Origin of the sequence: Pedobacter sp. N36a (assembly GCF_014472395.1) — a bacterium.
Taxonomy (GTDB): domain Bacteria; phylum Bacteroidota; class Bacteroidia; order Sphingobacteriales; family Sphingobacteriaceae; genus Pedobacter.
The window spans coordinates 230461-288131 of record NZ_JACSZW010000001.1; the positions used below are offsets into that span (position 1 = coordinate 230461).

Here is a 57671-nt window from a genome sequence, read left to right on the forward strand (position 1 = left end):
CAAATGGGTATGAGAGAATCCAATAATGGTGTTACTGGCATAATTGTAACCGCTGCACCAGTCCCAGCCACCAAAAACATTAGTCGGCCCTAACTGAACAGCCCCGAAAGGCACGTTAGCACCAACGAATACGTGGCCATGAGCCGCAGAGCCAATGTGTGGATCTACGTATTTGGTGAGTCCGTTTTGAGCAAAACCCTGCCCCACAGAAAGCAGGATGCCCAGAAATAAAAGGTATTTACGCTTCATCAATTCTTAGTATATAGTTAATATTGGCGCCGAAGTTACAAATATTTGTCCTGCAGCAGCAGCTGGGAGCACAGATCCATTCCAGATATTACTGCTGCAAGACAAAAAACTTAGTTTTTCTTATCCCACCATAACTTCGTACCACCGTTATCTGGGCCACCACCAAGCAATGAAATCGCTTTAGTCACCTCTTCCGTGTTGTTTTTATACTCATCATCTGAGAAAGGCAACCTGCGGATTTGTTTGTCGGTATCGATCGTTCCACCACTTTGATTGTTCACTACAGGAAAGATTTTTGGATATCCGGTACGTCTGAATTCCGACCATGCCTCCATTCCATCAGGGAAAATAGCGATCCATTTCTGTGTGATGATGCGTTCCAATTTCTGCTCTGTACTTGCAGCCTCATCCCATTTCACCGTAGTTTTGCTCAATAAAGGAGAATTAGCAGGCACATTATTAGCGGCATTAATTGGGTCAGTATAGGGGGCTTGAGTTCCTGTATTATTAGCCAGGTAAATATCCACTCCGCTCGCATTCACCTGTTCGCAAGAAAGCTTCACTCCTTCTGCGTACAAAACACCTGTTCCAAATTTGGTATAAGGAATCGGTCCGTAGACATCTGTGACGCGGTACATTCCTTCTACTTTCAAAATATCTGCCACCGCGATATATTGAGGATTGGCTGCAGCACGTTTACGTTCTTCTCTCCAGCTGTTCATAATACCACTATAACCTACTTTGAATGGACATAAGTTCCATCCTGTTTTTAAGGCATAGCTAGCGTTATTTGGGCCTCCAAAATCTCCGGTAGGGGCAAAATATCCAGAAAAAATATCTGCGTTCAGATTTTGCTGAAGCTGATAAATATAGTCATCATTGGTTTTATAGTAAGCTACATTTACCTGCATTTCAGGAAGGAAAATTCCAGCAGAGGTGTTGTCTTTCTGTAAGTCTGCATCTGTTAACCCATTTGGATTGCTATTGTATACATCGTAGTCTTTTGTACAAGAACTTTGAGCCATGACTAGCGATAACGCAACTAAGGCGCCCAGTCCGGTTTTTTTGAATAAGGTTTTCATATATATAATGAATCTTGGTGCTTAAAATGTGAAATTAACGTTGAAACCAATGCTTCTTAAACTGGGCATTGCGAAATCATCAAAGCCTTGGTAAGCATTTACGGTTAGGGTGATTAACTCTGGATCAAACGGTGCTTTCTTATAAATCATCCATAGGTTTCTTCCGATCACAGACACCTGAATCTTTTCTATTTTCTTATTAATACCTATCCAGGGAAAGTGTAACCCAAAGAAAGTTCGCGCAGACGAACGTTTGTAGCGTGGGAAAATATTCAAGGCCAAGAACCTCAGTTTACCTCAAACTTGGCGGCCCAATATTTACCATGACTTAGGCAGAAACAGAATTACTCCTTTCAGAAGCCGCATTAAGAGGTTGGACAGTGAATGGAACTGCTGCTGATTATCAAAGCGGACTAAAAGCTGCTTTACAAGCTACTGCGCAGATTGACCTTCAAGCAACTATTCCAGTAGGAGATATAGCTACTTATTTAAAGTATCATCCATTGGATGAATCGACAAAAGAGAAAGCATTGGAAATGATCAATACTCAATATTGGATCAGTACAGGTACGATGTTTAACTTCATAGAATCCTGGTTCAACTGGAAAAGATCAGGTTATCCGCTCCTCCACCCCATCAATTATCCTGGCAATGTGACCAATGGCAGCATTCCCAGGAGAATGATTTACCTTTCTACTGAAATCTTAAACAATACGGACAATTACAAAGCCGCCGTTTCCCGTTTATCTGGAGGTGATGTGCTCAGCTCAAGAGTGTGGTGGGACAAGTAAAATACTGATTGGATAATGATCTGATAACTGATCTGTCATCGCATCTTTTACAATAATGGGTTTCGTTGCATTTTTCTGTAAATCCGAAGAGATAAAAATATAGTCGATTCTTTCTTTTGAAGCATCTGGAACCGGGCCAAAAACCAAGGTAGGGTAACTAAAATTGAAGCCTTTAGTTTTCATGGACCAGGTATCTATAAATCCTTTCTGAATGAGGTAGGAAGGGATTTCATAGTCGAGATGGCCATTGCTAGCATTGCTCAAATTACTACTGCTATCACTTTTCAACATTGGCGTTAAACGGTCGAGTCGGTTATAAGACATACTGTCCGATGCCGCAAGGCTATTCATATCGCCCATGATCAGGATCTTTTTAGTAATCGCCCAACGTTGCAGGCTATCTGTAATCAGCGCCACTTCTCCTCTCCTTTTCTCGTGCTTAAAGGGAGATAAATGAACGACTACAAAATTTAGGTCTTCAATTTTTGCAGTCATAAAACCATGGTGCATTCCTTCTATTATTCTTTTCACCTCAGTAATCGGATATTTTGAAGAAAGTCCTACGGAATATCCCTTTTCCTTGGCCAATGCGGTATAAGGGTGGCCAATTGATTTTCCTAATGCCTTTAATTCTTCTCCGCTGATATTGACCAACTCCTGGTAGGCAATCACATCTGCGTCCTGAGCCTTTGCCCAGGTTACAAAACGTGCTTTACGGGCTGCCTCACTTTCAAAATAATTATAGACGTTATAAGAGATGATCTTGAGGGGAGTTTGTGCCTTTAAAACCTGAGTAGTAGCCAGCAGCAGCAAAAGAAAAAGGGTAATACGCTTCATATCGCCTAAAATAGAAGAATATTTATAGAATTCAGCGCTTCCCATTATGTTTTTTCAGCAAAAACGGCATTTCCGGACCTGCTACTTATGGACCAAACATCAGCAGCCACTGGCAATCCTGCCAGTCTGTGAACATATGAAAGATCAAGCCCACCGCAATGATCCTGGTTTTAGGAAAAAACAACAGTATAAAATAAATTGCGATCGCGTAATAAGAATGCAACGGGTGATAGCCCACACTACACCTACCCGGATCAAAGATTGGGTTAGCTAAAAGGTGGTCCGCATCCACCAGCATCGTAGCCATCATGATGAGCCATGCCTTCTTCCATTGCTTTTTGAAAAACACGTACGCAATTAAGCCCGGTACTAAGAAATGCAGGCTATAGTGCACTAAAGGCTTTAAGATGTTCAATAAATCAGGGCTCATCTGCTGCTTTTAATACTTTCTGGAAACAGTTTCATTCCTTAACCGAAAAGATCGCTGCTTAAGTAACGATCACCTCTGTCGCAGGCAATAAAAACGATCAGTCCTGAACTCAGTTCTTCCGCTAACCTTAGCGAGCAGGCCAAAGCACCGCCACTACTCATTCCGGCAAAAATCCCTTCTACTTTCGCCATTTTTCTGGTCATTTCTGTGGCTTCCGCCTGAGAAACATCCATGACACGATCTACTCTCGAGGCATCAAATATCGCCGGTAAATATGCTGCTGGCCATCTGCGGATTCCCGGGATAGAAGATTCTTCTGTTGGCTGACAACCCACAATTTGTATCTCTGGGTTTTGTTCTTTTAAGAACATAGAATTCCCCATAATACTCCCTGTAGTCCCCATTGAGCTCACAAAATGAGTGATCTGTTGGTGGGTATCTTTCCAGATTTCAGGACCCGTAGTTTTATAATGTGCCAGATAGTTGTCTGGATTAGCAAATTGGTTCAACAAGTAATAGCCTTCCTGTGCTCCTTTTTCTTCTGCATAATCCCTGCAAACTTCTATCGATTCCAGTAAAGTTACTTTTGCACCATAAGCCTCCATAGTAAGCGTACGTTCTCTCGTCGAGTTTGATGGCATCACCAATTCTATTTCTACCTCAAAAATACTGGCAATCATGGCCAACGCGATGCCGGTATTGCCGCTGGTGGCTTCAATAAGTTTTGTGCCTTTATTGATATCCCCGCGTTCCATTGCAGAACGAATCATGTTCAAGGCGGCTCTGTCTTTTACGCTTCCTCCAGGATTATTTCCTTCCAGTTTTGCAAAGATCTTCACATTCGGGTTAGAATGCAGTTTCTGAATCTCTACTAGTGGGGTATTTCCTACAAATTCTATGATGTTTCCCATGATGTTTAGTCTTTTTGTTTGGTCTCTATTACTTTAATGGAGGATTGGTGGTAAACTGTGGAGTGTGAGGGCACGCTTTTCGTTAACCATACATTCCCACCGATGATGGAATAATCGCCGATAATGGTTTCTCCGCCTAAAATCGTTGCGCCGGAATAAATGATCACATGGTCTTCGATGGTAGGGTGACGTTTGGTGTTAGCCATATATTTTTCAACGCTCAATGCACCAAGGGTTACGCCCTGATATAACTTCACATGGTGACCAATCACCGTAGTTTCTCCGATTACGATACCCGTTCCGTGGTCAATGTATAAGTATTCACCGATTTTAGCTCCCGGATGAATGTCAATTCCTGTCTGAGAATGTGCATATTCAGTCAGTATTCTCGGGATTAAAGGCACATCTGAGATCTGTAAGGCATGTGCAATGCGGTACATAGAAATCGCCAGAAAGCCCGGATAACTTCGAATGATCTCAAACTCACTTTTTGCCGCAGGATCTCCAGTTAAAATGGCCGAGATATCAGTATTCATTTTCCTGTATAATTCAGGAAGTGCTTTGAAAAAATTTTTAGCAATCAATTCATTATTACAGTCTTTACAGGCTTTTGTGGCGTTTAATAGCGCGGTTAGCTCTAACTCCAGCGCAGCAAATTGATGCTGAATTTCTTGCAGCGTATATTTTGGAGCAGTAGAACGCTCTGGGTACACCATATTCATCAGATTGGTGGCCCATGCGGCAATGACTTCATTCGAAGGCACTACTTCTACACGGTTTTGTTTATTAAAAATATGAAGATAAAATTCTTCGCTCATCTTAGATTTTATTACTGTTTTGTTTGAAATTGTAAAGGAATGAAAATTATTACAAATAAAAAGAGGAGATAACTGATTTTAAGCGAGAACCTGTCCTTATGACTTTAGGGTTAACAATATTTAAAGCTATATTCGCGTAGAATCTATTCACATTAAAGCTATTTCCCTGAAATATGTCCGAAGCATTTGAAATACTATATTTCTTCAATACCCCTTTCAATTCCTTAGTCGAGATTAAACGACGCAATTTTGATTCAGAAAGTGATCCTTCCAAGGTGTTTTTCTGGATTCTTTACGAAAAAAAGACCCACAGAATCTATCCTTTGCAATTTATTTCCATGAAGGATGAACATTTAGTCCAGGAACGCGTTTTCAAACAAGGAACTTTTTCTTTCAATGAGGAAGAAGGTACTTTGTTAAACAGCAGTGATAAAGCAAAAATGGTCCTGAAAAGGATGCCAAGTGCAACAATGACTCGATTATTGAAAATCAGGATTGAAGAGTTTTTGCTGACACTCGATAAACAAACAGAAAAACAATTAGAAAAACTACTATAGTATGAGAAAATGGCTCTTGATATTATTCCTTCTTCCTGTTGTATTTATAGCTTGCAACAGAAAAAAAATAGTTAAAATAGAAAGAGACATTAGTATTACCCCTACTAATTCCGTGACCAGACTGGCAGTAGACAGTCTGCAGATGGAGCATTATATTACGGAGCAAAAGCTGACCGATAGCGCGGCCCAGTACCTAAGAAACTTTTACAACAGCAGGAACTTTCAGTTTGCCTGGCTGGCTGAAAAAGGATTAACGGAGCAGGCCCGCGTATTTTATCAATTGAATAAAGACTATGTAGATAATTTCCGCGACAGTTCCCTGCTGGATGTGAGTCTGGATCAAAAGATGGAACTGATGATGAAAGAGGATACCACTTTCAAAACAGCCGATAGCAGTCTGGTGCATCTGGATTTGCAGCTGACCAGCCATTTCTTCAATTATGTGGCTACTGCCTATGAAGGAAAAGTTAACCCAGAGGTGATTCAATGGCATATTCCTAGAAAAAAGCTGCGTACTGTAGCTTTGCTGGACTCCTTAATGAACAATAAAAACCTTAGAACGGATGATTGGGAGCCTGTAAATCAGCAATACAAAGCCTTAAAAAAAGAACTGCAACGGTATTACGGCCTTCAAAAAGAGGGAAACTGGAAAACAATCCCCATAGGGAACAGGAAGAAATACCAGCTGGGTGATACCGGTCTGACGGTAAGCCTGATCAAACAGCGTTTAATCGCAATGGGTGATACGCTGACAAAAGACAGCTTGGCTAAATTCGACCAATCGCTAAAAACAGCCGTAAAAAAGCTGCAGCCACTATATGGACTTCGAAGCACCGGATCGGTCGATCCGGCTTTACTAAAAGAATTAAATGTTCCCATTGAAAAACGTATTGAACAAATACTCATTAATCTGGAACGCATGCGCTGGATGCCGGTCATGCCTTCAGGAAAAATGATTCTGGTTAACATTCCCGAGTACCAGCTTCATGTTTTTGAAGACCACAAACAGGTACTGAACATGGGTATTGTGGTAGGTAAAGCGGCTAATAAAACGGTAATCTTCAGCAATAAACTGAGAAACATTGTGTTCAGCCCCTATTGGAATATTCCTGCCAGCATTGTTCGTGCAGAAATTCTTCCGGCAATGAAACGCAACCGTAATTATCTGGCGAGCAAAAACATGGAGCAAACTGGAACCAGCAATGGCCTTCCTATGGTTCGTCAAAAGCCTGGGGATAACAATTCACTGGGGCGCGTAAAATTCCTTTTCCCCAACAGTTACGACATCTATTTCCATGATACGCCTGCAAAAACATTGTTTGCAGAAGAGAAAAGAGCTTTTAGTCATGGCTGCATCCGATTGGCAAAACCAGTTCAGCTTGCAGATTATTTATTGGCTGATCAACCGGGTTGGACACCGGAAAAAATAGCGAAAGCGATGAAAAGCACAAAAGAGATCTGGGTAGCCTTGAAAAAACCTGTTCCTGTCTTTATCACCTATTTCACCGCCTGGGTAGATCAGGATGGCCGATTGAATTTCAGAGATGACATTTATGGTCATGATCAGAAGATGGCAGAGCAGCTTTTCCTTGCTGCTAAATAACTGTAATCAGAAACAGCATCTGCTATTTGCCCTGTAAAAAAACAGGGCCAAAAAAAAACTGCCCTTGAGGGGCAGTTTTCACAATTTATATTGAGGAAATTTAAATCACCTTAACATTTACTGCATTAAGACCTTTACGACCTTCTTCAACATCATAAGAAACTTTATCGTTCTCACGGATGTCGGCTAATAAGCCAGTTGAATGAACAAAGATTTCACTTTCGCCCGAGTTTGGAACGATGAATCCGAAACCTTTAGTTTCATTAAAAAATTTTACTACTCCTTCTTGCATTGTATTTTTTATTATAATTAATAGGACAAATGTAAGTATAAATAATTGCAATACAGTTATTTCATCAAATATAATTTTACTAGTACCTAAATTTCATGGTAATATAGGGGTAATATCCCTCTTTAGAGTGGGCAAGCTGGGCCTGAACCACGGTTAAAATGGCAGGCGCATAATACAATCCACCACCATAGCTGTAATGCCATACATTGGAGTCATCTTGCTTCATCCACACCCTCCCAGTATCAAAGAAGGCTGTTATTCCAAATTGTCCGGGTAAAATGTATCCACCAACATTGGCGAGTTTCGTCCGTAATTCCAGGTTATTGTAGACACTATGCTGCCCGCCAAAACGGAAAGAACGGAAACCTAATAAATTTCCTTGTCCGCCGATATAATTCGACTGATAAAATGCTTGATTGCCAAAAATGAGCCCAGCTCCCGTTCGATTTGCCAGTACAAAACGCTTAGAATTTCCTATTTTCTGGTAAAAAGTATAGCTGGCCAGCAACTGTACAGAAGATTCCGCAGCCGCATTTAAGCCCGTATAAAAACGCAGTTTCGCATCGATCAGGTTCCCGGACGAAGGCAATACTTCATTGTTCCTGGTATTCCGGGTAAAACCAACCTTCAAGCCGGTGTACCATTTATCCTGGCTGATCGTTGCGCTATCCGGTGAATGCAGCAAATCAGTATTGCTGATGAAGCGATCGTTGTTGTCCTCCCTATTGTAGCGATAATACTGAAAGGTAGGTCCGGCCGTCCAGGTGTTTTTATGGTCATGCCATCTTAAAGCAGGGTCAAACTCATACAAACTAAACCTGGCTCGATAATATAATATATACTCTCCGGTTTTAAAATAAGGTGTTTCATTCCCTAAACCAAAGAAATTCTGCGAGTTTTCAGGCGCAAAAGCACTGGCCTGCAATACAATATCAGCCTTTCCTAAGGCTTGAAACCATTCGCTGGAATAGTTAAAGCTGAAAGCTTTGCTTTTAAAAGCGTGCAGGAAAGAAAAGGAATGTATATTTCCGAAGGGCAGTTTCCTAAAACCAGGACTCATTATTTTATAAGATAAGCCCATAGAAAGGCCGTCATCCGCATTAAAACCTGCATTCAGCAAGGTCATATTTCTAGCATACAGGTCTGTAGGCACGTAATGTGTATTATTGGTGTCATTGGCCAGGTGTTTAATTAACCTGGAGGAAGCGCCGGAATAAGTAATCCCCTCTTCCATTCCATAAAAAGGCACCTTGCCTCTGGCCGCTGCAATATCATAATGCTTGTTACCTTCCCCATTGACCATTCGGATTCGGATATTGGAGTTTTTGTTGTTGAGCATTACACGATCATTCCCATCCCTCACATATAATCGGATTTCTTTAGTCACCAAAGGATCGTAATTCCTGTTAAAGAAAGTTTCCCCAGCCTTACCGTTCTTATCCAGTTTTTTTAAGTTCACCGTTAAGCCTGCAGCGCCATGGTCACTTATCTGGACCAATTCATTCTTGTTGCTGCCTTGAATGTCCACTATGCGATTCATAAAATGATAATAGGTCTTCATCATTTCCGCTAAACTTTTTCTTCTTTCTTTTAGCTGAGCCAGTAATTGATCGTGACGGAGGGAATAGCTGGGTTCCGGCAATTTCTTTAATGCATGTTCAAAAAGCTCATCCGTCATCACTGCAGAAAACTCCTGAATGATCCTGTCCCACTCTTCTTCTCCCATCGTGCCCAGGATGCGTCCATACATACTCCTGCCTTCCCAAAAGAACCAATTGATATTTTGAATATTTCGTTCATAACCCTGAATCATAGGAAGCAGCCAGGAAACCTGAGCAAACCTAGGAATCAGGCCCTGTGAAAGGTAGTACACCATGTCACGATCCCGCGGAACCACTACATAACGTGTACCCAGAGCGGTCTTTTCTGGAACCCAGCGCCATTGATCCTCATGCCTGTCCCAATCTCCCAATAAATAATCCAAAGCTTTTGCTTTCAGCATTAATGCCGCATCTACTGAATTGTTATGGTGGTCATTTAACTTTCTCAGCATTTTTTCGGTAGGATCGGTATCCCCTTCAGGTTCTCTTTCTTCCAGCAGACAAAGACTATTTTCGAAAACCGGGGCAAACTCTCCTAATGCTTCATCTGGAACCACCCAGCCAATCATAGGATTGCTATGCGGGATGCCTATCGCATCCGCAAAAACAGGCACCACTAAGGCAGAAAAAGGATGTTGTGCAGACATATTATCTTTCACAATATCTTTTGCAAAAGTAGCCTGTAGTTCTAAAGGAAGTAATACTTCAGGATATTTCTCTACGGATCGCAATACCCATTCCTTCCCTTGTTTATCCTCCATTCTTAGGGAATGTGTTTGATTCCCACCCCCTCTTTTAATAGGTGTTAACCCTCCTTTTATCTGAGAAAGGCGAATGACAGGCACTTTGGTACTGTCTGCATATTCCTTCCGATAGTTCTCGCCAAAAAGAAAGCGATGAAACTTCCCTACTCGATTGTATTTTGGATAAATACTTACCTTTAAAGAATCCTGTGCCTGGGCGCAAATACCCGCAAATATCAACGTAGAAAAAAGTAACTGTTTTACCATATTTGCTGCTTTATATCTATAGTTTTTTTATCATTACATCTTTTTGAAATGCCTTGAAATCCAAATCGCAATCATCCATCTCACCATTTTTTTCCTCCTTTTATATGCTTTGTTAAGATAAATAAAGATATTCCTAAAAACCCCTATCTACTCTTGATCTGTGTTAAGAAATGAAATAATAATGAACAAAAAAAATAAAAGGCTGTTCAGCTAATCTTCCGATATTGAATGGATAGAAAACCAAAACACCAATTGAATTGTTTTGGGGAAAATTAACTCGACTCCTCAGGATTCCTAGGCATTTCACAAAAATCTGATTTACAATAGCAAATACCATGAAACAGACGCAATTACCTCCAGAATTACGATATCCCAACTGCCCGACCATGGATCCGCAGCTTGTAGAGGTGCTGACAGCTTTATGCTTTCAGAAATAAGAACCAGTAGTATCTGACTTATTATTTGTTTTCGGATCTAATATAAAACACCAAGAGATTGCAGAAATAATTTCTCAACTCATCGACAATAACCTGGTGGATCAGTTTTACATTACTTCCAGAAAGGCATAATAAACAGCCTATTCTTTTGGAAACACGTTCCAGGAATATGCTCGAAAATATTATCGAAGCATAGCAGCTGTTTTCCTTTGAAAAGATAAAAATGATCAGTTTCATTTGCCATACTTACGCCAGCAAAAGAGCGGCTTTGACCTTAAAAAGTTTTTTTCCAAATGCGAGCATCCATTGCATCTCAGTTGCACTCCCATCAGATCGCATGGAATACCCAATAACTGCAGCGTATTGGTTTAAAACCAAATACGGACAAAGTCTGATTCTTGGAGAATACCTTAGACTGATCACTTATGGAAATCGGGGAGATTACAAGTCGAAAATCCCTACTTAAACACCTCTCCTGCTGCTGCTCTGACATCAAAATTTAAATAAGAATTCAATTCTTATTTGAGCAATTGAGGAAATCTTTGCACCTTCGTAACACAAAAACCTGAGAATTATGTATCGTAGTATTGAAGATTTCCTGACTGAACGTAAAGAAGAAGAGTCTAATACCGTCAAACTATTTTCCAACCTTACAGAGGAAAGCAAGTCAGTAAAAATTCATGAAAATGTACGTTCTCTGGAACGCCTGGCATGGCACATCACCCAAACACTGACAGAGATGGGGAAAAATGCAGGCTTATTTGAAACCGACCTTTTACATGAGCTTCCAATTCCAGCAACACTTCCGGAATTGATCAAAACTTATGTTGATTATAACACTCTGTTAATGCGTACAGTGCGGTTAAAGTGGACAGATTCAAATCTCGATGACCTGGTCAACATGTATGGCGAACCATGGAAAAAAGGAAAAGTTCTATCTGTGTTAATTGTACACGAAAGCCACCATAGAAGCCAGATGACTGTCATCATGAGAATGCTGGGCCTCAGCGTACCCGGAATATACGGCCCTTCAAAAGAAGAATGGGAAAGCATGGGAATGCCTCCTATGGACTAATTCTGCACATTTAACAAGGATCATCAATCGGTCACCTGCTTTAAAAATGTTTCAGCAATTTTCCCATAATCTTTATTAAAATGATGGTCTCCTGGAATGCTGAGCACTTTTAATCCATTTTTCACGAAAACGCCTCGAATTTTAGCCCCTTCCCCTGTTCCAAAAATCGATACCGGAACCAGAGGCAATAAATTTTTCATTTCTGGGATCACCTTATAATTATCTTTACTGCTGCTAAAATTGAACAGGTCCACCAAGTGAATCTCAAAATCCGCAGTCACATCCGGAGAAAGTGAGATCACGCTTTTCAGCTGGCTTTTCAGATGAGCAGGCAACCTATTTGCGACAAAGGGAACAATAGAGGCACCAAAGGAATAACCGGCCAAAATAAAGCTTTCTTTACCCAGTTCTGAGAGGTAATGTTCCAGTGCCAGGCTCAGTTCTTTGGTGGTCTGATCGGGAGTCTTCGCCTTCCAGAAATACTTTTGTGCATCCAATCCAAGCACAGATAGGCCCTTTAAAGCCAATTCTTCCGCCAGAGACTGATCAAAACTAGTCCAGCCACCATCACCTGAAATCATAAACACCATCGGTAATTTATTCTGCTGATGGCTTCGTATTAGCGTTAAGGGCAGATCCCCTTTATAAGGGAGTATAGCGGCTTGATTACTTGCTGTTTTGTTTTCTGCTGCCTTTCGCTCGGTAAAACCAGGCGACTTTAACATCCTATTGAAACCATCACTCAGGGGGGCTTTCCAATCTTCTGCATTTAAAAAGCCATGCCCTGCATTGGGCAAAGCAACCAGCTCAGTCATTGGCATTCCTTTCAAAAAAGTCTCCGTTGCCGGAAAAGGGCAAGCCAAATCTTTCTTGCCATTGATCACCAGCAACGGAGCGGTCAGGCCATTTGTGCGCCCTAACAGATAAGACACTCCTTTTTTTATAGGCTTTTGGTTTAAGCCATTTCCCATGCATAAAGGCTTGTTGATATGGATATCAGGGGAGAAACCAATTGCAATTCCTCCTTTAAAGGTATTTGCAGGTGCCTGTACCAGAATGCCATAAATCAGTGTCGCTCCGTAAGAATAGCCCATTAAGACCGGCTTCAGGTAATTTGGAAGTTTATACTTCTTTTGAATGGATAGACTTAATTCTTCAAAATCTGCCGCAGGATATAAACAGGCCGCAGCCATTTTGGACATATAATACTCATAATGACGGGCATCTATTCCGAGCACCAATGCGCCATCATCGGCTAGGTTTTTAGCCATATTGACCACTACATCTTTCCAGCCGCCATCCCCGGAAACGAATAGAACAACGGCAACAGGTGCATGCTGAGGCTGATAAATAGTAACCTCTCCGAACTTACCATAAGAAACCTGATCAATCTCCAATGCTGAAACCGGTTTACTAGTTAACAATAACAACAAGATAAAGACCAATACCGGTTTCATAGGCTTTAGGGTTTAATGACTTTCGTTAACACTGTGGGTACCTGTAATAAATCGTAATCATGGTCGTAAATCAGGTACCTGTTCTGCCATTCCGGAGCAAACTTTTCTTTTGATGCACGCAGACCTTTATAATGTGAAAATGACCTGATCTTTTCATAAGCAAACTTCATGGAGCGCTCTGGAAAATTATGTGGGTCAATTAGCCCCGACATCGGTGCAAAGCCGAGGTTTACTTTCGTAAAGCCTTCTGCTTTCAGGTGCTGAAAAAGTGCCACCATGATAAAATCAATAATCCCATTCGGCGCATCACTGGTTTTTCGGATCAGGTCGTAGGTACCTTCCCCCGCTGCATAATCAGGAATCACATTCATAAAAGCGACAATCTTTTCTTCTGCATTCTCCACGGTAATAATGGTTTGCCCCTTTAATTCTTCCCAGTTAAATATCCCTTGTGAAAACACCAGTTCCTCGCGGTCCATATCTTCCAGCCAACCATCTGAGACGGACTTTATTTTTTGCAGCAAGCCATCTTTGATAGGTGCCTCATATATTTTCGTCTGGTATCCCTGATCACTCACTTTTTTCAAGGCATTGCGAATAGATTTCTTACTTCCTCCTTCCAGAGAAAAGCTGGTCAGGTCTACCAATCCCTCCTGCCCTAGAAACAAGCGTTTTTTTCCTAAGGCAAAGAAATCTTCCAGACTTTCTTCCGGAACTCTGTAGTAAAGACTCTTCATCCCGTTTTCAAAGCAGTATTGGTCAAAATCTTTTATAAAAGCCCTCCGGTTTTCAATTGCCGTCACCGGACATTCCAGTACAACGGCAAAATTCCCCGCAATTCTGTAGGCTACAAAGCCTTCCATTGACTCCGAAAAATAAATCAATTTGTCTTGATAGGTTTTAAAATAATCAATCCCGGAATTCCCAAACTTTTCCAGCAACTGATTGGCCCTGTCAAATTCCGCTTCCTCTGTTTCATCGCGGGAGATATATGGCCTGATCAGTGTATAAATCAGGAATCCGATAGACAAAAAGCCGGAGATATTGATAGAATACAGAAATCCGCGGGCAAAATGATCCATCGGCTGCAGGTCATTACTGCCGATCAGGATAAAGTTCTCCAGGGTATAGCGAATAGATTGCAGCCAGCTGAAATCAATATTAAAATGCTTTTTATCGAGGAAGTAAAAGCCGATCGTACCATAAATCATGATGCCCAGGATACTGAGCAGCGTGGTTTGGATACCAAAAGACCTGAGCTTCGCGTTATTTCTAATGTAATATTCTTTCCTGGAAGTCATCAGAATGATCATCACCAGCACAGAAAAACCAGCTTCTTCATAGTCAATGGCCTTGCTGAGGTGTCCTACTAAGGAGAGTAAACAAAGCGCCATTGCGAAATACCAGGCCATCCGCAGCCCCTTCAGCATGAAAGCCGCAGTAACCAGTAGAAATAAACCGGCCACCAGTACAAAGTAATTGGAGGCCGTAATCGCTTCCATGGGGATAAAATCCTTTACAAAGCGCAATCGGGAATGAATTGCGGGAGTGAGTACGGAAACCACATTGATCACCCCTAATAAAAGTAAAAACAGCGCTGGAACCACCCGCATCAGCAGTTTATTGATCCGGAACAGGAAGCTCATTGCTCCGATAAACATCGGGATCCAGAACTCCATGAAGCGGTAAAGAAAAGTAATAGATACCGCTTGTGGAGCAGCAAATCCCAGTCGGATCAGGATAAAAGTCATAGAAGCTTCTACCGCTCCCAGCCCCCTCAAAAATGGAGAAATGATCAGGAAAACTACGGCGACAATATAACTGATCACCGCAATCATCCAGGAAGCAGGCAAATCTAAAGCCAGCATGGCGATGTAAATGTGGACAATCCCAACCAGCTCAATCAAACTGCTGTATAAAAAAGTAGCAATGAAATGCTTACGCTCAATCTGGTTGTTTCTAAATTCTGCTGCATAAACTTCAATCACCGGGATGTATTTAATGATAAAGCGATATAGCGACCCTCTTTGAATCACCGAACGGTATAAGAGGTAAATGCCCAGCATCAATACTATAGCGGCGATTAAGCCAAACCATTCCCCATAACCAATACTTCCTTCCAGGATAGCGTAGATAAATACCGGTATGGCAATCACCAATACCGATAAAATCCCTACAAAACCATAAATTGAAGAAGCAAAGTTGATCTGAGATTTACTGACGCCCTTCTGTTCAATCGGACTGCTAAAAAAAGCAAGTGAGGAGACGCCTCCGGCAGGTAAAAATACACTGATAAAATTACGTTTGAGAAAAAGTAAAGTACCGTCGCCGATAGAAATCTTACTGGAAACTGCCGCAAAAGAGGATCGGTACATCATCCCGTGGATAAATACGTACACAATGCTTAGGACGATACCGATCAGCACCCATACCCATTTGGCTGTACTGAGCAAATGCTCTACCTGCCTGATTTCCCCGCGCTCCTGCTTTATGAACCAGATAGCCAGCCCAATAAAGAACAGACTAAACACATAACTGGATATAATTTTACCATTCTCCCGTAAAAAGGGCACAAAGAATTTAAATCGCTTCATTATATTGATTGGATAATCCGTATCGGTCTTACCTAAATATACGGCTTATCCAGAAAATTAACATGAAGAAATCTTCATACTACGAAAATTAGAAAGGCTGACCTTCCAAAAATTCAATGACCTCCCCATTCGGACTATAGACTAAAGCATTGCGGACACTTACCGGAGGATGGCCGAGGGACAAATTCATTGCTGCGATATATGGACTTGCGCCCGCATGTAAACAACGCTCATAAGCAGCAGCAGCATCCACTACGCTCATTGCCAGGTGTAATAAAGCACCGGTTTTGACCGCTTCTCCTGCTTTCGCTGCCTCCCCTTCCATTGGCACCTCCGCAGCACCATCAAAGATTTCAATAAAGGTCTGTCCGTCCCAGGATTTTATCATTGCTGCCTGTTTGATGTTAAACTCCGGCAAAGTCCAGGTATGAACTACAGAAAAATCTAATGCATCTGTATAGAATTGCAGTGTTTTCTCGAAATCCTGAGCACGAATAGCTAAGTGGTGTAAACCTTTAATTTTACTGCGTTCTGTCATAATTTCTATTATTTTTATCCAAATTTACAGCAGAAAAGACCTAGAAAACGACACTTACAAAATTGTAAGCTCATGAGGAAAAACAGTTCAACCAATTACGAAAACGAGCAGGTATTACATGATTTCTGCGACGCTGCATACACGCTATCGGTATTGAGCGGCAGGTGGAAACTGACAATTCTCGTGAAGTTAATGGAACAGGATTTAAGATTTGGGGAAATTAAACAGATGATTCCTAAAATCACAGAGCGGGTATTGGCCTTACAATTGAAAAATCTGGAACAAGACCAGCTGATCCTCAAAATACAGCATAAATCAGATCCTAAAGCACCCGTTTATCGCTTAAGTTTAAAAGGAAAAAGTCTGAAACCCCTGATCAATAGCCTGGCAAAATGGGGAGAAAAGTATAAGTGATGCCCGTCGAAACAGTCCATCACTTAAACCTAATTTTCTTATTTAATGGTTTCTTTAACTTCTCCGCAAGTTAACATCGATTCTCCATAATATGGGTTCTTGATGTCTTTCTGGTTGCTCAGCCAGGAAGCGCCTTTATCGTTCATCGCCATTGGACAATATTCCACATAAATTTCACCACCAGTGACACCGGAAGCTTTTGCTCTTTGAATAAAGTCATCACTCAAAGCAGCATACGCTACCCTTTGCACTTCAATATCAGTCGCATCGCCAATTTTGGCGGTCAATGCCAATACCCCTGCTGGGTTCGACAATTCCTTTGCCCCTAACTCGATGGCCTGTGCAGCCACTTTTGCTTCTGCCACATCACCATTCGTCAAGGCAGTAGTCAAATGAATATAATGGGGATATACTGCATTCAGTTTATCGTCTTTTAAGGTCACTTTACCTGTTTCTGCGACTACAGCAGTTTTATCTGCAGTAGCGTGATCATGACCTTCATGAGATTCTGCTGCAGGTTTCTGCGTATTTCCGCAAGCCGAAAGTAGCGTGGCTGCAGCAATGGTAATGGCTAAACTTGTGATTGTTTTCATGTAATTGTTAATTTAATTTTAAACCTTCTATTGGATTTTTTCCTTTTTTCAAAATGTATTCACTGTACAGCAGGTAGGCTCCGGTAACCACCACCTGCTCTCCACCGGATAAACCTGCAGTGATCTCTACTTGATTGTCGTTCTCCTGACCGGTAGTCACGCGTTTTGGCTCAAAACTGTCTTTTCCTTTTTTCAGCCAAACATGCATGCCTTTCCCATCTCTGATCACGGCATCTACTGGCAAAGTCAGGGCGCTGGATTTCTGATTTCCTGTGGGTACAAAAACATTGGCCTGAGCACCCGGCTGCCATTGCTGATTTGGGTTTGGAATACTCCCCCTGATCTGTGTTAACTGGGTACCAGAAAGCAGAGCAGGCGTGATAAAATCGATAGTCATTTCCTGAGGCTGATCTTCCCAGCCCGGGATCAGCACTTTCACTTTCTGTCCTTCTTTAATACTGCCTGCTTCATTTGGATAAACATCTGCTTCCACCCATAATTCCCCATAACCTTCCAGCCTCATAATTGGGCCGCCTTCCGCAACATACTGACCTGGTGTAACAGAGATTTCTGCCACTAATCCACCTTGCGGGGCAAAAAAAGTCACATAAGGGTTTTTCTTCTGACTCGTCAAGAGCGCATGTAATTGCCCTGGAGATTGTCCATACAGCAACAGTTTCTGCTTGGCAGATTCCAGCAGCTGCTGTTCAATTTTATCCCCTGGAAATTGCTTTTGCTGTGCTACCGCCATCAGGTATTCCTGCTGCAACGCCGCTAATTGCTCTGAATACAATTGATATAGCGGCTGTCCTTTTTTCACACGGACACCAGTTTCACGCACATATAATTGTTCAATTCTTCCTGCAATACGACTGGAGATATAACTACTCTGCTCCGGGTCGATCGTCAATCTACCGTTCAATTGCTTAGTTCCGCTCAGGCTGTTTGCCCCAATAATTAGGGTGGAAATATTGGCGAGGAGTTGTCTTTTCTCATCCACTTTCAAAGCTTTATCATTGCTATTCTTTTCAAAAGGCACTAAATCCATCCCACAAATCGGACAAGTTCCCATTTCTTCCTTGATCACCTGAGGGTGCATCGGACAAGTATAAGTCTGTTGTTTTGCAGTAACTCCAGCTTTCGTTTCCTTCACCTCGCTTTTACAAGCGGCAACGAATATTGATGGAACCAGGGCAATCATGGCAAACCGTTTTATAAATAATTTCCGTTCCATATTTTACTGATCCTTATTTTGTGTCATTTTAATAAAACTCTCGCTATCTACCAGATAGGCGGCATTTTTACTGATATTCCAGCCACTGATATCTTCCTTAACCTGTACTTTTCCCGCAATGTTGATTCCTGCATCTACCACCTTCGGGATGAACACATTCCCTTCTTTTTTAAACACTACGCGCTGATTTCCCAGGGAGAGCACTGCTGCTTCGGGCAGCCACCATGATGCTGATAATTGTACCGGAATCCTCGCCGTCACCAGCTGACCAATCTTAATCTTTTGATGATTTAAATAAGCCCTGGCAATCGTAAAATTCTCCCCGTTCTTGAAAGTTGGCTGAATTAGGCCTATTCTCGCGGTTTGACTTCCGGATTTATCCGAAGTTTTATAAAAGACAAACTTACTGCCTACCTTCAAATGGGCTGCCAATGCTGCTTTCAGGGAGAATTCGGCCAGGAGCTGATCCGAGCTGTATACCGTAAAAAGAGAGGCACCTGCACTAACATACTGCCCTTCTCTTAATAAAACGGGCGAATTAACCGGTGCTGCAGGGCTGGTTGGTGTTGCCGCTGCTGCTGCATCGCCAGTCATACTGCCCATTCCGTCGCCGCCTGCAGGTGCAGCTGAAGAAACCGTTGGACTTACAATGGCGGCAGCGGCCGATTTCTCCAGAATATAGCCAGAAACATTGCTGTATATAGGAATGCGGTAACTCGGTGTACCACGTTTCAGCAAAGCACTGATTCCGGAGGAAGTCATGCCCAATAATAGCAGGCGCTGTTTTCCCTTCTCCAACATCAGCGGATCATTTCCAGTGCGGTAAATGAACAGCAATTCCTGCTGAGCAGCAGCCAGATCCGGCGAATAAATCTCCATGATCAGCTGCCCCTTTTTTACTGGCTGATAATTATACTTAATCCATAGCCGCTCGATTCTTCCTCCGATTTTACTCGAAATATTATGCTGATTTCTCGTGTCATAATTAATGATCCCCTGCACCTCTTCCGTAAAGATTCTACTTCCATATTCGGCTTTGATCACTGGAAGAGCAGACACCACCTGCTCATTTGAGGGTTTCAACAAATGAGAAAGATTGCTGTCTATATTTACCGTTGCGGGGTCATGATGACTATCTACTTTCTTTTTCTCTTTACAGGCGCTCAACACCAGCATACTGATCGCCGCCAATCCCATAAAAACACGTAGGTTCCTGCCGGGCTTAACGATATAATTCTTTCTCATAATCTACGATCATTAAATAAAGTTTCAATTTTTCATCCAATACATTGGCCTGCATCATGGTTAAAGCTTCCCAGGTACCCATCACTTCCGGTAATTCCATCTTGTTTTCGCGATAACTCAGCATACTCACATCCATGGTCTTTTTTAGGGTTGGAATAATGGTTTTTTCCATGGCATCGATCCGCTTTTGCATAGACTGAATCTCATACTGCATCCCGTACAGCATGCCTTGCGTTTCCTGAAGCATGGCCGCTTTTTCTTTTTCCATCGCCAGCACTTCATATCCCATCCCTTTCACTTCCGATTTATACATTTTAGAAGACCAGGGTGCGATTGGAATACTCACCATCCCCATGACGCTATAAGCTTTAGGCATCATTTTCGCTAATGGCGACATGTGGTCAAAGCGCAGTTTAAAATCTGGCTTAGCCTGCTGCTGCATGGCTTCAATATTCAATTTCATCGATTGAATACTGTAATCCATTTTCTCAATATCCTTCCTCACCATGGCCAGGCTCGCTGTATCAATCGCCGAAGCAGGCACATAAGTAGGCTGGTAAGTAGAATCAATAGCAAAATCCATATTTCCAGGATTGTTCATCAAACTGTTTAACCAGGCTTTAGATTTCGCCATATCCCCTTCCATCATGCGGATCATATTTCTATTCTCTTCAATTTTGGCGGTAGCGCGATAAACGCCGCTCAATTTTGATTGGTTGAAAGGATACCTGATCTCTTCCACCTTTTTCATAGTTTGCATGATCTTCTCATTTTCTTTCAAAACCGCAATTCTCTGCATGGAAACCAGCCAGCCAAAATACAAGCGCTTGGCTTGTGCTTTGTATTCATTGAGGGTGACTCCTCTGGTCGCATTTTCAACCTTGCCCTTTGATTCAATAAACTTTTTATTGGCTTTCAATTTTGCAGGATTAGGAATTTCCTGTTCCAGCTGCACCATAATCGAGCCTTTATCCCCCTCATCCATGATCTTCTGACCAGGATATGGGGTCATAAATGTACCAACACCAACCATCGGTGCCATCCATGCCGTTGCCGCATTGGCCGTATGCCTAAAGCTTTCTGCCCTCAGTCCGTAAGACTGCAAGAGCAAGTTGTTCTTGTCAATTCTTTTCAAAATGGTATCCAGAGAGAGCATGGGCTTCTCCTGCAATACTTTTTCCTGCGATGCCATGAACTGCGCCTGTGAAACTTCATTTTTCGGCTGCGAAACTGCTGGTTTTTCCTGTGCTAACGCAGCAAAAGGTAACAAAAATACCCATGCTGCTATTCTTTTAATGGTGTACATCATGAACCTCCAGTTTTCCATATTTTCTCAATTCATATTCTTTTGACATCAAAAAGATCAGTGGTGTCACCAGCAAAATGTGCGTAGAAGAAGTCAATACGCCACCAATCATCGGTAAGACGATCGGCTGCATCACATCCACTCCAACTCCCGTAGCCCATAATACTGGCACCAAGCCAAACAGCGATACACAAACCGTCATCAGTTTTGGTCTTAATCTCCTGGCTGCACCAAAAATCACATATTCCCTCAGGTCTTCTTTAGTGATCGTCTCACTGGAATTCCCTTTCAATTTGATCAACTGTGCCATGGCATCATTGAGATAAATCACCATTACAATACCCGTCTCCACGGCAATTCCGAATAAGGCAATAAAGCCGACAGCAACTCCTACAGATAGATTTACGCCCCAGAAATAAATCATATAAGCTCCGCCAATCAAGGCAAAAGGCACCGTAATCAAACTTAGGAAAGCTTCCCTGATGGATTTAAAAGCGAAGTATAGTGAGAAGAAAATGATCAGCAATACCACTGGTGCAATCCACATCAGCGTTTGTTTACCTCGAATCAGGTTTTCATATTGTCCGCTCCATTCCAGGAAATAACCTTCAGGAAGCATCCCTTTCTCCTTATTCAATTTCTCCATGGCCTCCTGAACGGTACTGCCCAAATCACGGTCTCTTACGTTAAACATCACTGCTCCGCGAAGAATCGCATTATCTGAACTGATCATCGGCGGACCATCTTCAAACTTAATGTCGGCAACAGCTGATAAAGGCACCTCGCCAAAACCTTTCGATTGAATCGGAATCCGTTTAATCTGCGCTACACTATTCCTATATTCCTGAGCCAAACGCACACTGATCGAAAAGCGCTGACGCCCTTCGATGGTATTCCCGATCGTTGCGCCACCCAATGCCGTTTCTACAATCTGATTTACATCATCTACATTCAAGCCATAACGTGCCAGTTCTTCCCTTTTTACGTCGATAGACAGGTATTTACCTCCAGTAATCGGCTCCACAAAAAGGTCACTTACCCCTGCTGTCCCCTCCAAAGCCGCTTTTACACGTTCAGAAACGGAGGCAATTGTATCCAGGTTTTGTCCGAAAACCTTAATTCCCACATCGGTACGAATCCCGGTAGCCAACATATTGATCCTGTTGATGATGGGCTGCGTCCATCCATTTACCACCCCTGGGATCTGCAGTTTCGCATCCAGTTCAGTGATGATGTCTTTCTTCGTCATCCCTTCCCTCCATTCACTTTTCGGTTTCAGTGTGATGATCGTTTCAATCATACTGATTGGCGAATTATCAGTTGCTGTATTAGCTCTGCCCGCTTTTCCAAGCACTTTATCTACTTCCGGCACCGACTTAATAATCTTATCCTGCACCTGCAAAATTCTTTTCGCTTCTGCATTCGAAACATCAGGCAAAGTCACCGGCATAAACAAAATACTCTGCTCGTCCAATGGTGGAATGAACTCCGTTCCCAAGTTTTTCAATAAGGGTATCGTGATCAGTAAAGCAATGATATTGATCGCTAAAGTTGTTTTCCTCCAATTCAGCACTGTTCTGATCACTGGCTCATAAAACTTCTCTAATACCCGGTTAACCGGATTGGCACTGTCTGGCCTGAACTTCCCTTTCATAAAGAATGAAATCAATACCGGTGCTAATGTGATCACCAGCAAGGCATCCACGATCATAATAAAGGTCTTTGTAAAAGCCAATGGGTGGAACAGTTTTCCCTCCTGGCCTGTCAGCATAAATACCGGCAGAAAAGAAGTAATAATGATCACTGTTGCGAAGAATACTCCTCTCGACACCTGTTTACTGGATTTAGTGATGATCGCCAGGCGCTCCTCTTCCGTAATCCAATCCGGGGACTTACGAAATCTATTTTTTAACCACTTAATCATGATTCAGTTGTTTTTTGTTGTTCCTGCTCCCAGACCTGATAGCGCTCTGAAAGGTGTTTATAAGCATTTTCACTCATGATAATCCCATTGTCGACAATCACGCCGATGGCCAGGGCGATCCCGGTTAGCGACATAATATTGGAAGAAATGTCAAAAGCATTGAGTAGAATAAAACTGGCGGCGATCGTGATGGGAATCTGAATGATAATACTCACTGCACTGCGCCAGTGGAAAAGGAAAATGATGACAATAATTGAAACTACAATCATCTCTTCAATCAGGGTATGCGTGATGGAATCCACAGATTCTTTAATCAGCTCCCCACGGTCGTACACAATGTCGAATTTCACACCTTTAGGCAAACCTTTGGAAACTTCTTTCATTTTGGCTTTTACCTTATCGATTACTTCCGCAGCGTTTTCGCCATAGCGCATGACCACAATTCCTCCGGCACGCTCTCCTGCTCCATTTTGGTCAAAAATCCCCAGTCGGGTTTCTCCGGTCATCTGGACCGTTGCCAGATCGGAAACCCGGATTGGCGTACCATTCTGGTTCTTCACTGGAATATCTGCAATCTCTTTAATAGATTTGAGGTAGCCTGAGGTCTTTATGATATAGCCCATATCACTCATTTCAAACTTCCTACCTCCGGATTCGTTATTGTTGCTACGCACCGCCGCAATCACCTCCGGGGCAGTTAGTTTATAGTAAAGCAATTTATTGGGATCGATAGAAATCTGATATTGTTTCTGAAAGCCTCCGAAAGAAGCAATCTCACTCACGCCTGGCACGGTTTGCAGGGCAAACTTTACATACCAGTCCTGAATAGCGCGCTGCTCACCCAAATCCATATCCGGAGCATCCAGTGTATACCACAATACATGGCCTACACCTGTTCCATCAGGGCCTAACTGCGGCGCTACACCATCTGGCAAAGTTTTCGAAATCGTACTGATTCGTTCCAGCACCCGTTCTCTTGCCCAGTACACATCCACATCATCTTCAAAGATGACATAGATAAAGCTCATTCCGAACATGGAAGATCCACGAACGTATTTAATCTTAGGGATTCCCTGCAAATTGGTGACCAATGGATAGGTAACCTGATCTTCGATGAGCTGGGGTGAGCGCCCCATCCACTCTGTAAATACGATCACCTGGTTTTCGGACAGGTCCGGTATCGCATCGATCGGATTTTTCTTGACGGCATAGATCCCCCAAACGAACAATCCTAGAGACAATACCAGCACAATAAACCGGTTGCGCATGGACCATTCTATAATTTTATGTACCATTTTATATTATAAATTATAATGATGTTGAACCAACAAGATTTTAAAGGAATCAGGAAGGGCATCTGTAAATACAACTGCTCCCTCAGACATTGCATTTACAGATTCTCCTGATTAAAAGTTAGTGTTTCTTAGGCGCTTTTGGCAATTTGTCGCCTGCTTCACGATCATACTGGCAACAGCCATGTAAGGCATCGTAAACTTCATTCTTAGCTTTGTATTTTGGGGTATCATAACCTACTGCCGCTACTTTTTTCTGTACTTCATCATTGCTGATTTTTGTACTGTCGTAGCTCACTTTCAGCATTTTTGTCTCTGTATTCCAATCCGCAGAATTTACTCCTGGAACCTTTAAAGAGGTCTCAATAGTTTTTTTGCACATCGAGCAGTTACCCAATACTTTGATACTTTCAGTTTTTGATTGTGCGAATACCGCAGCACCAAGGAAGGTCAATCCGACCACCATAGCAAATCTTAATGATTTCATGATAATTATATAAATAGTAAAAAAATGGTTTAATAATTTGGGGCTACGACAAAGCCATAGCCAGGACACGAAGGTGTCTTAATTAGAAAAGAAGGGTATTATATTCTATAGGTACAGTTTTTCAGGAAGACAGGCACTTTCAACCCATCAGGAGGTGCATTGCTTAATGCTTCTCTGGTAATTTTTACAGGAAGTTCTACGGCATAATCCAGGAAAAATACCGCTGGAATGATGGCCTGAAATGGCGGATTAAACTGGTAAACCTGTTGACTGGCCGTTTGGCTCTGGTCTACTTTTGTTTCCTGCTGCTGATCCTCACAGCAGGATTTGCCTTTCGAAGGACTCTTAGGCATTCCGCAAAACTCACAAAGCTCAGCACTTTGCTTCTCCAAACCCCAGCTTACCAACTCTCCCATGCAATAATGGAAGTGCAGCGTTGATCCACTGGAAATTCCCAGATAGAACATTGCAATAATGGTAAGGAGTGTTTTCTTCATTACCTTCAAAGTTGGTCATTTTAACCGGCTTAATTTTATATAATTTTGAAATTATTTTATACAATTAAGCCGGTTTAGGCTCAAGAGTTCCTCTTGATCAGCTTAAAGGCATTAATTTTTGATCTTGTCTATTGGGTTTCTTAGAGATTTTCCCTCCGCTTTATACTTACTCGGTGCGATACCAGTGATCGCCTTAAATTGCGAAGAAAGGTGTGCATTACTGCTATACCCCATTTTCATGGAGATCTCATTGAGGTTTAACTCCCCATATTCAATCAGTTCTTTCACCTTTTCAATTTTCTGATGAATGATAAACTTTTCAATGGTTAATCCTTCCGAATCAGAAAATAGGCGGCTTAAAAAAGTATAATCACGGTTGACGCGCATGGCGATGATGCTGAGTAGACTCTGGTTTAAATTGGCCAGATCGGAATAATGAACAATTTCAATGATCACCGTTTTAATGCGTTCTACCAATTGATCTTTTTCTTTATCCATCAGCTCAAATCCCAGAATTTTCAGGGAAGAAGCTATATTTTGTAATTGACGGTCTTCCGGATCAGGGTGAATTTGCACCGTTCCTAAAGTAATATCAGAAACCAGGAAATTTAAGTTTTCCATTTGATGACGAACAGCAGTAATACAGCGTTCGCAAACCATATTTTTTATATGTAATAACATGAGTATTCAAGCTAAATTAAGTTAAAACCGCAGCGAATTTCCACTGCGCAATAAGCGTTAAAAATAATGGAGGAAATAATCCCCCGCTTGATCAAATGATGAGCACCCTGTTGGAGAGGTATATAGGTGTTTTCTTAAAAGCAGCACTGCTGGTATGTGCCGTCCATCCTCCTGTATTTACAGCAATTGCTGTTCTGATAAGATAAGCATACAGTTGCTGACTAACCGCCGACCAGATATATCTGGTCTTTAATCCTGCAGTTGCTGAAGTTTTGGCATTTTCTTTTACGGTATATTCCCCATGGTGTTCGCAGCAATCACAGTCTTTATCCAAAACCACAGTTCCGGTAACTACTTTAGAGTCCTGATGAGCAGCCCTATCTTCCAGGGAAAAACTGGAGGCCATCGCGCAATGGAGCAAACACACAAATAATCCTGTGGTTAGCATCAGGTAGAATGCAGCAAAACTTAAAGCTCCGATTTTCTTCATTGGGTACAGCAAAAGCGGAGACCTTTTAATGGTCTCCGCCCGCAAATATACGATTTAAGGCAGGAAAGCAAATAAATTAAACACGCTCTGCCTGAAATCCTGCTTTCTTCAGCGTCTCTTTAATCAGTTCCTCATCCAGGTCCAAATCACTTTCAATAGTTAGAATTTTGTCTGGCGTATGGGTATCTACTTCCCATTTCGACACTGCCGTGATTCCGTCCAGATGTGGGGTAACGGTTGAAATACATCCGCCGCATTTGATATTCGTTTTAAATTTTAAAGTTTCCATTTGATGATATGATTAAAAATAATTGATATTGAATGATTTGACATTTAGTCATTTGTAAATTATCGCTATTGCATTTTGTAAACTATTGCGGCTGCACCTCCCTTATTAATTAACTTAATTTGGAGAGCTTTAACCTTAAGCTATTGCTCACCACAGATACAGAACTCAAAGCCATGGCAGCACCGGCAATCATAGGATTCAATAAAAATCCATTGATCGGATACAGCAATCCTGCAGCGATCGGAATCCCGATCAGGTTATAAATGAAGGCCCAAAACAGATTCTGACGAATCGTACGAACCGTTTGTTTAGAAAGTTTCAATGCTTTTGGCACCTGCTGTAAATCAGAAGAAACCAGGGTGATACTCGCCACATCAATGGCCATATCAGAACCTCTGCCCATGGCAATAGAAACATCTGCCTGAGCCAATGCCTGGCTATCGTTGATCCCATCACCTACCATCGCCACTACTTTTCCCTTCGACTGCAATTCTTTTACGAAATCTGCTTTATCAGCTGGCAGTACATCTGCAGTATAATGATCAATCCCGGCCTGTTTAGCTACAGATGCTGCCGTATGCGCATTGTCGCCGGTAAGCATGTAAACGTCAATTCCCTGCGCTTTCAATGCCGCAACCGCCTTTGCCGAACCTGCTTTTACCTGATCTGCAATCGCTACAATCGCCAATACCTGTGTTTTGTTGGCCAGGTAAATGACCGTTTGTGCCTTTTCCTGTAAGCTTAAAACCTGATCAGCCATTGCGGGAGTTACCGGAATATTTTGATCTTTTAAAATCTTATGACTTCCTGCCCAATATTTAATGCCATCTACTATGCCTTCTACCCCTTTTCCGGTCAGACTTTCAAAATGACTCAGTGCTACCGTTTCCCTGCCTGTAGTTTTTAAATGACGGACAATCGCTTCTGCCAATGGATGTTCCGAAGCATGTTCCAAAGCCATCAGGACTTTTGCTAACTTTTCTGTTTCTTCAGGAAGGTCTGTAGCCCATTCTAGGGTAGTGACTTCCGGTTTTCCCTCGGTAATCGTCCCTGTTTTATCCAGGATCACGGCATTTACTTTATAGCCCAATTCCAATGCTTCTGCATTTTTTATCAGTACACCCGTTTCTGCGCCTTTACCAATTCCCACCATAATGGCGGTTGGCGTTGCCAAACCTAAAGCACATGGACAAGCAATCACCAATACGGTGACCATTGCCAACAGGCCGTGGGTAAAAGCATGTTCTCCACCCGATAATAACCAGGCGCCAAGTGTTAAAACTGCGATGAACATCACCACCGGTACGAAAATACCAGCAATCTTATCCACTAATTTTTGTACTGGTGCTTTCGAACCCTGCGCATCCTGAACCAATTTAATGATCTGTGCCAGCATAGTTTCAGCACCTACTTTTTCCGCTTTAAAACGAAAGGTTCCCTTTTGATTGATCGTTCCGGCGAACACCTGATCGCCTTCCATTTTGGCTACTGCCACCGGTTCTCCAGTAATCATGCTTTCATCGACATAAGAATTGCCCTGATAGACGACTCCATCCACAGGAATTTTCTCTCCCGAACGCACCATTAACTGATCGCCAACGCGCACCTCAGCTATAGGAATTTCCTTTTCGCCCTGTTCATTTACCAGGATGACCGTTTTAGGCTGTAAGCCCATCAGTTTTTTAATGGCCGAGGAAGTATTTGATTTTGCTTTTTCTTCCAGTAATTTTCCCAGCATAATGAAAACAATCACTACCGCTGCTGCTTCAAAATAAACATGGGGATGTAAACCTCTGGAATACCAGAATTCCGGGTAGAAGGTATTGAAAACACTAAAAATGAAGGCAATTCCCGTACTCAAAGCCACTAAGGTGTCCATGTTTGCAGCACCATGCTGTGCTTGTTTCCAGGCGTTCACAAAGAAGTTCTTTCCAAAAATGAATAGAATTGGCTCAGTTAAAGCCATCATATAGTAATTGCCATTCGGCATATCCATGAAAAACATCCCAATGATCACCACTGGTATCGCCAAAATCGAAGAGGCAATCATCCTCTTTTTTAATTGCTGGTAATTAGTCTGCTGTATGGCTTCCTGTTTTTCTTTAGCACCTTCTTCCTCCAGAATCAAGTCGTAACCAACAGATTGTAAAGCTTTCTGCAAATCTGCAGGCTTAACTTTATCGTTATGATAGGTCACCTTTACCGATTGGGTGGCATAATTTACCTCCGCATGAGCTACCCCTTCCTGTGCGCCAACCATGGATTCAACACTGCTGGCACAGGAGGCACAAGTCATCCCTAAAACGGGAAAAGTAAGGGTTTCTATATTTTGTTTCATGATGTATCTTTCTATTTCTTAGACAAAGGTACCTCAATACTACAAGAAGAGTTTTATAGGATTTCGGGAAAGATTTATATAATCTCCAATATTTTTTTTTGTAGATTATCAATTCATGATCAGGATAAGACACAGGGATAAAGTTTACCGGTTAGTGGTCTGGTAGTGTTCGGGAAGAGATCGGCCTTATAATAGAGGGCGGAAGGGGTTCGCGTAGGGTTCAGCTAGAGTTGCCTTATTCTCTGCTATCCAGACCCTAACCGAGCCCCCTCCTGCAGCTATAAAAATGCAGGTCTCTTCCCGACCACATCCTATCTTCCAAACACCTAAGGAGTCCATCAGCCAAGAATTTCAAAAAACACTGATCTACAGCCACATAATTACATGTACATGAAAAACCGGCAAAACATTTCCTCCCCTCAAACGTTCTTCCAATAACTTTACTATTAAAACTCATTTAAGTAAATACCGGGCATTATGGCAAAGATTAATATGTGTTTTGATCATCAGGTTGCAGTAAAAGTCTTTTTTGTTAATAAAGATAAAATCATAAGAAAGCCCATCATTAAATACCTCCGCAGTGATGCTGAAGGAATTTTGGAAATTTCTCTGGACCACATTGCAAAAGGAAGATGGAAGGTCACTTTAGAGTGGAATTATGAGGATAAGGAATACTCCCTGGTTAAAGATATTGAAATTCCTTACCTGGAAGCTGCGAGTTCTTAAGCTAAGACCCATTTAACCCGAAGCTGTTTTGCTGCCCTCTTCGAAGGTGATCAGGAAAACTATTTTTTTAAGACTGCGGCCCTATCATCACATTATTTGAATCGGAGAATGACCTTCTCTTCTGCTATCTTGAAATTACATTTCGTCGCTAAACTGAACATGTGGAGTACTCGGTCTAAAGATTCGTTTTCATAAGTTCCGGAGAATTTAACAGCAGATTTCTGGTCGCCCTGAATCTCAATTGGCACGCCGTACCAATCTTCCAAAGCAGTAACGACCACGCTAAAGCTGGCATCTTTGAATTTCAGCTGGCCTTTGACCCAGGCTTCACGCTGCTGAACGTCGAAAGTTTCCTTTTCCATCAGGTCTACGGATCTGTTCAGCATCACCATATCTCCAGGGAGGAGAATTTCCGGCTGATTGTCGAGGGTAGATTTATAAGCTTTCTGAACTTTTAGTTTACCATTAAGAAGTTCCACCTGCTGTCCGGATTCATTCGGATAGGCACGCATGTAAAAACTCGTACCCAATACGGTAACTTTCATATCGGAAGACTCCAAATTGAATGGCAATTCAGCATTAGGAAGGATATCAAAATAAGCTGCACCCAATAGCACTACTTTCCGACTGTCTTTATGGTAACCCCGGGGTACTTTCAGGATACTGTTGGCATTTAGGATCACCTTGGAGTGGTCTGGCAGGGTGATATTCATTCTTTCTCCGAATGGAGATTTGTACACTTGATACTGCTGCTGTTCTTTCTCAAAGGCAAGCTCTAATTTACGTTCTTCCTGATCATGATGAAATAAAACAAGGCCCATCACCAGTAATACTGCTGCTGCAGAAGCATACCATATCCGTACAAAACTACGCCTCTTATACAAAGGAATAAGGTCTTTCGATTGGCCCTCTTCCTGTAAAAACTGAGGCAGGGCGGTAGAAACCGGTTCCGATAAAATGACTTCTGGTTGGGTTTCTTTGCTCACAGCCATGATTCAGCGCTTCTTAAAATTGAGTCTGCAATCTACTATTCTAATTCTTCACCCTAAAATAAATTTAAAACAGCCCTTTTCTTGCCGATGGTCAACGCTCCTTTACCCTTCATCAAATTCTTTTCCTGGTTTTTTTAATTATTCTCCTTTTTGCAGGACAAAGGAAGGCAGTTAAAAAGGTCCTTCCCCATTAAATCTTAATTATCATTCAAATGAAAAAACATTTTTTATTGCCTGCCATTGCTTTAATGATGCTGGCGAACACTGCAAAATCTCAGGACATCAACCCAATTCATGTAGGGTTAAAAGCAGGGGCTAATTACAACAAACTTTCTCTTTCTGCCCCAAAAGTAAATAAATATATTTTTCGGCGAATAACGTCAAGATTACTGCCTTGGAGAAATATTATTGACGAGCGGTAATTCCATATTGACAAGCGGCTTAACTTTGGCTTATTAAATAAGATTACTATAAATTTAACCCGAGTTTCATTTTTTTAATACATTTGCAGCTGAGTGGGTTACCCTAATTTATTCTAAAGCAACATCAGCAGTTTGAAGACAAGAAACTATAAAATTCCTATCATTTATATCGTAGTTGGTATTTTATGGATTACAGGTAGCGATTACCTTTTAAATTCCCTGGCTTCCGAACTCAGTCCTAAGCTGACCTGGTATACTTCTTCCCTAAAAGGAATTTTATACATTCTGGCTACTGCATTTCTCCTCTACCATCTGATTGAGAAAGAAAGGGAACGAATTGCCGCAGTAGACAATAAAAGGATGGCAGAGATTGTCGATAAGATGAATAACCTGATCATCATGTCTGATACTTGCGGAAAAATCACCTGGGTAAACCGGGCATTTGTCAACATTACCGGTTATACTATGCAGGAAGCATTGGGAAAAACACACTCCAATCTTTTATACGGTCCGAAAACCAATGCTGAAGTGGTGAGAAAACTGAACATGGCGATTGCTAATAAGGAGTTTTTCGGCGGAGAACTGGTCAATTACACGAAAGATGGGAAAGCGTATTGGTCGCAATTTAACCTCTCTCCTATGTTCAATATAGATGGTGGATTAGAGGGCTATATTTCTGTAGAGAATAACATTGACGACAGCAAGCACCGCGAAGACCTGATCGTCCAGCAGCACCGGAAATTAAAGGCGGTTTCCTGGTTTAATTCCCATGAAATCCGAAAGCCGGTGGCTTCGATTTTAGCCTTATCAGAATTGCTGATGGAGGAGAAAAATGCATTAGAACAACAGGAACTGATAAAATACCTTCGCCAAAGCGCTGTCAACCTGGATCTTATCATTCATCAGATCAATGAGGCGGCCGCAGTAAAATAAATTATGTACATTTGATCCCAGCATCAAACCAACAATTTCCTTAAAATGATCCGGCAGTTTAAACCATCAGATCTTAACCCGATGAGGGAGATCTACAATCACTATGTGGAAAATACACTACTTACTTTTGACGAAGTAGCTTTGAATGAGCAAGAATTTGCGGATAAATTGAATCCCGTGATCCACAAATACCCATGCTTCGTGTATGAGAAAGAAGGACAGGTTCTAGGCTTCACGTATGCTACCGCATGGAAAGAAAATCCTGCCTATCGTTTTACGGTAAGTACGGCTATTTACCTCAATCCGGAGGCCATTGATAAAGGGACTGGTACTGCACTTTATAAGAAACTGATTGAGGAGTTACGGGAAATGAAAATCCATTCTATCGTAGCCGGAATTTTAATGCCCAATGAAAAGAGTACCAGGATGCACGAACGACTAGGTTTCAGCAAAGTTGCCCACCTGAGCCAAATCGGCTATAAATTCAATAAATGGATAGATGTCAGTTATTGGCAAATGATATTATAATCATATAGATTATCATAATAAAATTACTGGATGGAAAGCTGCATTCTGCTCAGTCTTGAATGTTTTAAAAAACCGAGAACTAAGTCCTGATAGTGCTAAACATTAGCAGCACTATCAGATTTTTCAGTATTTCCAGGCTGCTCAGCTGGTAAGATATCTTGAACAGAAATCTCCAATATCCCCGCGATTTGATATAGCCGACTTACCGTCAGACTCGTCAGACCTCTTTCCAGCTTAGAATAGGAATTTTGAGAAAGGTTAAGCCTCTCGGCCATGTACTCCTGAGTATAGCCTTTGATGACTCTCTGGATCCTTAAAGCATTTCCAAATTGCATATTTTGTTTGATCTTGATTAAATCTAGCAAGAATTAGTACAATCCAGGCCACAACCTCAAGACATTCTGACTTTAAAGTAAAAAAGGAGTGTTTTTCGCCTTGAAATAAGTATAAACCGCAGACAAAAAAAGTAGAAAACGCAAACACCAATTTCAGCTGATTATTTCAGACAGCGTACTGGCAAGGCCTCTGCTTTATTGCTATCCGAGGTACTGAATGAACCGTTATGGTACATCATTTTACCAGCGGTTGCCGTACTTCCTGTTCCCGACCAATAATAAAAGGTATACCGAGAGGTAAAGCTACCGGTACTTCCAACCGTTCCCGCAGGATGAAGTTTAAGTACAGAGTGGTACCCTATTGAACTGCCAATACCAGCCTGCAGATTCTAGTCTGACATCGTTATGGGCAGTTGCCTGCTGTGTAGTGCCCAGATTCTGGGCTAACCAGCAGCGAGGATCTCCGATTATATTACTGCTGATGACTTTATAAGTAATCGTTTTATCCACTGGTGCACCGTTAAATCCAGCTCTGTGAATCACAGTAAAAGGGTTACATATTTTAAAACTAGCTACTTCAGGACTATAGACAATTCCTACACTGTTTTGTGCGAAGGCCCTTACATAGTAGGTTACTTCTTCCGTTAATCCAGTCATTGCTACTGTAAAACCACCGGTTCCGCTTCCGCTGGCCAGCGATTGATCCGCAATAGTTGGAATCTTGTTCGTTGTACTCCATACAATACCGCTGCTAGTTACTGCTGCCGTTCCTGCAGCACTCACTGTGGCATTAGTGCTTGCCCCATCAGCAGTCATACCTGAAACCGGTACTGCAACATTACTCACCGAAGGTAAAGTCGCTGTGATCTCATCACGAATACAGCGTACTGGCAGGGCTTCTGCTTTATTGTTATCATTGGTATTAAATGAACCACTTTGGTAGATTGCCTTTCCAGTTGTCGCAGCAATACTTGTTCCTGACCAGTAAAAAAGGCTGGTACGGTTTGTAAAAATACCGGCGTTATTGAAAGTTCCTACAGCATGGAGTTTCAGGGCAGAGTTGTAAGCATCAGCTCTAGGGCCCCAGGCCTTTGGAACGGAGATGACGGTCTTAAATTCTGTAAAAGTAGGCATCCTCCATCCTGAACCCAGCAGCAGTACACAAGGATCCTGCGCAGGAGTCCAATCGCCAGCTTCGCTGCCATCTGCATGGTATTCGTACACAGCGTTTCCCAACTGCTGCCGTTATAGATTAGAGGTTTTGCCTGCACAATGCTGTAAATCAGCATTCCAGTTTTAGGACTGCTGATGCTGCGCTGATCTACCACCGCTAAATGCGGTATACCGTTCATTATGCTAAAAGAATGCTGTGCAATCGCAGTATTCCCTAGAAAAAGTAAAAATAGAAATACAGCGTACAGAATTCTTTTCAATGGTAGAGCACTAATGTATAAAATGAAGACAGTTTTATTTTCCTTCGTTGAATAGCTTAATCTTGATATTGATCTCAAAATCTCCACCAGTACGCTGACGTTCACCGGCCAGCTGACTGGTATAATAACCCTGAATCACGTATCTGTCGTAGGCAATTCCTACACCAAAACTGGAACTTTTGTCGCTATGGTACATCCCTAAAAAGGAAAGAATATTATTTTCCAGCTTCACATTGGTTCCGATATCCCAGATGTTATCAATGTCTTTAGCACCTCTGAAACTGATTTTTGGTTCTATAGAAACGACATCCAGACTGGTGCCGATTTTATAGGAAGCGGCTACAAAGTAAGTAGAGCCGTCTACCGTATTCTGATCGTCCTTCTGCATGAATTTCTTTAAGTTCGGCAGCGCTCCCTGCAGGGTAAACCTTTCGTTGGTAAAGGCAATTCCGAAATCACCATCTATAAATGCTTTGCGCTGATTGAAATTCTGTGCAGAGATATCATCAGGCGCCGCGATGATGTTGTTGTTGTCTAACTTTTCTTTCATCATGCCCAGAGAAACACCGAAATGGAGGCTTCTATTTTCACCATTTAAAGATAAGTGATACGCATAAGTTCCCATCACGCGGGTACGTCCAATCAATCCTGCATTATCGTTGTAAACAGAAAGTCCCAGTCCTACTTTTTCATAGCGATAATCACCGGTTAGCGACATGGTGACTGGCGACCCTGGAATGGATCTCCATTGGTTACGGTAACCGATATTTACATTTAAGCCTTCATTCATCCCCGCAAATGCCGGATTACTGAGGTATTGATTTTCGTAATATTGGGCACCCAAAGGTCTGATCTGTGCCTGAGCATTTTGCCCAGCTGCAAACAGCCCCATCATTATACTTCCAGTAACTAAAATCCTCCGCACTACTAATTTCATCATGATCAATTTTATCTGATTATTTGTCTCTTACTATAGAAATAAAGCCTGTTTTCTTACCCTTCCCAGAGTCTAGAGTCAGGATATAATAATAGGTATCCTCTTGAAGTGGAATCCCGTTAAACATTCCATCCCAGGAATTGTCGTAGCCAAACATACTGAATACGACCCTGCCCTCGCGGTCAAAAATCTTCAGCTCATTGTTTGGATAGAGCTGGATATTCTTCACGATCCAGGTATCGTTTTTCCCATCACCATTGGGGGTGATCATGTTATTTCCTTCCAGATCTGCATAAGGTTTAGCGACAGAAAGGGCCATACTTACCGCAGTAACATCTGAAAGCAGGATCGCCTTGGCAAAGAGCTGACCAATGTATCGCTGGTCTGTGTTCACTACACTTTCCGTTACCTGCATAAAATCTTTGGCATTGTTGCTGGTCATGGGTGCATAGGTCAGCACCAGATTTTTAGCTTCATTCCCATTCAATTCCACATTCTCATAACTCAAGGCTAACTCCCCTTCAAAGCTGACCGGTTTACTGAACCGATACATCCTTTGAATGCTATTGAATTTTGGGAAAATCACTACCGAAGGCTGTTTACTGATCGTTAGGTTATTCAATTGCAAATCAGTACTCGGTACCAGGGTTAATCCTTCCGTACTGAATACCGTTCCATTTTGAATAAAAAGACTTTCCGAATTCACTTTTAACTGCGCCTTCAAGGTTACTGCGGGCAAAAGCAGGAAACTGAGGGCAAGTGATGCGATTATTTTCTTCATTATTGTCTATTTTAATCCCTTTTATCTCTGTTTATTATTTCATTTCTGCTTCTTGATACCAGGGATGTAGTTTTTCCATCAGCTCTTTGCAATGCCGGCAATCGGCCGACCAGAACAGCACCAGTTTATATTTGGCTTCTGTTTTAAAGTCGTGGAAAGGCACAGTTTTTCCAGATGCTAGATTCCAGTTGAAGTTAGGGGCTACAGCACCGACAGTTAAAGTCTCCATTCCTTTCAATCGCTGCTCAATTGCTTTTCTTTTACTGGTTAAGCAGGCAGGGTCATTCAGGTAAGGCTCCAGCATTTTAATGCCGGCGGTCATGTTGAAACTTTCAAAGCCGTTATAAAAGTAGTCTACCATCCATCCGTAAACCTGGGGATTCCCAAGTTTTGCTTTTTCAATGGCCCTCTTTCCGGCAAGGGTAAACAAGGAATCACGGAGCTCCATGGTAGTAGACATCGCGCCGTAAATGTTCACATATTTATTCATCCATTCCTTAAGTTCATTGGTTTGAAGGATGGCAGGATTCTTGAAATTCATGCCATCAAAGTAATGGTCAATTGCACTGTTCAGCCGATCCGTTTCGGTTCCGTTCCAAACAATTGGCGGGATGTGCTGGAACACAAAAGTGTTGCTCACGAAACTTGTTTTATAGTGTTCGGTTTGTGCGGCTAACCATTTGTTATAGACTTCACGTCTGCTGTCATACTCAGCACTGCCCATCTGGAAAAACTTAGAAGTCGGCTGGTCATAATTCATCAGGAAATTTTGTATTAAACCGAGCTGCTCTCTTTTCTTGAAGTTCTCCATTGTAAAGCGGGTCATTAGGGTATTTTCCCTTTCGTCCTTCTGGAAATAAGTACTGTCAGGATTATTCAGGGATTTTGGTTTCACCCATAACTCCAGATTTTGATCACTAATGAAAATGTGTTTTTCCGAAGGATATGGATTGCTGCTATCTTGCTCCTGGAAGTCAAAACGCAATACAAATTCTGCAGGCAGCACTGCTTTTGGAACGCTCAATGTTGCCGTTTGTCCTTTGTGAATTGAAGGGTGTTCTACCACCGTTTTAATGGAAGCACCAGTTAGAGAAAGTAAAGAGATCTTACTTTTGGCTGCCCCAGATAAATGTATTTTTAAACTGACATCCTGTGCCTGTACAGCAACAGACATCAAGCCTGTTAAGGCAGCAATCAGGACGACACTTTTAAACGGTTTATTGCTCTTCATTACAGCTTCAATTCTTTATTATTTTAATCTTTTAAGGATCTGGTCGATCTGCTCCTGTTGTTTATTCATTTGCGCTTTCAAATCCTCAATTTCTTTTTGTTGTTCTTTTATGGCTTGAATCAGGATGCCTGTCAGCTGCGTGTAGTCTACTTTTAGAAAACCATCTTTGCCTTCCGTCACCATTTCAGGATATACTTTTTGCAGCTCCTGAGCGATGACACCGACTTTTGGTCCTGCCGCATATTTGCGCTGGTCTTTATATTCGAACCTCACTCCCCTGATCTGATCGATCTTTTCAAGGGTGGAGCTTAGAGTTTCAATATGGTCTTTTAACCTGCGGTCTGAAGGGGTATAAAAGTTAGCGCGAATGGTTAAATTCTGTGCAAAAATGGCACTCCCATCGGTTTCAAAAGTGACGCCTTTTCCTGTCATACCATCGGCGCTGATGGCATTTCCAGCAAGGGTCACATTGGTGGTGGCGGTATGGTTACCCAGATTGTCTTTTCCGGCAGCTGCCGCAGCAGTTAATCCTGCATCCAGGGTTTGTTTATTTACGGCGTCTAGTTTTTCAGTAGGATCGGCAACATTGCTTAGTTTAAAATTACCCATATCCAGGTCTTTTAATGGCAAGCCAAATCCAGTAAGTGGGATTGCTGTTTTTTCAATTTCTGAAGCTTTACCTACTGTGTTACCAATTAAAAAGTAATCCTTTTTCAGAGCGATTGCATCCGGGTTAAATGACTTTGTATCCAGGTAGTTCTTAGTGACTGCATCTTGTGCATCGCTAGGATCCGCAAGACCGGTAATTTTTACACCAGCCATTGCCAAGGGCAATGTAGGCACGCCAAATCCAGTTAAGGAGATCGCTGATTTATCAATTTCGGAAGCTTTACCTAAAGCATTACCAATGAAAAATTTCCCAGCTGATAAAGCAGGAAGGCCTGTTCCTGCAGTTTTTGAATCCACATAGGCTTTTGTTGCCGCTTCCTGATCATTTTCCGGATCAGCAAGGTTAACCAATTTAAAATTTGTGGTCCCATCGCCGAAAGAAATGTCTGCTTTTGGAAGAGCAAAATCGCTCAGCGATATGGCTGATTTCTTTATCGCTTCTGCCTTATTTACACTATTTCCGACCAGGATATGATCCGTAGCTAAGGTCATCGTTGCAGGATTAGCCACCTTAAGATCTACATAAGCTTTAGTTGCAGCATCCTGGGGTTGTTTCGGATCAGCCATAAAATTGATCTGAAACCTATTATCTGCATCTCCCATTTCAATATTCGCTATTGGCTTAGCAAATCCGCTCAGGGGAATTTGCACTTTAGGAATAGCTGTGGCTTTTCCTGTAGCATTCCCAACAAACATATTATCTTCAGGGAGACTCAACGCTGTTTCCAGAGCCTTGAAAAGACCATCTACATATTTTTTATTTACTCCGTCGGTTTCTACTTTAGGTTCAGCAAGGTCAGTCAATACCACACCTCCAAAAGAAACACTTGTAATAGGTGCCGCAAAGCCACTTAAAGGGATTGTGTTTTTTAATACATCTGCTGCTTTCCCATTGCCATCACCTACAAAAAAGTTGCCTGTGGTTAAGTTTAAGCTGGAACCTGAGATTTTCAGTTCATCCACATATTTTTTAGTTACGGCATCCAAGTCGGCCTCTGGGGCTTTCAAATCGGTAATTTTAAAACCAGCCATAGAAAGTTCCTTAGTTGGGGCAGCAAACCCAGTGATTGAAATGCCGCTTTTTAGAATTGGGCTCGCCACGTTTAGGTCACTACCGATTAAAAAGCTTCCTTTAGCTAGCGTAATTTTGTTGGGATTAATGGTTCTGTTATCTACATAATTTTTAGTAGCTGCATCCTGAGGATCTACAGGTTCTCCGAGGTTGACGATTTTAAATTTCGCTCCTGCTCCGCTTACCCCCATAGACACATTGTCTACGGCTTTATCAAATCCAGAAATCGGGATCAGGTTTTTTGGAGTTGGGGTAGCCACATTTAAGGCACTTCCTACAAAAAAATTATTGGATGGCAATACTAAGGTAGCCGGATCTGCGAACAGCGCATCCACATATCCTTTGGTTGCGGCATCACTCGCTACAGATGGGCCTTTTAGATTTTTGATCGCGAAATTACTGGTCCCATTCCCCATCCTAATATCCGCTATTGGAAAACCGAAACCACTCAATGGGATATTGGACTTATCCAGTTTTTCATTGATCACGGCTAAATTATTAATGGTCAGTTTACCCGCACTGCTTAGCGTTGCATCCCCGGATAAAGGAACAGAAATCGCTTCATTGGAAGCATTGCCCACAAAAATATGACCTTCACTCAGTACATTGTCTATCGACACCCAGCCGATGCTATTGTATACGTACAGTTTATGATCAGCCTGGTTATAAAACAAATCTCCTTCTCTGACTTTTACAATTAAAGGATCAGGATTGGTATTTCCGGTAGGTGTAGATCCATTGGTGGATATTTTAAACCATAATGCACCATTGTAGATATAGGTATTGTTATCGTCTTTATTGAAGAACATCTCCCCTGCTTTTGCAGGATTTGGGAACTCGGATTTAGTGCCGCTTGCAATGACGCCACCGCCTAGAGTGATCCAGCCTTTTTCTGTAAAGGCATAAAGTTTTTTGTCGGTTACATTATAGAAAATATCACCGAATTTAGCGTCTTTGGGAATTTCAGTTTCATTACCGGATTTAAAGGCTCTGATATCTCTGTCAATATCCATAATTGCTGAGTTTTGAATAGCCACCCTCAGGGCTTCATTCATATAATCCTGATCTAGAAAGGCTAATGCATAGCCCTTGGAAGTGGGACGAAACAAAACTCCATAACTAAAAATCGTAGGATCAGTCATGTAATCCACGGCTGCTCCCCGCAAATATGTGACATCAGCTGTAATCTGGCTGCCCTTTAAACTAGTAATTTTATCAATTCTATAAGTCAGGCCCACATTATCAACAATCACATCTCCAACTAAAATATCAGATGCAGAGTAAGTGTAACTTAAATCTGTAAATTTTCCTTCAATAGAATAATTAGAGGTCGACGTCGAAACAACATCCGATGCTCCGCTCAAATAAAACCTTCCAGCAAATGGTGTTTGTGCATGACCAATTAGAGCAAAAAATATTAAGCTCAAGGTAATAGAAAAGCACTTATTTATTTTCATAATTAATCCGATAACCATTTGATAAAAATTCGATTAGAAGCCAAGTACTACTGTATACGTTTTTTGTGTATCACCTGCGTATTTAAGAGTTGCTGTCCCTCCTGATACGCCTTCTACAGTAAATTGAACTCTACCTACGCCACTAGTTTTATAAGGATGAGGAAACTCCCCTGATGTTCTATCAAATGAAGCCTGAGACGAAGGGATCCAAAGATCATCTATAGAGTTATTGACCTTACCACTTAAATCTTTAATTTCGAATGTAATTGTAGGTGGCGGATCTGAAGGGTTTCTCCCTAGCAGAACATTATCAATATTAAAGCGAATTGTTTGTAGGGTCACGCCGTCTGGAATTGTAATGGTAAATAAATTCTTCACTCCAGCGATTGGCCCTTCCTTTTGGGTCACGGTAACCTCTGATGACCCAAAAGATTTTGCCCTTACATAGGAAGCACCTTGTGGAGCATAAATTCTTGGGGCTGAGCCTCCGCCTGAACCACCACCTGCAGTCGGTGTAACCCATGTTGCGGCAGTTCCTGCAGCATTTACTGTTAACACTTTATCTTTATCTGCAGCCGTAACGATCGGATATGGCGTCAATTTGCTTTTTTCAGCTGGTAACATTAAACCTGCCTCAGTAGTTGAACTTGCAGGAATCACGGCAGCAACATTGCTTGTAGAACTATTGATCGTTCCATTTGTGGCACTGGCAGTATAAGTAAGATCCGTCTTAGTAGAAATTACTCCGGCTGCATCAATGGCAATTCCGGCACCTGTTTTTACCCCACCCAGCGCAGCAGCTGTAGCTGCAGGCAAGGTATATGTAGCACCACCACCTGCTGCTGGTGTTACCCAGGTCGCATCACCCGAAGCATTAGCAGTAAGTACTTTACCCGCATCAGCAGCAACCGGACTGGTAATTTTATTTAATTTAACTTTATCAGTTGCTGGCATTAATCCAGCGGCCGAGGCAGTCGCACCAGTAAGCGTTGCTGAATTTCCAGTACTAGATTGCAAGGTACCATTGATTGGGCCTACTGTATAATTCAGATCAGTTGGCACAGGTGTTCCAGGAATAGTAATGTTTGCAGAACCATCGAAATTCACTCCGTTGATTGTTCTTGGTGTACTTAATTTAGTTGCTGTTGTCGCATTAAAACTACCCGTACCATCTCTTTTGACAATCGTATTTGCCGTACTTGCAGTAGTTGCTGCATTAGCCAGGTCTACCCCTGATTTAATATTTGCAGCGGTTGCCCCGCCAACAGTTGCGACCAAAGGAAGATCTGCTGTTCCTGAAGCATGTGCTAAGTCACCTGCCAATTTCAGGATACCTTTTGTAGTTGATGTTGCTGGTGAACCACCTGCAGCCTGAGCATCCACATAAGTTTTTACGGCTTTCGCAGTAGGGTACTTAATATCTGATCCAGCATCTGTGGTAATGCTGAGGGTTTTATTGCTGATATCTTCTTTGGTATCGATGCCCAGTTCGGTTTTAAGCGCTGCCGGCGTCACCTGCCCTAAGGTGGTTGCGCCAGTTGCTTTGATATAATTTCCTGCAGTGTATGAATTGATACCAGTACCGCCATTTGCTACTCCTACAGTTCCCGTAACTGTAGTTGCCGAAAATGCATTTCCTTCCAGGTCCCCAACAATTTTCCCTGTTCCATCTCTTTTAACGATGGTGTTTGCCGTTTTTGCTGTGGTGGCAGCATTGGCTGCATTTGTACCGCTGGCTACCTGTGCAGCAGTTACCCCGCCTACAAAAGCAACTTTAGGTGCGATGGCCGTTCCGTTTAAATCACCAGCCAATTGCAGAATACCTTTTCCAGATAAGGTTGCATCTGGCGCTCCTGCTGAAGTGGAGGCATCCACATAAGCTTTTACGGCTTTTACACTTGGATATTTTTGATCAGATAGACCATCTGCGGTAATGCTTAAACTTTTATTAGCCAATATCTCTTTATCATCTAACAAAGCTTGCGTAGCGATACTTACAGGTTTATTGGCATCACTGGTATTGTTTACATTATTTAAGCCCAGATCTGCAGCCGTTAAGGTTACATTTCCTGTTTTTGTATTTACCGATTGTACACCCGCACCTGGCGTAAGGATTTCTTTCCAGTTGTTTAAAGTACTCGCTGGAAGTGAGGCCAGCACAAAACTTTTAGATTCGCTGGTATTGATCACTGTACTTCCCACCTGAGCTCCTGAAATGGCCAGCATCTCTGCCTGGGTAGTCACTACATTTACTGAAGAAAAAGAAATTGCAGGAATCTGGCTGGAAGGAATTTTTCCGTTGCCATCTAAGGTGGCTACCCCACCATTAGCTGCTTTTTCAGATTTGTTAATTTTATCATCCAAGGCAGTTTTAGTCGCGTCACTAATGACTTTGTCCTGATCAGCGACGTTAGATACTTTATCTAAGCCAAGGTCTACTTTTAACTGTGTTTTAGTAATTTGTGCTAATTTCGTTGGCGTTTCTGCAATTAAGATTCCTCCGGTGGTATAGGTATTCAATCCTGTTCCACCTTTTGCAACAGGTAAAACAGTGATTAAAGGTTCTTTTAATAATAATCCGGGAACGGTAGGTGCTTCCGCAATACCTCCAAGATCTCCAGCGAGCTGCACCTTACCTAATAAAAGTGCGGTTGCATTTGGCACTCCTCCTGCACCGATTACGGCCGCATTTACTTTATCTTCTACATAAGTACGTACCGCACTTTCTGAAGGGTATTTATTAGGTGAATTGGTAGCCAGTGTACCATCTGTTGTTTTATTGGCCACATCTTCCTTGGCATTAATGCCCAGATCTGCTTTCACCTGATCAGGTGTTCTTTGCTGTAAAGTAGTTGCATCCAATGCATTGATGTAATTTCCTGGTGTATAAGAAACAATGCCGGTACCCCCATTAGGCACCTGAACTACTCCGGTAACCGAGGTTGCTGAAGTTGCAGTAGAAGCATTCCCGATTAAATCGCCAGTGACTTTTCCGACTACAATATTACCATTGGCATCTCTTTTCACGATAGTTTCACCCAGATTGGCCGCAGTTGCTGCATTTGCCAGGTCTACCCCCTTCTTTATGTCGGCAGCAGTTACACCAGCAACTTTCAATACCTGCGGTGCATCCGCTGTGCCTCCAAGGTCATTAGAAAGCATCAACTGACCTTTTACAGTCGTTGTGGCATCTACAATAGCACCTTTCGAGTCAATATAAGATTTCACTGCTTTTACCGATGGATATTTCAGATCTGAAGCGGCATCTGTTAGAATAGAAGTGCTTTTGTTTGCTTTATCTTCTTTGGCATCCAGTGCAGTTTGCGTTAGCGTACTGATCGGTTTATCAAGGTCGCTTACGTTATCTACATTACCAAGGCCTAAATTTGTTTTGGCATCTGCGGCATTGGTTGCTCCTGTACCGCCATTTGCAATGGCTACAATCCCAGTCACATTTGTGGCGTTTCCAGCAATGTTGCCAGTTACTTTACCACCGCTTACGGTTCCAATTTTAGCATCGGTTACGCTGCCATCTTTAATTTTATCAGCGGTAATCGCATTGTCGGCAATAGACAGTGGTGTTGCATTTCCGTCGCCTGTTAGTGTGGCGTCATGCTTTACGGAAGTCAACCCACCACCAGCTGCAGTCGTAATTTTTGCTTGTAATTCTTCTAATGCAGCCTGTACGTTAGTGGAGGTTACCCCTCCCTTTGGGTCTACAGGTACGGTACTCGCTATTTGTTTTCCTCCCGAACCGCCATTCCCTAGTAAACCTTGTAAATCTACTTTACTATTTCTTGGTCCAGAGATCGAAATCACTGTCCCTTCCAGACTTAGACTTTGATTTAAATCGGCCAAACTCACTGTATTGCTCCCTTTAATAGACAGGTTATATCCAGCATCGAAGCTCAACATGGGTATAGTCCCACCTGCCACTAATTTATCGTCTACATATTTTTTAGTTGCTGCGTCCTGATTATTAGTCGGATCTAACAAATTTGTTAATTTAAAACCGCCCATAGAAACATTCCTTGCCGCCGCACCGAATCCGCTTAAGGGGATATTCTTCTTATCCAAATCAACATTTGCGATAGAACCATCTGCAATCTTAATAGAAGTAACCGCATTATCCGCCAGGTCAAGGGTTACGTCTGTCAACACCGCTTCTCTTCCGTTGCCAATAGCAATAGTTCCAGATGACGTGACTGCTTTCCCCGTTCCAGGTAAAGAATTCCCCGGAGCTCCCGGATCACCTTTTTCTCCTTTAAGTCCCTGGTCACCTTTTAAACCTTGTGGCCCAGCTAATCCCTGGTCACCTTTAAGCCCCTGATCGCCTTTCAGTCCTTGCTCTCCTTTATCTCCTTTTGGGCCGACTAATAAAATACCATTATTTGGCCATGCTCCTGCTGTTTTTGGCCCATAAAGGCTATTATTACCTAAATGCAGGTAAAAATCGCCATTGGTCCCAACCATTGGAGAAGGCGTTGAAGCGCCACTTAAAATGGTATTCCCACTAGTTCCAGTTCCGCCGCCAGCACCTAATTCCGAGTTATTCACCAATCGCTGCCATTGCCCGTTATTGAAATAATAGAAACCTGGAAGGGTATTGGTTTGGTAGATCAACAAACCATTGGCAGGATTATTGATCCCATCTCGTTGAATAAGGGTGAGTCTAGGAATAAGTAAACCTTTGGAAGTAGAGAGTACTTCAAGCTGCGCACTGGCATCTGGTACGTTAGTACCTATTCCTACCTGAGCTTTTGCACCAAATGCAAATAGCAACCCAATAAGCATGGCGTATTGCTTAACTGTTTTATTCATGAGATTACGGTATTGTTAATTTAGATCGTGATAATATGCGTTTTACCCAAAACACCAATTTTCTGGTGAAGGGGTTTATTCATTCCTAAATATTTTTAAGGATATCCGGAAATAATTGGCCACAGGTGTAGCAAAGTATGTTCATGGACCATGACTATTTTTGTGGCGTTTCGGTTCTTTTTTCTTTACTGGAAACATAATGAATACCATAATATTGGACAATATGGCATTTGCTTTTTTGTACATATTGGTGGGTCAACATCTTACAAAAAACATCAATCCGGAAGCAAAGCTAATATAGATAAATGGAATATTATTGTAACTATAGTAAAATAATTGATGCAGTCTGTAATATTTTTTCTTAAAACACTGAACATCAACGTGTTTTAATTTTACCTATTTATGGGTATTGCAAAATTAATTGAACTAAAAAGAACAAAAGCCTCAATTATAGGGTCATTATATTGACTTTAGCTTATCAGGCGCCCTACAGAATGTATGGCGCTTAATCAACAGACGATTGACGAAGAAGGCTATTTATATTATAATTATCTTTTTTAACCGAAACACCTTGGTTTCTTGAGGCAGAAGAACACGTTTCAATTTCTCGTCTCGAAATTTACTCCTTAATTTTTATCCAGGTATAACTTTATGGTTTCATCACCACAGGAAGCGCAATATTATACTCCTTCGTTTTTAGCTGAGGATTCACCTGCATCAATCCATCCCAATCCCTACCATCAGCTCTTCGCAAATGTATGATATCTGCGTTTAGAACAGCGAATACGCTGAAATCCTTAAGGCCGAAAAAATCAATCTTTTCATTATTGGTTTATAGCTTTTCACAAAGGTCAGATCCTATTCCTATAGTTACTATTTTGCGGCTACAGGACGAAGGTATAATCCGATTTCAGCAATCGCGGGTGTCAGTCTGGAGGAAAGAACACGCAGTCTAACCTCATTAGCGGTCACTGCCGGAAAACGCAATAAACGTTTGTAACCGATGGTCGTACCTTCGGTGATTTTCTTCCAGGTTTCCCCTTCCTTATATTCCAGCACAAAGGATTCCACACGCTGCCCTAGTTCCAGGTTTTCCTGCAATGCCAGCACATCAAATTTCTGTGGTTTTTCCATTTTGAATTCTAATACATCAGGTGTCGATTTGCCGCTCATTTTCCAGTAAGAATTGTCTTTTCCATCAAACAAAAGGGCTGTTTTTTTTGGATTACTACCGGTTAGCTTGCCTGTTTTCAATAGATTATTGGCAAAGGTTTCATCAAGTTGTTTTTTGAAACCTTTTAGTGCATTTACATCACTTTCGTTGATCAATCCTTCTTTATCTGGTGGAATATTCAACAGCAATACTCCATTACGGCCAACAGAACTGTAATAGATATCCATTAATTTATCAGGAGTTTTCACTTTATCATTTTCTGCCGGATGATGAAACCATCCTGGACGAATGGATACATCAATTTCTGCAGGGTACCAAACCAGGCTTTTTGCTTTTGCGATTTTCGCTCTGCCCCCCAGGTCATTGTCCATCATATCTCTTGGCGCAAACTCTGCTGCTTTCTGAGAATTGTCGGCGATCACTTCATTACGCATCTGATCTGCTGGAACCACACTCCATTCCGTCTCTCTGCCATAACCAGTTTCTGTTCCTACCCACCTTACATCAGGGCCAGAAACAGCAATAGTTGCCGAGGGCTGTAATTTACGGATCAGGTTATACCACCTGTTGTATTCATAGACCTGCTTTTTACCTGAAGGTCCTTCGCCATTGGCACCATCAAACCAGACCTCATCGATCTGACCATATTGTGTCAATAATTCAGTTAATTGATTGATGAAAAAATCATTGTAGGCCATGCTTCCGAAATAAGGGGAATTGCGATCCCATGGGGAAAGATAAATGCCGAAACCGATGCCAAACTCTTTACAGGCGGCAGCCATTTCTTTCACAATATCGCCCTTTCCATTTTTCCATGGACTATTTTTCAGAGAATGTTCCGTGTATTTACTTGGCCATAAACAGAAACCATCATGGTGTTTTGCCGTTAAGATCACCTGTTTGAAACCAGCATCTTTACATACTTTTACCCATTGGCGGGTATCTAATTTCTCAGGATTGAAAATCTTAGGATCTTCTGTTCCATCTCCCCACTCTTTATTGGTAAACGTATTGATTCCAAAATGGATAAAAGCGGTCAGCTCGAGCTGCTGCCACCTCAGCTGCCTTGGGGAAGGCACTACATTGGCTGCTTTCCTGATGATATCAGCTTCAGTATCTGTAGGGCTGATCTTGACATAATTTTTATCTGTAAAAATTTGTGCAGCTCCTTTTTGCGGTAAACCGGCAAGGACGCCACAAGCAAAGACTGCGGCAATTTGAGTCAATACTTTAGCTCCTAAAACTTTTGTTCTCATGGTATGCGTTGATAAATAGGCTCACCGTTAAATCATATGGTGGCAATTCAAAGAAAGCAGGAATTTGAGGTATAAAGTTTGGGTTAATTGTCAAAACGTTAAGCTTTTTTGGCAATTAATATCTTTGATTATCTTTTGGTAAGTTCAGAACCAAATACTTTGTCCCAAATATCAGAAGTTACTCCGTAACCTTTTGTCGCATCATCATAATGGTGCAACATGTGGTGCTGTTTTAACTTTTTCCAGAAAGGATTACTGAATTTAGCATGGTGCAGCATATAATGTGTCATATCATAGAATAAATAACCCATGATGAAACCAGCAAAGAAACCATCCAGCATATTTGCAGGAAGTATTGCGCGGAAAAGAAAATAGAAAGCGGCAGCCAAAGGAATACTGGCGGATGGCGGCATCACCAATCGTTGGGCATCATTCGGATAATCATGGTGTACCCCATGGAAGATAAAGTGAATCCTTCTCCCCCATTCAGATTTCGGATAGAAATGAAACACAAAACGATGTAATCCATACTCTGTAAATGTCCAGATGAAAAGCCCCAATAACACATAACCAACCGCAGAAAGTATCGAATTAAGTACTACCGCCTGCCAGCAAAAATAGACAATAACAGGAACGTATACCAGCAGTGGCACAAAATATGGGATCTTCGATAAACTTTCTAAAAGCGGACTCTTGAACATTCTGATAGATTCCGGAGAATTGGAGATAAAATTCTTTTTCATCGTATGGCAATTCGTTTTTTACAAGTTCGCAAACTTAGGGAGGAATCCTGAACATTTACCCCCCAATAGTCAGTTATGAAAATTTTATGACATTAATTAATCCTCAACAGCTGAACCTATTTCAGGTATGACTTACGTTTTCCTTTCTTAAAGATAAGCAAAAAATGTATTTCTTACGATATGGTAAGATCCAGGAAAATACATACCCGTAAATTTGTAATGTAATTTAAGAATTGAGCTATGAAAAATGAAATTTTAGGTATCCACCACATTACTGCAATTGCAGGCAATGCAAAAAAAAATTATGATTTTTACACCCGCATTTTAGGCTTGAGGCTGGTTAAAAAGACTGTCAACTTTGATGATCCAAATACGTACCATTTTTACTATGGTGATGAATATGGAAGTCCAGGCAGCATTTTGACTTTCTTCCCATGGGAAGGGATTGGCGCGGGCCGCCGCGGAACCAGACAGGTGACAGAAATTGGCTATAGTGTGCCTGCAGGAAGTCTTGATTTCTGGCAAAAAAGATTAGAAGAGAACAATGTTATTTATAATAAACCGGCGGTAAAATTCGGAGAAAGATACCTGACCTTTTTAGATCCTGATGGCTTAAAATTTGAATTAACAGAAGCGCAAACTCCAGATAGCAGGCCGCAATGGGAAACTAAAGAAGTGACGAAAGCACATGCGACGCATGGATTTCACCACATTACCATGACCAGCAATAAAATAGCGGCTACCGCAGCAATTCTGACTGGTGTTTTAGGCTACAGATTGCTGACTAAAGAGGTAAATCGCTCCCGTTTCATTACAGATGCAGTGGCACATGCAGCCATTGTAGATTTGGTAGAAGCTCCTGGTGAAGCAATCGGTCATGTGGCAGGTGGTACTGTACATCATGTTGCCTTCAGGGTAAAAGACGAGGAAACGCTGATGTATTTCAGAGATCAGATTGTAAAATTGGGCTTGAACATCACGGAAAAAATCGACCGTAATTACTTTTACTCGTTGTATTTCCGCGAACCAGGAGGTGTACTTTTTGAATTGGCAACCGACAATCCGGGATTCACTATCGATGAACCTTTGGAAGAATTAGGCACGCATTTAAAATTACCTGCACAATACGAAAGTAACCGTACCATCATTGAAGGTATTTTACCAAAACTAGATTAATATGTATATCCATCATAAAAACATCATTACTGCCGGATTGCCTGTGGATTCGGCAGCTAAAGCGATCATCTTTTTACATGGTCGTGGCGCGTCTGCAGCAGAGATCCTTTCCCTGAATCAACATTTACAGGTAAATGATGCTGCATTGTTTGCGCCACAGGCTACAAACCACAGCTGGTATCCTTATAGTTTCATGGCTCCGGTTACAGAAAATCAGCCAGCACTGGATTCCGCATTATCAGTCCTCAAAGCACTAGTGGAAGAAATTGAAGCACAAGGGATCCCTCAAAACAAAATCTTCTTTGTAGGGTTTTCACAAGGTGCATGTCTGACTTTAGAATACGTCAGTAGAAATGCAGGACGATATGGAGGTGTGGTTGCTTTTACAGGTGGATTAATTGGTGATCAGCTTGACCTTTCCAATTATTCCGGAGATTTTAACCAGACGCCGATATTGATCAGCACTGGAGATCCGGATCCGCATGTACCTGTATCCAGGGTAAATGAGAGTAAAAAGATACTGGAAGAAATGAATGCACAGGTTACTGTCAGTATTTATCCAGGAAGAGTTCATACCATTAGTAAAGCAGAGTTGGAATTGGCCAGGACCTTAGTTTTTCAAATCACAAATAGTTAAGATTACAATTATGGCACAGACCGTATTACATAAAGCAGACAGCCGCAGTATTGCAGATCATGGCTGGTTAAAGAGTTTTCAAACCTTCAGCTTTGGAGGAAATTATAACCCGGAACGCATTCAGTTTGGGGCATTAAGGGTATTAAATGATGATACAATTGATGGAGGTACCGGGTTTGGAGAGCATCCTCATGACAATATGGAGATCATTTCGATTGTATTGGAAGGTGGCTTGAAACATGAAGACAGTATGCACAATGTAGCCATTATTGAACCAGGAGAGATCCAGGTGATGAGTGCTGGAACAGGTATTTACCATCAGGAATATAATAAGGAAGAAAATGTGCCCGCCAAATTCTTACAGATCTGGCTGTTTCCAAATCAAAGGAATGTAACACCTAGATATCAGCAAGAACAATACGACACCACTTTATTGCCAAACCAGTTTATTCAGATTCTATCTCCGAATAAAAGCGATGCGGGTGTATGGATTTATCAGGATGCCTGGTTCCATCTGGGGAAATTTGATGCTGGATTAAAAACCGACTATACTTTGAAACGTCAAGGGAACGGGGTGTATGTTTTTGTGATCAAAGGATCGATTCGGCTGAACGGTCAGGATTTGGCGGAACGTGATGGTTTAGGGATCTGGGAAATTGACAAACTGGACATCAACATATTAACAGACGCGGAAGTACTCTTAATGGAAGTACCCATGAATTATTAAGTCCATGAAAAAGAAAGAAATACTGGTGATGTGCTGTCACACGGAAATTTTAGCCACCTTAATCCGATTGATTGAAAAATCCGGAGAATTTGCAGTTGCCGGTGCGGCAACTGCAGCGGAAGCACTGAACAGCTTTCGTTCCCGAACTTTTGACCTCGTATTGATGGGTGCAGGCTTGGCTCCGGAAGCGGAGCAGGAACTGGAAAGAGAACTTAAAAAAATAAGACCCGAAACCCCTGTGGTATACCACTTTGGAGGAGGGAGCGGCTTACTTTTCACAGAGATCAAACAAGGTCTGGATCAGGCCTAATGTTTTTTTATTGTTTTATATTGACGTTTAGCATCTTTAAATGGTCGATTTTTTGTTATTTTGAGTGTTATTAATACACCGAGCAATCTTTACATCAATTACACATGCCTGCAGCAGAGAAAAACAGCAACATTTTATCCATCGACATAGGTGGAACCAGTATTAAGGCTTGTATTTTAGATGTTAAAGGGGAACTCCTTTCTGAATACACCAAAATTCCTACTCCAAAAAACTCTAGTCCAGAAGTCGTGATCAAATGTATCAAGGATCTGGCTTCAAAGCTGGACCAGTCATTTGTTAAAATTTCTATCGGTTTTCCGGGATATGTGAAGTGTGGTGTGGTGATGACTGCCCCTAATCTGGCAAAGAAAAAATGGAACAATGTAGATCTTGCCCAGCAGATCAGTGATACCTTTGGCAAACCGGTGCGTTTGGTGAATGATGCCGATCAGCAGGCCTTAGGTGTCGTATCTGGAAAAGGTTTTGAAATTGTATTTACAGTAGGCACCGGTTTCGGGACCGCCTTATTATACGATGGCGACCTGCTTCCTCACCTGGAACTGGCCCACTTCCCTATCAGCAAGAATAAAGACTACGACGATTACATCGGCGACAGAGGCTTTAACAAGGTTGGCAAAAAGGAATGGAATGAGCGCTTACAACGCGTGATTGAAATTTATAAAACCGTATTTAATTACGACACCCTATATATCGGTGGTGGCAATTCAAAAGAAATTACTTTTCCATTAGACCCTAACATTATACTGGTTTCCAATAAAGACGGAATCAAGGGTGGTGCAAAACTATGGGACCTGGAAGATAAATTTCATGTATTTACTACTCACCCTAAAATCAACAGCAAATAATGAACAAGTACACTTTAGGAATGATTGGCCTGGGCACGATGGGCCGCAATTTATTGCTTAACATGGCCGACAATGGCTATTCTGTAACCGGTTACGACAAGAGTCCTGACATGTTAAAGAAGCTGGAAGAGGACGGAAAAGCACATCAATTGAAAGGTTTTGCCGTACTGGAAGACTTTATACAGAGTTTGGAATTGCCAAGAAGAATCGTTCTTCTAGTACCAGCAGGTGCAATTGTAGACAGTGTAATTCAAGAGCTTGTGCCATTATTGGATAAAGGTGACCTGATCATTGACAGTGGAAATTCTCATTTCACAGATACCAGCAGAAGAGCAGAAGAACTTGCAGCGCAAGGACTACACTTCTTCGGTATGGGGATTTCTGGTGGTGAGGAAGGTGCGAGATTTGGTCCTAGTATGATGCCAGGTGGTGATAAAGAAGCTTATAACGCGGTTAAACCAATTCTAGAAGCAGTTTCTGCGAAAGTAAATGGTGATCCTTGTGTGGCTTATATTGGTCCTGGTGCTTCCGGTCATTTCGTGAAAATGGTGCATAACGGTATTGAATACAGTGTCATGCAAATTCTTGCGGAGACTTATGACTTGTTGAAAAACAGCCTTGGTTATAACAACGAGCAGATTTATGCTACTTTCGATAAATGGAATAACGGCAGATTGAAGTCCTTCTTATTAGAGGTGACCAAAGACATCTTCAAAGTGAAAGATGTGAAATCTGGTGGTTATCTGATTGATGTGATCAAAGATCAGGCGAAATCTAAAGGTACTGGAAAATGGACTTCTCAGGTTTCTATGGACTTGCAATTGCCGATTCCAACGATTAATGAGTCGGTGAGTTCAAGAGATCTTTCTAAATTCAAAACGCTACGCGTTGCTTTAGGGGCGGCATTGCCTCATCCATCACAAAAAGTGGAAAACACCGAAGAATTTGAAGCACATTTAGAACAAGCGCTTTATTTTGCCATGATCACTTCTTATGCTCAGGGTTTACACTTGTTAGCACAAGCTTCTATTGAATATAAATATGAACTGAACTTACAAGAGATCTCACAGATCTGGCGTGGTGGATGTATCATCAGAGCAGTATTGCTAGAAGATATTTATCAGGCGTATAAAAAACAACCTGAGCTTCCTCATTTATACTCAGATGAAAATATCCAGAAACAGCTAAAAGATATCCTGCCAGGAACTAGAAATGTGGTCATTACTGGCATCCAACATGGTATTTCGGTACCTTGTTATGCTTCTGCCCTGACTTATTATGACTCGTTGAGAACTGCCAATTCGCCTTTAAACTTAACGCAGGCACAAAGAGACTTTTTTGGTGCACATACTTTTGAGCGCACAGACGAAGAAGGTATTTTCCATGCCAACTGGAACGAAAACAACCTATAAATAACCCAGTGAACTAATACAACAATTTCACAAATGAAAACAAGCATCAACGTCAACCCAACCATAATCGTAATTTTTGGTGGTACCGGTGATTTAAATTTGCGCAAACTTGCGCCTGCACTTTACAATCTTTATGCTGATGGTTTTATGCCGTCAAAATTCGAGATTATTGGTACAGCCCGAAAGAAGCTTACGGATGATGACTTCAGAAAAACACTAATGAGCGGTGTAAACAGCTTTTCAAGATCCGGTAAGGTAAAAGAAGAGAAGTGGAGCAAATTTGCAGCACATATTTCTTATAGTCCTGTAGATGTGGAAGCACCGGAAACTTTTGGTGTTTTAAAAGCTAATATCGAAAAGTTCCAGGAGGAATTTGGACCAACTACACAGGTGCTTTATTACCTGGCAGTAGCACCAAACCTTTTCCCACTGATTGCAAAATGTCTTTCGGAATATGAACTGGCAGGTGATGAAGACAATTGTAGAATTGTAATTGAGAAGCCTTTTGGAAGAGATTTAGAGACTGCAAGAGAACTGAATGCCATTCTAACGGGCATCTTTACCGAGAAACAGATCTATCGTATAGATCATTACCTGGGTAAAGAAACGGTACAAAATATCATGGCTTTCCGCTTTGCGAACTCCTTCCTGGAGCCGCTATGGAACCGTACTTATATTGATCACGTACAGATTTCTGTGACCGAGCAATTGGGTGTTGGCGAAAGAGGTGGTTACTATGAAAGTGCTGGTGCATTAAGGGATATGATCCAGAATCACTTGTTACAATTGCTTTGTCTGATCGGAATGGAAACGCCAATTAACTTTGATGCTGACGAGATCAGAAATAAAAAAGTAGATGTATTGAAGGCCATGCGTCCTTTTAGTCCAGAAGACATCAGGTTTAGTACGGTCCGCGGACAGTATTCTAAAGGATGGGTTGAAGGAAAAGAAGTGCCGGGATACAGGCATGAAACCGGTGTTGATCCAGATTCTAATACAGAAACTTTTGCTGCGATTAAGTTCTTCGTGGACAACTGGAGATGGCAGGGCATTCCTTTCTATGTACGTACAGGAAAGCGCTTATTCCAGACTTCTTCATTGATCACGATTCAGTTTAAGGATGTACCTCATCAGGTATTCCCTTCTGCAGTAACTGAACATTGGCAGCAAAACAGGCTGATCATCAGTATTCAGCCGGAAATGAGTATCCGTTTACAGGTACAGGCGAAAAGACCTGGTTTAGACATGGTTTTAAACCCTGTGGATATGGTGTTCGATTACAAAGGAACCTATTCTTCTCAAGCTCCTGAAGCTTATGAAACCTTGTTATTGGATGTCATGACAGGTGATCAAACGCAGTTTATGCGTGCCGATCAGGTAGAGAGTGCCTGGGAATTGTTGATGCCTATCGTGAATGCATGGGGCACTAAAAAATCATTGAGTTTCCCGAATTATCCGGCAGACTCATGGGGTCCGGAAGATGCAGAAGCATTGATTGCCAGAGATGGCTTCCACTGGTTCACTTTACCATTGAAAGAAGATTAAAAACATAAAATAAACATTGTTCAAGAGGCTAATCCTGATACGGTCTACACCGATTTAGGATTAGCCTTTTAGCTAATAAAACAAATACGAATGAACTTATTGATTTATAAAACCCAGGAAGAATTACAGCAGGATCTAGTGGATTATATTGTTGCAATTGCCAACAAAGCGATTGAAGAACAAGGCTATTTCAATTTTGTACTGACCGGGGGTAACTCTCCAAAAGAATTGTACCACTCACTGGCTACAACCTATAAAGATAAAATCGACTGGACTAAAGTATATTTCTTCTTCGGCGATGAACGAAATGTGATGCCTGATCATGAAAGCTATAATGGCTTAATGGCAAAAAGAGCGATGCTCGACCTGCTGGAGATTCCTGCAAATCAGATTTTTTATGTAGATACGACACTTGCTCCTGAAAAAGCAGCAATTGAGTATACGAAAGCAATTAATGCCCATTTCGATGGTGCAGATCTTTGTTTCGACCTGATTTTACTGGGCATGGGCGATGATGCACATACGGCTTCCCTATTTCCAGGAACTACGATCCTGAATAATAAAGAAGTAGAAGTGGATTCTGTGTTTGTAGAAAAATTGTCGACTTACCGCATTAGCTTCACTGCTCCATTGATCAATAAAGCGAAGAATATTGCATTCTTAGTTTTCGGTGAGAATAAAGCAGAAGCAGTGAAACATGTGATCGAAGATCAAAAGAAAAATCCGAAATTATATCCTACACAGTTGATTAAACCAGTAGACGGAAGCGTGACCTGGTTTTTAGATGATGCTGCCGCAGCATTGTTGGATCACTAGTCTTATTTTTAATATCGGTTGAAAAGACCGGCTTCCTATCTGGTTGCCGGTCTTTTTTTTTGGAAATAGTCATGATTTCGTCTAGCCATATTCCAGGCCTAGAATCTATAAATACATGAGGTATTTTGAGGACATACCTCCCCGAAAAACAACAAAAATTATTGCATTACAAGCAATAATCTACGTTCCAAGATTAAATAAATTTGATCGTGTTATAGTTGTCTTTTAGCGAAACCAAAAAACATAGACTATTTTTTCTAATTAAGAAATATTTTTAGAAATAAACAACCAAATAAGAAAACAAGGACGCTTATTTACTTCTAATAGAAATAAAATACATAACTATTCAAAATATAATGAACAATATGAACAGCCGTTAAACCCTTATTCTCTCTTATGTTTGAAGTAACGTAAAAAATAGCCATTTTATTATCCTGAAGGTAATAAAATAGCCGAAAACTCTCTAAAATGTCGCTGTTCAGTTTGAAAAACATCAGTAGAAATTGTTTTTTATTACTATTAACGATTACGTTAATTGTGATCTGGGGAGACGATGTGAAAGGGCAGCGGGTTTATGCAACTACAAGTAGTGCAAGTGCTAATTCCTCAAGCCCTTTAAAAACAGTCTCCAATATTGCAAATTGCACAAGTGGGACTGGAAATTCTACCATCCAACCTAGCGCCACTCCACTCACCCGAGTTCTTGCAAAAGGAACAAATGGGGGACTAGGAGTAGGTACCGCCACTATTGCTTATGCAGACCTTAAATTCGACGCTGCAGTTCCATCAAATACAATAGTATTTGCAAAAATAACAGCAGTGTCACTTCCAACATCAGCAAGTACAGTTACTGGAGTTGCCCTTAATAACGGCGTAGCAGCCGCTGGAACTGCTTTTTACAATATCGTTGCTGGAGATGGCTCACAATATGTTGCTGTTTATGCGACCGCGGCTTTTAATCAAATACGCATAAATGTTACTGCAGCAGGAAGTGGACTTTTGAACGTAACTCCAGAAGAAACCGCTAGCGTAGACATACAATATGCTTACTACAATGCAAACGGCTCCTCTGCTCCTGTCGATTGCGGAATTGCTATTGGTACCTCAAAATCTGGAAATGGAGCGGTAGATAATATGCAACAAGCCATAGATGGAAACCTTACTACTTATTCTACTATTACCCCAGCAGCATTGCTAAGTAGTGTAAATCAACACTTCTATTTTTCTGCATTATCAAATACAACTGACGAAATTAAAGTAACCCTTTCTGTTCCAGCGATGGCCCTAAGTCTTGGCTTGGCAAATACAATTACTATAAGCGCCTATAATGGAAGCAATCCAACCGCAGTCTGGACGCAAACTCTTGGAACATTACTCAGCCTTGACTTACTCACTTTACTTGGTAGTGGAATACCAGTAACCACCTCTATTAAACCAGGTGCTTCCTTTGACCGATTAACTGTTAACAGCGCAGCAGTACTAAGTGTCCTATTTTCTTTGCGCGTACATGAAGTTCAGATCACCGCTGCAAGTCCGGTGCTTACGGTTCCAAATCCTACCATCTGTGCCAATACCTCTACCACATTAGTAGTTACCCCTC

52 protein-coding genes and 1 pseudogene (2 of these 53 only partly in view) are annotated in these 57671 nt (G+C 41.7%); 19 read left to right on the plus strand and 34 right to left on the minus strand.

Features of this window, described 5'->3' with window-relative positions:
• The 3 genes from H9X96_RS01130 to H9X96_RS01140 form a co-directional block, all read right to left on the minus strand.
• On the minus strand, positions 1–249 hold the beginning of the coding sequence (locus tag H9X96_RS01130) for a GH92 family glycosyl hydrolase (protein WP_187664508.1). Its footprint begins 1974 nt before the window's first position; only the first 249 of its 2223 coding nucleotides appear in the window; it begins with the start codon at positions 247–249; the stop codon falls past the left edge of the window.
• A 110-nt stretch (positions 250–359) separates the two neighbouring features.
• Positions 360–1331 carry a SusD/RagB family nutrient-binding outer membrane lipoprotein gene (locus tag H9X96_RS01135; protein WP_187664509.1) on the minus strand — a complete coding sequence of 324 codons (972 nt, stop codon included), beginning with the start codon at positions 1329–1331 and terminating at the stop codon, positions 360–362.
• A 21-nt stretch (positions 1332–1352) separates the two neighbouring features.
• Positions 1353–1613: a hypothetical protein gene (locus H9X96_RS01140; RefSeq protein ID WP_187664510.1), complete on the minus strand. Its 261-nt coding sequence runs from the start codon at positions 1611–1613 to the stop codon at positions 1353–1355.
• Positions 1614–1675: 62 nt separating this feature from the next.
• Between H9X96_RS01140 and H9X96_RS01145 the strand changes: the two are divergent.
• Positions 1676–2122: pseudogene (locus tag H9X96_RS01145) on the plus strand (SusD/RagB family nutrient-binding outer membrane lipoprotein); the annotation flags it as partial.
• On the opposite strand, the gene H9X96_RS01150 reads toward H9X96_RS01145, so the two are convergent.
• From H9X96_RS01150 to epsC, 4 genes are read right to left on the minus strand one after another with little or no spacing between them, the layout of a single operon-like run.
• Positions 2099–3004 (minus strand): endonuclease/exonuclease/phosphatase family protein, encoded by a 906-nt coding sequence (locus H9X96_RS01150; RefSeq protein WP_187664511.1) that lies wholly within the window; start codon positions 3002–3004, stop codon positions 2099–2101. The pseudogene H9X96_RS01145 and the gene H9X96_RS01150 overlap by 24 nt on opposite strands.
• A gap of 40 nt (positions 3005–3044) precedes the next feature.
• On the minus strand, positions 3045–3389 hold the full coding sequence (locus H9X96_RS01155) for a DUF6122 family protein (protein WP_187664512.1): 345 nt from the start codon (positions 3387–3389) through the stop codon (positions 3045–3047).
• Positions 3390–3427: 38 nt separating this feature from the next.
• On the minus strand, positions 3428–4300 hold the full coding sequence (gene cysM / locus H9X96_RS01160) for a cysteine synthase CysM (RefSeq protein WP_187664513.1): 873 nt from the start codon (positions 4298–4300) through the stop codon (positions 3428–3430).
• 5 nt (positions 4301–4305) lie between these two features.
• On the minus strand, positions 4306–5118 hold the full coding sequence (gene epsC, locus H9X96_RS01165; protein WP_187664514.1) for a serine O-acetyltransferase EpsC: 813 nt from the start codon (positions 5116–5118) through the stop codon (positions 4306–4308).
• 173 nt (positions 5119–5291) lie between these two features.
• Here epsC and H9X96_RS01170 point away from each other — a divergent pair, with 173 nt between their 5' ends.
• Positions 5292–5675 carry a hypothetical protein gene (locus tag H9X96_RS01170; RefSeq protein ID WP_187664515.1) on the plus strand — a complete coding sequence of 128 codons (384 nt, stop codon included), beginning with the start codon at positions 5292–5294 and terminating at the stop codon, positions 5673–5675.
• A gap of 1 nt (position 5676) precedes the next feature.
• Positions 5677–7278 carry a murein L,D-transpeptidase gene (locus H9X96_RS01175; RefSeq protein WP_187664516.1) on the plus strand — a complete coding sequence of 534 codons (1602 nt, stop codon included), beginning with the start codon at positions 5677–5679 and terminating at the stop codon, positions 7276–7278.
• A gap of 100 nt (positions 7279–7378) precedes the next feature.
• Here H9X96_RS01175 and H9X96_RS01180 read toward each other — a convergent pair whose 3' ends face one another.
• On the minus strand, positions 7379–7570 hold the full coding sequence (locus H9X96_RS01180) for a cold-shock protein (protein ID WP_062549601.1): 192 nt from the start codon (positions 7568–7570) through the stop codon (positions 7379–7381).
• Positions 7571–7649: 79 nt separating this feature from the next.
• Positions 7650–10181 carry a BamA/TamA family outer membrane protein gene (locus H9X96_RS01185; protein WP_187664517.1) on the minus strand — a complete coding sequence of 844 codons (2532 nt, stop codon included), beginning with the start codon at positions 10179–10181 and terminating at the stop codon, positions 7650–7652.
• Positions 10182–10841: 660 nt separating this feature from the next.
• Between H9X96_RS01185 and H9X96_RS01190 the strand changes: the two genes are divergently transcribed.
• Positions 10842–11084, plus strand: a complete 243-nt coding sequence (locus tag H9X96_RS01190; RefSeq protein ID WP_187664518.1) for a hypothetical protein — start codon at positions 10842–10844, stop codon at positions 11082–11084.
• A gap of 108 nt (positions 11085–11192) precedes the next feature.
• Positions 11193–11693 (plus strand): DinB family protein, encoded by a 501-nt coding sequence (locus H9X96_RS01195; RefSeq protein WP_187664519.1) that lies wholly within the window; start codon positions 11193–11195, stop codon positions 11691–11693.
• A 23-nt stretch (positions 11694–11716) separates the two neighbouring features.
• On the opposite strand, the gene H9X96_RS01200 is transcribed toward H9X96_RS01195, so the two are convergent.
• The 3 genes from H9X96_RS01200 to H9X96_RS01210 all read right to left on the minus strand — a co-directional run bounded on the left by H9X96_RS01200 (position 11717) and on the right by H9X96_RS01210 (position 16282).
• Positions 11717–13150 (minus strand): AcvB/VirJ family lysyl-phosphatidylglycerol hydrolase, encoded by a 1434-nt coding sequence (locus H9X96_RS01200; protein WP_187664520.1) that lies wholly within the window; start codon positions 13148–13150, stop codon positions 11717–11719.
• Between the two features lie 5 nt (positions 13151–13155).
• Positions 13156–15744 (minus strand): phosphatidylglycerol lysyltransferase domain-containing protein, encoded by a 2589-nt coding sequence (locus H9X96_RS01205; protein WP_187664521.1) that lies wholly within the window; start codon positions 15742–15744, stop codon positions 13156–13158.
• Positions 15745–15832: 88 nt separating this feature from the next.
• On the minus strand, positions 15833–16282 hold the full coding sequence (locus H9X96_RS01210) for a VOC family protein (RefSeq protein ID WP_187664522.1): 450 nt from the start codon (positions 16280–16282) through the stop codon (positions 15833–15835).
• Positions 16283–16354: 72 nt separating this feature from the next.
• Between H9X96_RS01210 and H9X96_RS01215 the strand changes: the two genes are divergently transcribed.
• The gene (locus tag H9X96_RS01215) at positions 16355–16696 is read left to right on the plus strand and encodes a helix-turn-helix domain-containing protein (protein ID WP_187664523.1); all 342 of its coding nucleotides are present in this window, start codon (positions 16355–16357) and stop codon (positions 16694–16696) included.
• Between the two features lie 38 nt (positions 16697–16734).
• Here H9X96_RS01215 and H9X96_RS01220 read toward each other — a convergent pair whose 3' ends face one another.
• The 12 genes from H9X96_RS01220 to H9X96_RS01275 form a co-directional block, all read right to left on the minus strand.
• Entirely contained in the window at positions 16735–17289 is a 555-nt protein-coding gene (locus H9X96_RS01220; protein WP_187664524.1) for a DUF3347 domain-containing protein, read from the minus strand.
• Positions 17290–17296: 7 nt separating this feature from the next.
• On the minus strand, positions 17297–18523 hold the full coding sequence (locus H9X96_RS01225; RefSeq protein WP_187664525.1) for an efflux RND transporter periplasmic adaptor subunit: 1227 nt from the start codon (positions 18521–18523) through the stop codon (positions 17297–17299).
• Between the two features lie 3 nt (positions 18524–18526).
• Positions 18527–19768 (minus strand): HlyD family secretion protein, encoded by a 1242-nt coding sequence (locus H9X96_RS01230; protein ID WP_187664526.1) that lies wholly within the window; start codon positions 19766–19768, stop codon positions 18527–18529.
• Positions 19746–21095, minus strand: a complete 1350-nt coding sequence (locus tag H9X96_RS01235; protein WP_255430945.1) for a TolC family protein — start codon at positions 21093–21095, stop codon at positions 19746–19748. Before H9X96_RS01235 ends, H9X96_RS01230 begins: the two co-directional genes overlap by 23 nt.
• A complete protein-coding gene (locus tag H9X96_RS01240; protein WP_187664527.1) occupies positions 21061–22998 on the minus strand; it encodes an efflux RND transporter permease subunit in 1938 nt (645 codons plus the stop codon). The genes H9X96_RS01235 and H9X96_RS01240 overlap by 35 nt, the downstream gene beginning before the upstream one ends.
• Entirely contained in the window at positions 22995–24293 is a 1299-nt protein-coding gene (locus H9X96_RS01245) for an efflux RND transporter permease subunit (RefSeq protein WP_187664528.1), read from the minus strand. The genes H9X96_RS01240 and H9X96_RS01245 overlap by 4 nt, the downstream gene beginning before the upstream one ends.
• Positions 24294–24411: 118 nt before the next feature.
• Positions 24412–24777, minus strand: coding sequence for a heavy-metal-associated domain-containing protein (locus H9X96_RS01250; RefSeq protein ID WP_187664529.1), 366 nt, complete (start codon positions 24775–24777; stop codon positions 24412–24414).
• Between the two features lie 98 nt (positions 24778–24875).
• The gene (locus tag H9X96_RS01255) at positions 24876–25274 is read right to left on the minus strand and encodes a hypothetical protein (RefSeq protein WP_187664530.1); all 399 of its coding nucleotides are present in this window, start codon (positions 25272–25274) and stop codon (positions 24876–24878) included.
• A 111-nt stretch (positions 25275–25385) separates the two neighbouring features.
• On the minus strand, positions 25386–25955 hold the full coding sequence (locus tag H9X96_RS01260) for an AraC family transcriptional regulator (protein ID WP_187664531.1): 570 nt from the start codon (positions 25953–25955) through the stop codon (positions 25386–25388).
• A 91-nt stretch (positions 25956–26046) separates the two neighbouring features.
• Positions 26047–26445, minus strand: a complete 399-nt coding sequence (locus H9X96_RS01265; protein WP_187664532.1) for a hypothetical protein — start codon at positions 26443–26445, stop codon at positions 26047–26049.
• Positions 26446–26521: 76 nt separating this feature from the next.
• Positions 26522–26734 (minus strand): heavy-metal-associated domain-containing protein, encoded by a 213-nt coding sequence (locus H9X96_RS01270; RefSeq protein WP_187664533.1) that lies wholly within the window; start codon positions 26732–26734, stop codon positions 26522–26524.
• 109 nt (positions 26735–26843) lie between these two features.
• A complete protein-coding gene (locus tag H9X96_RS01275; protein WP_187664534.1) occupies positions 26844–29072 on the minus strand; it encodes a cation-translocating P-type ATPase in 2229 nt (742 codons plus the stop codon).
• A 477-nt stretch (positions 29073–29549) separates the two neighbouring features.
• Between H9X96_RS01275 and H9X96_RS01280 the strand changes: the two genes are divergently transcribed.
• Positions 29550–29798, plus strand: a complete 249-nt coding sequence (locus tag H9X96_RS01280) for a hypothetical protein (RefSeq protein ID WP_187664535.1) — start codon at positions 29550–29552, stop codon at positions 29796–29798.
• A 92-nt stretch (positions 29799–29890) separates the two neighbouring features.
• On the opposite strand, the gene H9X96_RS01285 is transcribed toward H9X96_RS01280, so the two are convergent.
• The gene (locus tag H9X96_RS01285; protein ID WP_187664536.1) at positions 29891–30784 is read right to left on the minus strand and encodes a FecR domain-containing protein; all 894 of its coding nucleotides are present in this window, start codon (positions 30782–30784) and stop codon (positions 29891–29893) included.
• Between the two features lie 218 nt (positions 30785–31002).
• Between H9X96_RS01285 and H9X96_RS01290 the strand changes: the two genes are divergently transcribed.
• The 3 genes from H9X96_RS01290 (at position 31003) to H9X96_RS01300 (ending at position 32673) form a co-directional block, all read left to right on the plus strand.
• A complete protein-coding gene (locus tag H9X96_RS01290; protein ID WP_187664537.1) occupies positions 31003–31212 on the plus strand; it encodes a hypothetical protein in 210 nt (69 codons plus the stop codon).
• A 132-nt stretch (positions 31213–31344) separates the two neighbouring features.
• Positions 31345–32145 (plus strand): PAS domain-containing protein, encoded by an 801-nt coding sequence (locus tag H9X96_RS01295; protein ID WP_187664538.1) that lies wholly within the window; start codon positions 31345–31347, stop codon positions 32143–32145.
• Positions 32146–32190: 45 nt separating this feature from the next.
• On the plus strand, positions 32191–32673 hold the full coding sequence (locus H9X96_RS01300; protein WP_187664539.1) for a GNAT family N-acetyltransferase: 483 nt from the start codon (positions 32191–32193) through the stop codon (positions 32671–32673).
• Positions 32674–32768: 95 nt separating this feature from the next.
• On the opposite strand, the gene H9X96_RS01305 is transcribed toward H9X96_RS01300, so the two are convergent.
• From H9X96_RS01305 to H9X96_RS01345, 9 genes are all read right to left on the minus strand, one after another.
• On the minus strand, positions 32769–33008 hold the full coding sequence (locus H9X96_RS01305) for a helix-turn-helix domain-containing protein (protein ID WP_187664540.1): 240 nt from the start codon (positions 33006–33008) through the stop codon (positions 32769–32771).
• A gap of 339 nt (positions 33009–33347) precedes the next feature.
• Positions 33348–34244 carry a hypothetical protein gene (locus tag H9X96_RS01310; protein WP_187664541.1) on the minus strand — a complete coding sequence of 299 codons (897 nt, stop codon included), beginning with the start codon at positions 34242–34244 and terminating at the stop codon, positions 33348–33350.
• A 231-nt stretch (positions 34245–34475) separates the two neighbouring features.
• The gene (locus H9X96_RS01315; protein ID WP_255430946.1) at positions 34476–35381 is read right to left on the minus strand and encodes a PorP/SprF family type IX secretion system membrane protein; all 906 of its coding nucleotides are present in this window, start codon (positions 35379–35381) and stop codon (positions 34476–34478) included.
• A 16-nt stretch (positions 35382–35397) separates the two neighbouring features.
• Positions 35398–36159, minus strand: a complete 762-nt coding sequence (locus H9X96_RS01320) for a gliding motility-associated C-terminal domain-containing protein (RefSeq protein WP_187664542.1) — start codon at positions 36157–36159, stop codon at positions 35398–35400.
• Positions 36160–36193: 34 nt separating this feature from the next.
• The gene (locus H9X96_RS01325; protein ID WP_187664543.1) at positions 36194–37390 is read right to left on the minus strand and encodes a redoxin domain-containing protein; all 1197 of its coding nucleotides are present in this window, start codon (positions 37388–37390) and stop codon (positions 36194–36196) included.
• An 18-nt stretch (positions 37391–37408) separates the two neighbouring features.
• Complete coding sequence (locus H9X96_RS01330) at positions 37409–40588, minus strand: tail fiber domain-containing protein (protein ID WP_187664544.1); 3180 nt, start codon at positions 40586–40588, stop codon at positions 37409–37411.
• Positions 40589–40621: 33 nt separating this feature from the next.
• On the minus strand, positions 40622–45409 hold the full coding sequence (locus H9X96_RS01335) for a collagen-like protein (RefSeq protein WP_187664545.1): 4788 nt from the start codon (positions 45407–45409) through the stop codon (positions 40622–40624).
• Between the two features lie 873 nt (positions 45410–46282).
• Positions 46283–47839 (minus strand): alpha-L-fucosidase, encoded by a 1557-nt coding sequence (locus H9X96_RS01340; protein WP_187664546.1) that lies wholly within the window; start codon positions 47837–47839, stop codon positions 46283–46285.
• 128 nt (positions 47840–47967) lie between these two features.
• Positions 47968–48582, minus strand: coding sequence for a sterol desaturase family protein (locus H9X96_RS01345; protein ID WP_187664547.1), 615 nt, complete (start codon positions 48580–48582; stop codon positions 47968–47970).
• A gap of 240 nt (positions 48583–48822) precedes the next feature.
• Here H9X96_RS01345 and H9X96_RS01350 point away from each other — a divergent pair, with 240 nt between their 5' ends.
• The 9 genes from H9X96_RS01350 to H9X96_RS01390 form a co-directional block, all read left to right on the plus strand.
• The gene (locus tag H9X96_RS01350) at positions 48823–49758 is read left to right on the plus strand and encodes a ring-cleaving dioxygenase (protein ID WP_187664548.1); all 936 of its coding nucleotides are present in this window, start codon (positions 48823–48825) and stop codon (positions 49756–49758) included.
• Between the two features lies 1 nt (position 49759).
• Positions 49760–50395, plus strand: coding sequence for an alpha/beta hydrolase (locus tag H9X96_RS01355; protein WP_187664549.1), 636 nt, complete (start codon positions 49760–49762; stop codon positions 50393–50395).
• A 10-nt stretch (positions 50396–50405) separates the two neighbouring features.
• Positions 50406–51122 carry a pirin family protein gene (locus H9X96_RS01360; protein WP_187664550.1) on the plus strand — a complete coding sequence of 239 codons (717 nt, stop codon included), beginning with the start codon at positions 50406–50408 and terminating at the stop codon, positions 51120–51122.
• 4 nt (positions 51123–51126) lie between these two features.
• Positions 51127–51432, plus strand: a complete 306-nt coding sequence (locus H9X96_RS01365; RefSeq protein WP_187664551.1) for a hypothetical protein — start codon at positions 51127–51129, stop codon at positions 51430–51432.
• Positions 51433–51536: 104 nt separating this feature from the next.
• On the plus strand, positions 51537–52298 hold the full coding sequence (locus H9X96_RS01370; RefSeq protein ID WP_187664552.1) for an ROK family protein: 762 nt from the start codon (positions 51537–51539) through the stop codon (positions 52296–52298).
• Complete coding sequence (gndA, locus tag H9X96_RS01375; RefSeq protein WP_187664553.1) at positions 52298–53710, plus strand: NADP-dependent phosphogluconate dehydrogenase; 1413 nt, start codon at positions 52298–52300, stop codon at positions 53708–53710. Before H9X96_RS01370 ends, gndA begins: the two co-directional genes overlap by 1 nt.
• Positions 53711–53743: 33 nt before the next feature.
• Entirely contained in the window at positions 53744–55255 is a 1512-nt protein-coding gene (gene zwf / locus H9X96_RS01380) for a glucose-6-phosphate dehydrogenase (RefSeq protein WP_187664554.1), read from the plus strand.
• A gap of 90 nt (positions 55256–55345) precedes the next feature.
• Complete coding sequence (pgl, locus tag H9X96_RS01385) at positions 55346–56071, plus strand: 6-phosphogluconolactonase (protein WP_062549653.1); 726 nt, start codon at positions 55346–55348, stop codon at positions 56069–56071.
• A 468-nt stretch (positions 56072–56539) separates the two neighbouring features.
• Positions 56540–57671: the 5' portion of an Ig-like domain-containing protein gene (locus H9X96_RS01390; RefSeq protein ID WP_187664555.1), read on the plus strand. The gene runs 1166 nt beyond the window's last position; 1132 of the gene's 2298 nt are visible here — the first part of the coding sequence; its start codon is at positions 56540–56542; its stop codon lies beyond the right edge, outside the window.

Bases quoted from the DNA above. Each gene is read 5' to 3' on its own strand.
- H9X96_RS01135 (WP_187664509.1), bottom strand. From the start codon at position 1,331: ATGAAAACCTTATTCAAAAAAACCGGACTGGGCGCCTTAGTTGCGTTA.
- H9X96_RS01150 (WP_187664511.1), bottom strand. From the start codon at position 3,004: ATGGGAAGCGCTGAATTCTATAAATATTCTTCTATTTTAGGCGATATG.
- H9X96_RS01155 (WP_187664512.1), bottom strand. From the start codon at position 3,389: ATGAGCCCTGATTTATTGAACATCTTAAAGCCTTTAGTGCACTATAGC.
- cysM (WP_187664513.1), bottom strand. From the start codon at position 4,300: ATGGGAAACATCATAGAATTTGTAGGAAATACCCCACTAGTAGAGATT.
- epsC (WP_187664514.1), bottom strand. From the start codon at position 5,118: ATGAGCGAAGAATTTTATCTTCATATTTTTAATAAACAAAACCGTGTA.
- H9X96_RS01170 (WP_187664515.1), top strand. From the start codon at position 5,292: ATGTCCGAAGCATTTGAAATACTATATTTCTTCAATACCCCTTTCAAT.
- H9X96_RS01175 (WP_187664516.1), top strand. From the start codon at position 5,677: ATGAGAAAATGGCTCTTGATATTATTCCTTCTTCCTGTTGTATTTATA.
- H9X96_RS01180 (WP_062549601.1), bottom strand. From the start codon at position 7,570: ATGCAAGAAGGAGTAGTAAAATTTTTTAATGAAACTAAAGGTTTCGGA.
- H9X96_RS01185 (WP_187664517.1), bottom strand. From the start codon at position 10,181: ATGGTAAAACAGTTACTTTTTTCTACGTTGATATTTGCGGGTATTTGC.
- H9X96_RS01190 (WP_187664518.1), top strand. From the start codon at position 10,842: ATGATCAGTTTCATTTGCCATACTTACGCCAGCAAAAGAGCGGCTTTG.
- H9X96_RS01195 (WP_187664519.1), top strand. From the start codon at position 11,193: ATGTATCGTAGTATTGAAGATTTCCTGACTGAACGTAAAGAAGAAGAG.
- H9X96_RS01200 (WP_187664520.1), bottom strand. From the start codon at position 13,150: ATGAAACCGGTATTGGTCTTTATCTTGTTGTTATTGTTAACTAGTAAA.
- H9X96_RS01205 (WP_187664521.1), bottom strand. From the start codon at position 15,744: ATGAAGCGATTTAAATTCTTTGTGCCCTTTTTACGGGAGAATGGTAAA.
- H9X96_RS01210 (WP_187664522.1), bottom strand. From the start codon at position 16,282: ATGACAGAACGCAGTAAAATTAAAGGTTTACACCACTTAGCTATTCGT.
- H9X96_RS01215 (WP_187664523.1), top strand. From the start codon at position 16,355: ATGAGGAAAAACAGTTCAACCAATTACGAAAACGAGCAGGTATTACAT.
- H9X96_RS01220 (WP_187664524.1), bottom strand. From the start codon at position 17,289: ATGAAAACAATCACAAGTTTAGCCATTACCATTGCTGCAGCCACGCTA.
- H9X96_RS01225 (WP_187664525.1), bottom strand. From the start codon at position 18,523: ATGGAACGGAAATTATTTATAAAACGGTTTGCCATGATTGCCCTGGTT.
- H9X96_RS01230 (WP_187664526.1), bottom strand. From the start codon at position 19,768: ATGAGAAAGAATTATATCGTTAAGCCCGGCAGGAACCTACGTGTTTTT.
- H9X96_RS01235 (WP_255430945.1), bottom strand. From the start codon at position 21,095: ATGGAAAACTGGAGGTTCATGATGTACACCATTAAAAGAATAGCAGCA.
- H9X96_RS01240 (WP_187664527.1), bottom strand. From the start codon at position 22,998: ATGATTAAGTGGTTAAAAAATAGATTTCGTAAGTCCCCGGATTGGATT.
- H9X96_RS01245 (WP_187664528.1), bottom strand. From the start codon at position 24,293: ATGGTACATAAAATTATAGAATGGTCCATGCGCAACCGGTTTATTGTG.
- H9X96_RS01250 (WP_187664529.1), bottom strand. From the start codon at position 24,777: ATGAAATCATTAAGATTTGCTATGGTGGTCGGATTGACCTTCCTTGGT.
- H9X96_RS01255 (WP_187664530.1), bottom strand. From the start codon at position 25,274: ATGAAGAAAACACTCCTTACCATTATTGCAATGTTCTATCTGGGAATT.
- H9X96_RS01260 (WP_187664531.1), bottom strand. From the start codon at position 25,955: ATGTTATTACATATAAAAAATATGGTTTGCGAACGCTGTATTACTGCT.
- H9X96_RS01265 (WP_187664532.1), bottom strand. From the start codon at position 26,445: ATGAAGAAAATCGGAGCTTTAAGTTTTGCTGCATTCTACCTGATGCTA.
- H9X96_RS01270 (WP_187664533.1), bottom strand. From the start codon at position 26,734: ATGGAAACTTTAAAATTTAAAACGAATATCAAATGCGGCGGATGTATT.
- H9X96_RS01275 (WP_187664534.1), bottom strand. From the start codon at position 29,072: ATGAAACAAAATATAGAAACCCTTACTTTTCCCGTTTTAGGGATGACT.
- H9X96_RS01280 (WP_187664535.1), top strand. From the start codon at position 29,550: ATGGCAAAGATTAATATGTGTTTTGATCATCAGGTTGCAGTAAAAGTC.
- H9X96_RS01290 (WP_187664537.1), top strand. From the start codon at position 31,003: ATGAAAAAACATTTTTTATTGCCTGCCATTGCTTTAATGATGCTGGCG.
- H9X96_RS01300 (WP_187664539.1), top strand. From the start codon at position 32,191: ATGATCCGGCAGTTTAAACCATCAGATCTTAACCCGATGAGGGAGATC.
- H9X96_RS01305 (WP_187664540.1), bottom strand. From the start codon at position 33,008: ATGCAATTTGGAAATGCTTTAAGGATCCAGAGAGTCATCAAAGGCTAT.
- H9X96_RS01315 (WP_255430946.1), bottom strand. From the start codon at position 35,381: ATGATGAAATTAGTAGTGCGGAGGATTTTAGTTACTGGAAGTATAATG.
- H9X96_RS01320 (WP_187664542.1), bottom strand. From the start codon at position 36,159: ATGAAGAAAATAATCGCATCACTTGCCCTCAGTTTCCTGCTTTTGCCC.
- H9X96_RS01325 (WP_187664543.1), bottom strand. From the start codon at position 37,390: ATGAAGAGCAATAAACCGTTTAAAAGTGTCGTCCTGATTGCTGCCTTA.
- H9X96_RS01330 (WP_187664544.1), bottom strand. From the start codon at position 40,588: ATGAAAATAAATAAGTGCTTTTCTATTACCTTGAGCTTAATATTTTTT.
- H9X96_RS01335 (WP_187664545.1), bottom strand. From the start codon at position 45,409: ATGAATAAAACAGTTAAGCAATACGCCATGCTTATTGGGTTGCTATTT.
- H9X96_RS01340 (WP_187664546.1), bottom strand. From the start codon at position 47,839: ATGAGAACAAAAGTTTTAGGAGCTAAAGTATTGACTCAAATTGCCGCA.
- H9X96_RS01345 (WP_187664547.1), bottom strand. From the start codon at position 48,582: ATGAAAAAGAATTTTATCTCCAATTCTCCGGAATCTATCAGAATGTTC.
- H9X96_RS01350 (WP_187664548.1), top strand. From the start codon at position 48,823: ATGAAAAATGAAATTTTAGGTATCCACCACATTACTGCAATTGCAGGC.
- H9X96_RS01355 (WP_187664549.1), top strand. From the start codon at position 49,760: ATGTATATCCATCATAAAAACATCATTACTGCCGGATTGCCTGTGGAT.
- H9X96_RS01360 (WP_187664550.1), top strand. From the start codon at position 50,406: ATGGCACAGACCGTATTACATAAAGCAGACAGCCGCAGTATTGCAGAT.
- H9X96_RS01365 (WP_187664551.1), top strand. From the start codon at position 51,127: ATGAAAAAGAAAGAAATACTGGTGATGTGCTGTCACACGGAAATTTTA.
- H9X96_RS01370 (WP_187664552.1), top strand. From the start codon at position 51,537: ATGCCTGCAGCAGAGAAAAACAGCAACATTTTATCCATCGACATAGGT.
- gndA (WP_187664553.1), top strand. From the start codon at position 52,298: ATGAACAAGTACACTTTAGGAATGATTGGCCTGGGCACGATGGGCCGC.
- zwf (WP_187664554.1), top strand. From the start codon at position 53,744: ATGAAAACAAGCATCAACGTCAACCCAACCATAATCGTAATTTTTGGT.
- pgl (WP_062549653.1), top strand. From the start codon at position 55,346: ATGAACTTATTGATTTATAAAACCCAGGAAGAATTACAGCAGGATCTA.